Source organism: Peribacillus sp. RS7, from assembly GCF_041956845.1.
Lineage (GTDB): Bacteria > Bacillota > Bacilli > Bacillales > DSM-1321 > Peribacillus.
Genome location: NZ_CP168135.1, coordinates 4,266,883 through 4,324,553 on the forward strand (window position 1 = coordinate 4,266,883; position 57,671 = coordinate 4,324,553).

Annotated in this window: 48 protein-coding genes and 2 pseudogenes (1 of these 50 running past the window's edge); 40 read left to right on the forward strand and 10 right to left on the reverse strand. The window is 39.1% G+C overall.

The window, feature by feature from the left end; translation table 11 throughout:
- Nucleotides 1-285 precede the first annotated feature (285 nt).
- The 3 genes from ACDZ29_RS21360 to ACDZ29_RS21370 all read left to right on the forward strand — a co-directional run bounded on the left by ACDZ29_RS21360 (nt 286) and on the right by ACDZ29_RS21370 (nt 3,389).
- Nucleotides 286-1,209 carry a DMT family transporter gene (locus ACDZ29_RS21360; RefSeq protein ID WP_370014727.1) on the forward strand — a complete coding sequence of 308 codons (924 nt, stop codon included), beginning with the start codon at nt 286-288 and terminating at the stop codon, nt 1,207-1,209.
- Between the two features lie 492 nt (nt 1,210-1,701).
- The gene (locus ACDZ29_RS21365; protein ID WP_289324757.1) at nt 1,702-2,679 is read left to right on the forward strand and encodes a ring-cleaving dioxygenase; all 978 of its coding nucleotides are present in this window, start codon (nt 1,702-1,704) and stop codon (nt 2,677-2,679) included.
- Between the two features lie 110 nt (nt 2,680-2,789).
- Nucleotides 2,790-3,389: a nitroreductase family protein gene (locus ACDZ29_RS21370; protein WP_370014729.1), complete on the forward strand. Its 600-nt coding sequence runs from the start codon at nt 2,790-2,792 to the stop codon at nt 3,387-3,389.
- Nucleotides 3,390-3,897: 508 nt separating this feature from the next.
- Here the strand turns inward: ACDZ29_RS21370 and ACDZ29_RS21375 are convergent.
- Nucleotides 3,898-5,241, reverse strand: a complete 1,344-nt coding sequence (locus tag ACDZ29_RS21375; RefSeq protein WP_289324759.1) for a PLP-dependent aminotransferase family protein — start codon at nt 5,239-5,241, stop codon at nt 3,898-3,900.
- A gap of 117 nt (nt 5,242-5,358) precedes the next feature.
- Between ACDZ29_RS21375 and ACDZ29_RS21380 the strand changes: the two genes are divergently transcribed.
- Nucleotides 5,359-6,315: a DMT family transporter gene (locus ACDZ29_RS21380; RefSeq protein WP_289324760.1), complete on the forward strand. Its 957-nt coding sequence runs from the start codon at nt 5,359-5,361 to the stop codon at nt 6,313-6,315.
- Complete coding sequence (locus ACDZ29_RS21385; protein WP_289324761.1) at nt 6,316-7,200, forward strand: DMT family transporter; 885 nt, start codon at nt 6,316-6,318, stop codon at nt 7,198-7,200.
- Nucleotides 7,201-7,486: 286 nt separating this feature from the next.
- Here ACDZ29_RS21385 and ACDZ29_RS21390 read toward each other — a convergent pair whose 3' ends face one another.
- The 3 genes from ACDZ29_RS21390 to ACDZ29_RS21400 all read right to left on the reverse strand — a co-directional run bounded on the left by ACDZ29_RS21390 (nt 7,487) and on the right by ACDZ29_RS21400 (nt 10,218).
- A complete protein-coding gene (locus ACDZ29_RS21390; RefSeq protein WP_289324762.1) occupies nt 7,487-8,044 on the reverse strand; it encodes an MFS transporter in 558 nt (185 codons plus the stop codon).
- Nucleotides 8,041-9,471 (reverse strand): FAD-binding protein, encoded by a 1,431-nt coding sequence (locus tag ACDZ29_RS21395; RefSeq protein WP_375088593.1) that lies wholly within the window; start codon nt 9,469-9,471, stop codon nt 8,041-8,043. Before ACDZ29_RS21395 ends, ACDZ29_RS21390 begins: the two co-directional genes overlap by 4 nt.
- Before the next feature lie 141 nt (nt 9,472-9,612).
- Nucleotides 9,613-10,218: a TetR/AcrR family transcriptional regulator gene (locus ACDZ29_RS21400; protein ID WP_289324764.1), complete on the reverse strand. Its 606-nt coding sequence runs from the start codon at nt 10,216-10,218 to the stop codon at nt 9,613-9,615.
- A gap of 492 nt (nt 10,219-10,710) precedes the next feature.
- On the opposite strand from ACDZ29_RS21400, the gene ACDZ29_RS21405 reads away from it, so the two are divergent.
- From ACDZ29_RS21405 to ACDZ29_RS21470, 14 genes are all read left to right on the forward strand, one after another.
- Complete coding sequence (locus tag ACDZ29_RS21405) at nt 10,711-12,030, forward strand: MFS transporter (RefSeq protein ID WP_375088594.1); 1,320 nt, start codon at nt 10,711-10,713, stop codon at nt 12,028-12,030.
- Nucleotides 12,031-12,341: 311 nt separating this feature from the next.
- Complete coding sequence (locus ACDZ29_RS21410; protein ID WP_375088595.1) at nt 12,342-13,847, forward strand: helix-turn-helix transcriptional regulator; 1,506 nt, start codon at nt 12,342-12,344, stop codon at nt 13,845-13,847.
- 192 nt (nt 13,848-14,039) lie between these two features.
- Nucleotides 14,040-15,716: a urocanate hydratase gene (gene hutU, locus ACDZ29_RS21415; protein ID WP_289316713.1), complete on the forward strand. Its 1,677-nt coding sequence runs from the start codon at nt 14,040-14,042 to the stop codon at nt 15,714-15,716.
- Nucleotides 15,713-17,011: an imidazolonepropionase gene (gene hutI / locus ACDZ29_RS21420; RefSeq protein WP_375088596.1), complete on the forward strand. Its 1,299-nt coding sequence runs from the start codon at nt 15,713-15,715 to the stop codon at nt 17,009-17,011. The genes hutU and hutI overlap by 4 nt, the downstream gene beginning before the upstream one ends.
- Before the next feature lie 246 nt (nt 17,012-17,257).
- Nucleotides 17,258-17,407: a hypothetical protein gene (locus ACDZ29_RS21425; protein WP_375088597.1), complete on the forward strand. Its 150-nt coding sequence runs from the start codon at nt 17,258-17,260 to the stop codon at nt 17,405-17,407.
- 72 nt (nt 17,408-17,479) lie between these two features.
- Nucleotides 17,480-18,865, forward strand: coding sequence for an MFS transporter (locus ACDZ29_RS21430; protein WP_375088598.1), 1,386 nt, complete (start codon nt 17,480-17,482; stop codon nt 18,863-18,865).
- 83 nt (nt 18,866-18,948) lie between these two features.
- The gene (gene hutH, locus ACDZ29_RS21435; protein WP_289324770.1) at nt 18,949-20,508 is read left to right on the forward strand and encodes a histidine ammonia-lyase; all 1,560 of its coding nucleotides are present in this window, start codon (nt 18,949-18,951) and stop codon (nt 20,506-20,508) included.
- Nucleotides 20,509-20,600: 92 nt separating this feature from the next.
- A complete protein-coding gene (solA, locus tag ACDZ29_RS21440) occupies nt 20,601-21,728 on the forward strand; it encodes an N-methyl-L-tryptophan oxidase (protein WP_375088599.1) in 1,128 nt (375 codons plus the stop codon).
- 326 nt (nt 21,729-22,054) lie between these two features.
- Nucleotides 22,055-22,813 (forward strand): 5-oxoprolinase subunit PxpA, encoded by a 759-nt coding sequence (gene pxpA, locus ACDZ29_RS21445; RefSeq protein ID WP_375088600.1) that lies wholly within the window; start codon nt 22,055-22,057, stop codon nt 22,811-22,813.
- 121 nt (nt 22,814-22,934) lie between these two features.
- A complete protein-coding gene (locus tag ACDZ29_RS21450) occupies nt 22,935-24,074 on the forward strand; it encodes an NRAMP family divalent metal transporter (RefSeq protein ID WP_375091194.1) in 1,140 nt (379 codons plus the stop codon).
- Nucleotides 24,075-24,164: 90 nt separating this feature from the next.
- On the forward strand, nt 24,165-24,956 hold the full coding sequence (locus tag ACDZ29_RS21455) for a putative hydro-lyase (RefSeq protein ID WP_289324773.1): 792 nt from the start codon (nt 24,165-24,167) through the stop codon (nt 24,954-24,956).
- 22 nt (nt 24,957-24,978) lie between these two features.
- Nucleotides 24,979-25,737, forward strand: coding sequence for a 5-oxoprolinase subunit PxpB (gene pxpB, locus ACDZ29_RS21460; RefSeq protein WP_289324774.1), 759 nt, complete (start codon nt 24,979-24,981; stop codon nt 25,735-25,737).
- Entirely contained in the window at nt 25,734-26,729 is a 996-nt protein-coding gene (locus tag ACDZ29_RS21465) for a biotin-dependent carboxyltransferase family protein (RefSeq protein ID WP_375088601.1), read from the forward strand. Before pxpB ends, ACDZ29_RS21465 begins: the two co-directional genes overlap by 4 nt.
- A 165-nt stretch (nt 26,730-26,894) precedes the next feature.
- Nucleotides 26,895-27,650 carry an IclR family transcriptional regulator gene (locus ACDZ29_RS21470; RefSeq protein ID WP_370017027.1) on the forward strand — a complete coding sequence of 252 codons (756 nt, stop codon included), beginning with the start codon at nt 26,895-26,897 and terminating at the stop codon, nt 27,648-27,650.
- Nucleotides 27,651-28,020: 370 nt separating this feature from the next.
- On the opposite strand, the gene ACDZ29_RS21475 is transcribed toward ACDZ29_RS21470, so the two are convergent.
- Nucleotides 28,021-29,043, reverse strand: a complete 1,023-nt coding sequence (locus ACDZ29_RS21475) for a hypothetical protein (protein ID WP_375088602.1) — start codon at nt 29,041-29,043, stop codon at nt 28,021-28,023.
- Nucleotides 29,044-29,439: 396 nt separating this feature from the next.
- Between ACDZ29_RS21475 and ACDZ29_RS21480 the strand changes: the two genes are divergently transcribed.
- From ACDZ29_RS21480 to ACDZ29_RS21525, 10 genes and pseudogenes are all read left to right on the forward strand, one after another.
- Nucleotides 29,440-30,000, forward strand: coding sequence for an HPP family protein (locus ACDZ29_RS21480; protein WP_375088603.1), 561 nt, complete (start codon nt 29,440-29,442; stop codon nt 29,998-30,000).
- 404 nt (nt 30,001-30,404) lie between these two features.
- Nucleotides 30,405-30,863 (forward strand): DUF2690 domain-containing protein, encoded by a 459-nt coding sequence (locus tag ACDZ29_RS21485; protein ID WP_375088604.1) that lies wholly within the window; start codon nt 30,405-30,407, stop codon nt 30,861-30,863.
- A 28-nt stretch (nt 30,864-30,891) separates the two neighbouring features.
- Nucleotides 30,892-31,017: a hypothetical protein gene (locus ACDZ29_RS21490; protein WP_375088605.1), complete on the forward strand. Its 126-nt coding sequence runs from the start codon at nt 30,892-30,894 to the stop codon at nt 31,015-31,017.
- A gap of 446 nt (nt 31,018-31,463) precedes the next feature.
- Nucleotides 31,464-32,744, forward strand: a complete 1,281-nt coding sequence (locus tag ACDZ29_RS21495; protein WP_375088606.1) for an MFS transporter — start codon at nt 31,464-31,466, stop codon at nt 32,742-32,744.
- A 588-nt stretch (nt 32,745-33,332) separates the two neighbouring features.
- Nucleotides 33,333-34,127 carry an alpha/beta fold hydrolase gene (locus ACDZ29_RS21500; protein WP_375088607.1) on the forward strand — a complete coding sequence of 265 codons (795 nt, stop codon included), beginning with the start codon at nt 33,333-33,335 and terminating at the stop codon, nt 34,125-34,127.
- 44 nt (nt 34,128-34,171) lie between these two features.
- On the forward strand, nt 34,172-34,420 hold the full coding sequence (locus ACDZ29_RS21505) for a ferredoxin (RefSeq protein WP_289324780.1): 249 nt from the start codon (nt 34,172-34,174) through the stop codon (nt 34,418-34,420).
- Between the two features lie 199 nt (nt 34,421-34,619).
- The gene (locus tag ACDZ29_RS21510; RefSeq protein ID WP_375088608.1) at nt 34,620-35,612 is read left to right on the forward strand and encodes an NAD(P)/FAD-dependent oxidoreductase; all 993 of its coding nucleotides are present in this window, start codon (nt 34,620-34,622) and stop codon (nt 35,610-35,612) included.
- Nucleotides 35,613-36,562: 950 nt separating this feature from the next.
- Nucleotides 36,563-36,892, forward strand: a complete 330-nt coding sequence (locus ACDZ29_RS21515; protein WP_375088609.1) for a carboxymuconolactone decarboxylase family protein — start codon at nt 36,563-36,565, stop codon at nt 36,890-36,892.
- A 199-nt stretch (nt 36,893-37,091) separates the two neighbouring features.
- A pseudogene (locus ACDZ29_RS21520) lies at nt 37,092-37,301 on the forward strand (SDR family oxidoreductase); the annotation flags it as partial.
- 912 nt (nt 37,302-38,213) lie between these two features.
- Complete coding sequence (locus ACDZ29_RS21525; RefSeq protein ID WP_375088610.1) at nt 38,214-38,456, forward strand: hypothetical protein; 243 nt, start codon at nt 38,214-38,216, stop codon at nt 38,454-38,456.
- A gap of 26 nt (nt 38,457-38,482) precedes the next feature.
- Here ACDZ29_RS21525 and iadA read toward each other — a convergent pair whose 3' ends face one another.
- Nucleotides 38,483-39,655 carry a beta-aspartyl-peptidase gene (gene iadA / locus ACDZ29_RS21530; RefSeq protein WP_370014754.1) on the reverse strand — a complete coding sequence of 391 codons (1,173 nt, stop codon included), beginning with the start codon at nt 39,653-39,655 and terminating at the stop codon, nt 38,483-38,485.
- Between the two features lie 36 nt (nt 39,656-39,691).
- Nucleotides 39,692-41,113 carry a YfcC family protein gene (locus ACDZ29_RS21535; RefSeq protein ID WP_375088611.1) on the reverse strand — a complete coding sequence of 474 codons (1,422 nt, stop codon included), beginning with the start codon at nt 41,111-41,113 and terminating at the stop codon, nt 39,692-39,694.
- A gap of 268 nt (nt 41,114-41,381) precedes the next feature.
- On the opposite strand from ACDZ29_RS21535, the gene ACDZ29_RS21540 reads away from it, so the two are divergent.
- Nucleotides 41,382-43,424: a sigma-54 interaction domain-containing protein gene (locus ACDZ29_RS21540; protein WP_375088612.1), complete on the forward strand. Its 2,043-nt coding sequence runs from the start codon at nt 41,382-41,384 to the stop codon at nt 43,422-43,424.
- A gap of 287 nt (nt 43,425-43,711) precedes the next feature.
- Here ACDZ29_RS21540 and ACDZ29_RS21545 read toward each other — a convergent pair whose 3' ends face one another.
- Nucleotides 43,712-44,629, reverse strand: coding sequence for a LysR family transcriptional regulator (locus tag ACDZ29_RS21545; protein ID WP_375088613.1), 918 nt, complete (start codon nt 44,627-44,629; stop codon nt 43,712-43,714).
- Between the two features lie 451 nt (nt 44,630-45,080).
- On the opposite strand from ACDZ29_RS21545, the gene ACDZ29_RS21550 reads away from it, so the two are divergent.
- The 4 genes from ACDZ29_RS21550 to ggt all read left to right on the forward strand — a co-directional run bounded on the left by ACDZ29_RS21550 (nt 45,081) and on the right by ggt (nt 50,935).
- Nucleotides 45,081-46,058 carry a TAXI family TRAP transporter solute-binding subunit gene (locus tag ACDZ29_RS21550; protein WP_375088614.1) on the forward strand — a complete coding sequence of 326 codons (978 nt, stop codon included), beginning with the start codon at nt 45,081-45,083 and terminating at the stop codon, nt 46,056-46,058.
- Nucleotides 46,059-46,143: 85 nt separating this feature from the next.
- On the forward strand, nt 46,144-46,650 hold the full coding sequence (locus ACDZ29_RS21555; protein WP_375088615.1) for a DUF1850 domain-containing protein: 507 nt from the start codon (nt 46,144-46,146) through the stop codon (nt 46,648-46,650).
- Nucleotides 46,643-48,637 carry a TRAP transporter permease gene (locus tag ACDZ29_RS21560; protein ID WP_375088616.1) on the forward strand — a complete coding sequence of 665 codons (1,995 nt, stop codon included), beginning with the start codon at nt 46,643-46,645 and terminating at the stop codon, nt 48,635-48,637. Before ACDZ29_RS21555 ends, ACDZ29_RS21560 begins: the two co-directional genes overlap by 8 nt.
- Nucleotides 48,638-48,859: 222 nt before the next feature.
- Nucleotides 48,860-50,935, forward strand: a complete 2,076-nt coding sequence (gene ggt, locus ACDZ29_RS21565) for a gamma-glutamyltransferase (protein ID WP_375088617.1) — start codon at nt 48,860-48,862, stop codon at nt 50,933-50,935.
- Nucleotides 50,936-51,079: 144 nt separating this feature from the next.
- Here the strand turns inward: ggt and ACDZ29_RS21570 are convergent, their stop codons facing one another.
- Nucleotides 51,080-52,264, reverse strand: a complete 1,185-nt coding sequence (locus ACDZ29_RS21570; protein WP_375088618.1) for an acyl-CoA dehydrogenase family protein — start codon at nt 52,262-52,264, stop codon at nt 51,080-51,082.
- Nucleotides 52,265-52,605: 341 nt separating this feature from the next.
- On the opposite strand from ACDZ29_RS21570, the gene ACDZ29_RS21575 reads away from it, so the two are divergent.
- The 6 genes and pseudogenes from ACDZ29_RS21575 (at nt 52,606) to ACDZ29_RS21600 (ending at nt 56,757) form a co-directional block, all read left to right on the forward strand.
- The gene (locus ACDZ29_RS21575) at nt 52,606-53,478 is read left to right on the forward strand and encodes a transporter substrate-binding domain-containing protein (RefSeq protein WP_375088619.1); all 873 of its coding nucleotides are present in this window, start codon (nt 52,606-52,608) and stop codon (nt 53,476-53,478) included.
- Between the two features lie 187 nt (nt 53,479-53,665).
- Nucleotides 53,666-54,373, forward strand: coding sequence for an amino acid ABC transporter permease (locus ACDZ29_RS21580; protein WP_375088620.1), 708 nt, complete (start codon nt 53,666-53,668; stop codon nt 54,371-54,373).
- Nucleotides 54,374-54,385: 12 nt separating this feature from the next.
- Complete coding sequence (locus ACDZ29_RS21585; protein WP_375088621.1) at nt 54,386-55,099, forward strand: amino acid ABC transporter permease; 714 nt, start codon at nt 54,386-54,388, stop codon at nt 55,097-55,099.
- Nucleotides 55,100-55,119: 20 nt separating this feature from the next.
- Nucleotides 55,120-55,875: an amino acid ABC transporter ATP-binding protein gene (locus ACDZ29_RS21590; protein WP_375088622.1), complete on the forward strand. Its 756-nt coding sequence runs from the start codon at nt 55,120-55,122 to the stop codon at nt 55,873-55,875.
- A 73-nt stretch (nt 55,876-55,948) separates the two neighbouring features.
- Nucleotides 55,949-56,106 (forward strand): annotated as a pseudogene (locus ACDZ29_RS21595) (IS1595 family transposase); the annotation flags it as partial.
- Nucleotides 56,107-56,226: 120 nt separating this feature from the next.
- Nucleotides 56,227-56,757, forward strand: a complete 531-nt coding sequence (locus tag ACDZ29_RS21600; protein WP_289324795.1) for a hypothetical protein — start codon at nt 56,227-56,229, stop codon at nt 56,755-56,757.
- A 224-nt stretch (nt 56,758-56,981) separates the two neighbouring features.
- On the opposite strand, the gene ACDZ29_RS21605 is transcribed toward ACDZ29_RS21600, so the two are convergent.
- Nucleotides 56,982-57,671 carry the 3' portion of a LysR family transcriptional regulator gene (locus ACDZ29_RS21605; protein ID WP_375088623.1) on the reverse strand. It continues 213 nt past the right edge of the window, so 690 of the gene's 903 nt are visible here — the last part of the coding sequence; its start codon lies off the right edge, out of view — the gene reads right to left on this strand; its stop codon occupies nt 56,982-56,984.

The following is a 57,671-nucleotide window of genomic DNA, read 5'->3' on the forward strand; positions in this document are numbered from 1 at the left end:
CAAACTTTAGCACAGAAATTTAAACGGGCGGTAGGTGGAAGAAACGACATAACAAGCTGCTTTTTTTTTACTTCATTTTTCAGAAGAAGGCAAGCCTGCACACTGGCTTGCCTTCTTTGATGAACTCAAGCCTCTTTAGTTTTTTAAGACATCTTTGACTTGCCTTTATAGGGTGTTGTTTCGATTTTGGCAGAAGAAAATTTCAAGTTCATCTTATATAGCAAGATTTTAAATGAAATCCCTAACAATTTTTGTCATAATAAGAAAGTAGGAAGGGGGAACATCATGCTTCGATTATACGGGGCTTTAATCGGCCTTAGTTTGATATGGGGTTTATCATTTGTTTTTATGAAGTGGATGCTCCCGCCAGCGGGAATTTGGGGCATTGTGTTTCTCCGCTGTTTTGCGGGTGCTGTTGTTCTGCTTCCCGTGTTATGGTGGAAGCGCAGGGAAATCAACTGGAAATTGCCGTGGAAAGCACTGGTCGTTGTCGGAATCTTCAATTGCGGATTAGCATGGGGATTAATACCTTTAAGTGAAACAGAGATTAACAGCAGCACGGCATCGATTCTAAATGCAACCACACCCATCTGGACGGGGATCATCGGATTTATCATTTTTTCATACGTTCTAACCGCCCGACAATGGATGGGCATTCTAATTGGTTTTTTCGGAATTCTAGTATTGATGGATTTTCAAATCGGTCAGCTTTTCGGAAAGGAATTCATCGGGATTGGGACAATGCTGCTAGCGTCCATCTGTTATGGTTTTGCTGGTCATTTTACGAAAAGATTTCTTTCCAGTACCAGCATATTGGTCATTACGACGTTTACGCTGCTCACGGGTGCCGTTATCGGTTTGATCGGGATGCTAATAACAGAGCCGATTAAGCCAGTGATGTTGATGGAACCGCTGACGATTTTCGCCATAGTCGGTCTTGGGTGCTTTGGCTCTGGGCTTGGCCAGCTAATCTATTTTTACATCAATAAAAATGGCAGCCCAGAGTTAGCCGCATCGGTTACATACCTTATTCCTGCAACAGCTATGGTTTGGGGCTACGTCCTGCTTGGAGAAGCGATAAATCCTAATGTAATTATTGGCCTGCTGATTATTTTCGCAGGAGTTTATCTTTCTTCTAAGAAGTCAAAAGAAAATGATGGCACAAACTCTTCATCCGGAAAACAAGCGGAATTGCATCACGTAAAATAAGAAACCAAAACGAAATAGCCCTCACGTAAAGATTTTGTTTTTTCCTGAGGGCTTTCGTATTGAATCGCATTAATAGTTTTTTACTTATTCTAATCCAATTTTGCCAAAGATGTGATTGATTGTCTTTGCCGCATTTATAGCTATAGACATTAACCCTTATACAGAAGTGGATTTGCATTAGAATGGATATTCTTACGTAGAATATTTAGAATTAATTTCTCCTATTATAGAAAGGGAAATTGACAGTATTTTTCGCCTGAAATTATTTTGATGTTGAGATATATTAATTTGAGATAATATTGTTGACAGTAAATTTAATTCATGATAAATTACCTTTAAGTAAAGATAATTTAATTCGAGATATTAAAAAGTGTAAAACCCTATACAAACTCCTTTAATGAATAGACCACTCTGCTTGAAGGAAAAATATAGGGAACTAATGAAAAAGCTAAACAACCATAAGTTGAATCGTTTTAATGGGAGGAATCAAGTATGAATGGATTAAAAGGAATACACCACGTAACGGCCATAACAAGCAGCGCAGAAAAGAATTATGAATTTTTCACTGATATTTTAGGTATGCGTTTAGTCAAGAAAACAGTTAACCAAGATGATATCCAAACCTATCACCTGTTTTTTGCAGACGATGTTGGGGGTCCAGGTACTGACATGACTTTCTTCGATTTCCCTGGTATTCCAAAAGGTGTGCATGGGACCAATGAGATTTCAAAAACATCCTTCCGTGTACCGAATGATGCCGCATTAGAGTATTGGGTTAAACGTCTCGACCGTTTAGAAGTGGGGAATACAGGAATCCAAGAACAATTTGGTAAAAAGGTCATTTCTTTTGTCGATTTTGATGATCAGCAATATCAATTGATCTCAGATGAAAACAATGAAGGGGTAGCAGCTGGAATCCCCTGGCAAAAAGGACCGATTCCTCTGGAGTACGCCATTACAGGATTAGGACCAATTTTCATTCGTATCGCCAACTTCGATTACTTTAAAGAAATGATGGAAAAAGTTCTATTATTCAAAGAAATAGCCGAAGAAGGATCCTTTCATTTATTCGAAGTAGGGGAAGGCGGGAATGGAGCACAAGTAATTGTCGAGCATAATTCGAGCCTTCCTCAGGCACGGCAAGGTTTTGGGACTGTTCACCATACAGCCTTCCGGGTAGAAGACCGTTCCGTTCTGGAAGAATGGATCGAACGAATGGAAAGCTTCCAATTTCAAACGTCTGGTTATGTTGATCGTCACTTTTTTGAGTCGCTTTACGTACGAGTGGCGCCGCAAATTTTATTCGAATTTGCCACTGATGGTCCTGGATTTATGGGGGATGAACCATATGAAACCCTTGGGGAAAAGTTATCCTTACCACCGTTCTTAGAACCTAAAAGGGATCAAATCGAAAAATTGGTCCGTCCCATTGATACAGTGAGAAGCACAAAGGAATTCATTAAAGAATAATTGGTAACCTTAAGCGAATGATAAATTGGTTTATGCCCATACTAAAACAGGTAGAAATAAAACATGGAATAATCATTTGAAATAGAAAAAATGCTCTGGAGGAATGAATCATGACAAAAGATTTTTACACGGCCATTAAAGAGAGACGTTCATATTATGGAATCAATAAAGAGGTCCAAGTATCTGATGAGAAAATAAAAGAAATTGTTGAATTTGCCGTTAAACACACGCCATCGGCTTTTAATTCCCAATCTTCCCGCCTTATTGTTTTAACAGGCTCAGCACATGATAAATTATGGGATATTACGACGCAAGCGTTAAGGAAAGCGGTCGGTGAGGGAGATTTCTCTGGCACTCAACAAAAAATGGATTCCTTTAAAGCGGGATATGGAACCATCTTATTCTTTGAAGATGAATCTGTTGTGAAATCACTTCAAGAACAATTTGCTACTTATGCCGATAACTTCCCAATCTGGTCACAACAAACATCAGGAATGCATCAATTAGTTGTTTGGACTGCCCTTGAAGCAGAAGGATTGGGAGCAACTTTACAGCATTATAATCCTCTAATTGATGATGAAGTGAAAAAAGAATGGGATGTTCCAAGTAATTGGAAGTTGATTGCGCAAATGCCATTCGGTAATCCAACAGCTCAACCAGGTGATAAAGAATTCAAACCACTTGAGGATCGTATAAAATATTATAAATAACTAGTAAGAGCAACTTTATTAAAGCCAAGTCTAACGGGCTCTCAGACTGTAGACAAACTCGAAGAAAAGCGAGTTTGTCTACAGTTTTTTTCTTTAAAAAACATTCCCTCGCCGCAAGCGTCTTTGGTGTCCCGGCTAGCCAGTTATTCGGCAGGAGTGTCGCAAATTTCTTCAACCTAGCGAGAGTTCCATCCCATATAAAACAGTAAAAAATCATGGAGTATAACCAAGTTTTGTTTTGAAATTATGGTAATGATCCCCTCGATAAAATCGTGAAAAGGATTCGGGAAGAGACCATCCCGCCCCCTTTTTGTATACAAACCGAGAGCCAACTCTATTTAGCTCTTTTTTAGTTGAGCTCATTTTGCATATGCTTTTCAGAATTACAAATGTTAATGGATGTAATTTACAGATATTAATGGCTTTGCGTTGTTATCAGAAAAAATATTTTTACTGCTTTTTTGATAAATGTTCTGAGTGGAAAGTGACTATACCTTATGTAAAAGCTTTATAAGTAATAGTTCTGCTTGTTATTCAATTCTTTATAAATGAGTGCTATTCCTTGATCAAGTTTTTGTATATTTGTATTGGACACGTTTAATTTTAATATTTTTTCCTGGTGAAAGCCATCTATATAATTTTGCTCTATCGTCTCTACCAGTACTTGTTGATTGTGTAAGTTTTTGATTAGGTGAGCACTATTTAAACGATGAGGTAGTATGATATGAGCGTTCATACATATGGATGCTGGGCGATGAAAGCCTGAAGTTGAGTGCTTTTCTAGAGCATCATATAGCAAGTTTGCACGCACTAAATAGGACAGGCGCACTTTGTTTCTATGGCGTTCAAACATACCGCTTTTTATGTAGATTTCCAGGGCTGCTTGTGAAATCATGGAACTATCGATATCAGCTGTTCTTTTATATAGTTGGAAGCTGTTCGCTAATGGTTTTGGCAATACGGCAACACCTATACGTAATCCTGGAAACATTATTTTAGAGAAGCTTTTTAAATAAATGACCATGTGATGTGTATCCTCGGAAAAAATAGGGTCTACCTTCATATTTTCTTCGAAATCTGCTAAAAAATCATCTTCGACAATATAAACACCATACTTTACAGCAAGTTTTAGTATCTCTTCCCTGTCCTTTTTAGAGTAAGAAGTCCCTAACGGATTATGAAAACGAGGCATCGTATAAAAGAATTTAATTTCCTGACCACTAAAAATCCGTTCTAATTCCTCTAAATCAATACCTTCTGCCGTTCGTTGGATTCCTAGCACGGAAATCTTGTACGCTTTCAATTGCTCCACAAATAAATGATAACTAGGTTGTTCAACAAGTATATGGGTACGTTCATTTGGAAAGGGGATAAGTGTTAATAAGGAAAGTGCTTGTTGCACACCAGAAGTAATGAAAATCTGTTCTTCCTTTGCGAAAACCTGATATTGCTCTAATTGCTTTTGTATCACTTTAATTAAAGAGGGTAGTCCTTTTGGAGTGCCATAGATAAACAATTCTTGCTGATAGGTATCGATGGCTTTGTTGATGCAATGTTGAAAGTCATGATACGGAAATTGATGCCAAGCGGGAGCGGAGGTAACAAAATCGATTTCCGCAGTTGGTTCACTTTTACCATTAAATTCTTTTTGAACGACATAATATCCACTTTTAGGTACCGCATAGATTAAATGCCTCTTTTCCAATTCTTGCAGGGCTTTTATGACTGTACTTTTACTACAATGATGTTGATCGCTTAGTTGACGAATTGATGGGAGTTTAAATCCTGCTTTGAGCTGTCCATTCTGGATGAGAGATTCAAATTCATTAAACAAAGCTACGTATTTTAACATGAATACCTCCTAAAAACTGTACCGTTACAGATGCTTTTTATTTGTATTGTATCGTAGTCGAACTTTTAATACGATACTAACAACCGGCCGGGTGTTGAAAAGGAGGATTTACTCTATATGCCAGAACATAAAAAAGCCTATTTTGCGGCGATACTATATGCCATTATTATTGGATTTTCATTTATCTTTACAAAAATATCATTAATGGAAGCGAGTCCGTTAGACACATTGGCACATCGATTTACGATGGCTTTTTTGATCGCTATAATTTTTAAGCTGTATAGGAGGACATCAGTGAAAATGAGTGCAAAGGATACTTTGAAAACTCTTCCGTTGGTGTTCCTTTATCCAATTTTATTCTTTACATTCCAAGTGTTTGGTCTCGTTTATACCTCATCTTCAGAAGCGGGTATCATCCAAGCGACCATACCAATTTTCACGTTATTATCAGCTTCATTATTTTTAAAGGAATACGCGGGTAAAAGTCAGAAATTTTTTCTTTACTTATCTGTGATGGGGGTTATCTTTATCTTTGTCATGAATGACTTGCAACTTGAGGCTCACAGTTTGAAAGGAACGATCCTGATCTTATTATCTGCGATTGCTGCGGCTCTTTATAATGTGGTAGCAAGAAGGTTAACAAAGCGATATTCACTATTTACGTTAACTTATGTGATGACGTTCTATGGTTTTTTTGCTTTTAATAGTATGGCCATCATCAACCATATCATTAACCAATCTTTTAGTAGCTTTTTTTTACCCTATACAAGTAGTGCATTTCTCATTTCGATCATATATCTTGGTGCATTATCGTCACTGCTTACTGCTTTTTTATCAAACTATGCATTATCTATATTACCAGCATCTAAGATGAGCGTTTTCAGTAATTTAGCGACATTGATTACGGTTATGGCAGGGGTGATATTCTTACATGAATCCATACACTATTATCACGTTATTGGTGCAATGATTATTCTTGTTGGTGTAATCGGCACAAACTATTTTGGTGGAAATCGGTCAAAGCATATCAGTAAGGTTATTGGCGATCCATTAATGAAGAGAGAGGTAAAGTGAATGAATAAATATTTGTTATTACTGGTGATTAGTTGTATATGGGGATCTCAATTCTTCTTTATTGCATTAGTTATAGATAATGTTGGGGTTATTACTTTGTCAGCCATCAAAGCATGTATCGGTGGTATCTGTTTACTCTTCATTGGTTTTTTCTTATCAAAAGAAGAGCGAAGAGTAAATAGGAGTTATTATAAATGGTATATAATCATTGCGGTTTTCGAAGTTGTACTACCATTCGTATTTATTGCGCAAGGTCAGAAAACGGTACCAAGCAGTATCGCATCGATGTTGATTGGAATGGTTCCTGTCTTTACCATCCTCTTTTTAATAACATTTTACAAAAGAAAAAGCACAATGCCGGAGATTACAAGTATACTATTCGGATTTGCAGGTATTGTCTTCCTTTCCTGGCCAACACAAGGATTCCATGACCTTTTCACCAGTATTCAAGGTAATATCCTATTGATATTGGCTGCCATGAGTTTTGGATTATCATTGATTATCATGGAGAAATTAAACGAGGGATCTTCCGTTATTCATATGAGAAATGTATTATTGATTGCCAGTGCATTTCTCATCCCAATGTCCCTTTTATTTGAGCAATCTTTCAAATTGGATTTAGAACGATCTCAATCTATCTACTTAGCGATTTTAGGCATTTTCCATGCAGGAGTAGTTTATGCATTATTTAATAGGCTGATTCGGCAAGAAGGCGCGTTATTTACGTCATTCAGTAATTATATAGTGCCTGTCATCGGTATGATTTTAGGCTTTTTCTTTTTACATGAAGCGTTGTCTATTCATCAGATGATTGGGATGGGTATAATTATGATGTCATTGGTTTTTTCAGACAAAAAAATAATAACCAAGTTGATAAGAAAGTAGTATTTTAATATATGTGCTATTGTCCGTAGTCTTTAATTGTACTAATAAACCGCAGATTTTAGAATTTCGAAAAAATACCGCAGTAAAAGTGAGAAAAGAGAAGTGGATTATATTTTATCTTTGTAGGATGGAAATTCATTTTTTGAAAGAATATGTGGTTTTTGGTGTTTGATCCGCAAATGATTTATATACTTTTATATAGTAGAAGCAGCATCTACTTAGGTTAAAGCAGATGCTGCTTCTACTAAAAATTATCACTAACTAGCAATAACCCTTATGTTTTTATTTATTCTGCATTAGATAGTGGAGCGTTTTTATCCATCTTCATTATAATAAATCCAGACCAGGCAAACATTAAGGATGCAAGGTAAAAGATGCTTCCAATCGTTAAAAAGTCGACTAAATATCCGGTTGCTATCACGGCAGCTGCAGCACCAATGGATGTCCAAACATGGTAGTTTCCAATTTCCTTACCCGCGGTTGTTTTCGTAACATATCTTGCAAGTACTGTTTTTTCAGTGTTTTTTTGTACAGCCCCAAGGACCCCCATTATAATTTGCAGGAGATAGACATGCCAAATTTCATATGCGAGAGGAAAGGCAAGAAGGATTAGTGCCATCCCCCATGAATAGATAATGAGAAATGTTTTGTCACCGGCTTTGTCAGCGAATTTTCCGATTAAAGGGTAACTAAGTGCTGCTGTCAGTGAGAATATTCCATATGCCCATCCGAATTGCGAATAGCTGGTACCTACATTTTTGATTAGCAAAATATAAAAAGGGAAAATCATGCTGGCAGCCATACCAACAGTGCCTTGGTAAATAACAAAACGTTTATAATTCATGGATGATACTCCTTGTAGAAAAGATTCATGAAGCGATTATCAGGATCATACTTCTTCTTTAATTGAAAGAATTCCTCAGCACGCGGATATGCTTCAAATAATTGTGTCTTGGTTGGATAACCATAATAGGGCAAATAGTAGCTGCCGTTATGGTCAAGCGTCACATTAATCATATTACGGATGACCCTTCCCGTATTTTCCTTACTTTCGTTATCTGTCCCTTGATTGATTAGCATAACAAGAGCGAACATATCATCCTTGGCATAGGACATGAGTGATTCATCATTATGTTCCACATAACGAATTGTAATATTTAATAAATTGAAATCTTTTTCATGTGATAAAGTTTTTCTTAGATCATCGATATAATCAGTAAATTGATCTATCGGAACGAAGTATTCTTGCAACACTTCTGTTTTGGAGGGATTGCTGTAATCCATAAAGGCAGAGTCCGACCGCATCACATTATTCCTGGAAACCAAGTTACCATCAATATTGGCCATGTAGGTCTCTTGAGTTTCCCAAAACCTCTTTTTCCCCCAGTCATTATAACGCGATAGGCCAAGAAAGAATTTAGGCACGGCAACGATTGTTTCCCGATTGAGAGTATTGTAGTTCGATAGCTGTGCTTGGTCATTTGCCCTATAATAATCCGTTACATACATTTCATCCAAATAGGAGCCAGGAGCAACCGATATTCTTGCCAGATGCATTTTAACAGCATCGTTTTGAAGGACATCTCTTTTAAAATACGAAGTATATTCATCATAATTGAGTGATTTCGTTTTAATTTTATAAAGTTCGTCATCGGTTAGCTGGAGTGTAACATCAAGTATTACTCCAAACAAACCATATCCGCCAATAACCGAAGAGAAGAGCTCCGAATTTTCTTCGCGGCTCACCGTTAGGATTTGTCCTTTCGCGTTAAGCAATCTAAAAGATTCCACGGTTTCTATCAAGGCATGATGGCGGATATCACGGCCATGGACATTAACGCTCAAAGAACCGCCTATGGTGAATATGTTTTGAGATTGACTGACCTTCAGTGCAAGTCCATATGGGTTGATATATTCCTGTAGATCAGCCCAGGTTGCTCCGCTTTGAACCGTGATGTGTTTTTCTTTTACATCCAAATCAAGGATTTTGTCATAATGCTTCATATCCAGCAGGATCCCGTTTGGATATAATGTCTGTCCCCCTTGGCTATGCTGCATTCCGGCAATGGAAATGGAATCACCGTTTTTTACAGCTTCTTTAATGACCTTTTTGATTGCTCCTTCACTATCTTCTGCTTTTATCGCTTTCATTTTAACTGGCATCAGGCGGCTGATATCTTCTGCAATGGGGTGGTCAAGCTTGAAATTAAAAGCCTGCAGGGATAAACCAAATAATATTGCATATGGGATGATAAAGAAAAATCGTTTCATAATAACTAGCTTTCGACTCCTCGTTAAAAATGTTTGACACTCAAGAGATTAATGCATGAACTTTATTGAATAATTGAGTTACCTCGCCATTCATTGAGATTGGGTTTAATATTCTTTAAATAATGTTGAACTTTTTATGTATTAGTGCTTCATTTTCAGCCCATTAATGATAGTTTCGATTAGAGGTATGGATAAAGATTCCAAGCTTTGTTCTGTGTTGTTTAAACCCCAATGGTAGATGATACCCATCAGGCTTTGGGTGAGGAGTGTTGAAATCTCATTTATTGACTGTTCCGTGCCTATGCTGTTTTGTTTTTTCGCCTCTTCAATTAATGAACGAATAATTTGTAAGAGAGAGCGATTTGAATTTGAAAAGTATGTATGTTCTTTTGAATCTAATGCGGAACTGTAAATCACTTTCATTAGATCTTTGCCCATCTCTTCTTCCAGAAAACGCATCAATTTGCGTATGAAAACAAACAATTTCTCGGTAGCGTCCATATCGGCTGGGAACGAATGGAAGACTTCACGATAGTAATCATCGACTTCTGTGAACCTCGCTAAAAAAATGTCCGATTTCGCTGAAAAGTGTTGATAAAATGACCCTTTCGAAGTGCCGCTTTTTTTCACGATTTCGTCTACTGTAACTTTATCATAACCCTTTTCGCTAAATAGCTTTAAAGAGATGTTTAAAATTTTTTCACGAGTCTTTTCTCCCCTAAGCTGTTTTTTTCTAGGTTCAATCATAAAAAAACCTCCTAGTGATAATTGACAGAATATTCCTATATAGTTTACTATCAGACTACAGTCTGGTTTAGGAAATTTATGGTCTATTTAATTTAACGTAGATTATGAATATTCACAACGCTTTCCTAATTCATTTGGCATGTCGGGAAAGCGCTTACGATGTTTCTTGGTCAGTATGGGTGTTGTCAATCTAGCAAAATCAGGAGGATTTTTTAAAAATAGGAGAATACCTGAAAAGGGTGGTTAGAGTTCGTAAGATCCCTTTCCTATCAGTTACTGTCAGGTAGAAAAGGTAATTCTTTTTTAGCCTGGATGATATGCGTTTTGTAATATTGTTGGGAATGAGTAAATGTAAATGGAGAGGAGGTGGTATTTCGACTTTTTGAAGGTACCGGGAATGAACCAGAGAGTCGGGAAGCTAGGAAAGAAACGATCAGCGGCAATCGCATTTTTTTATGGGGAAAATGTAGCTTGAAAAGGGAGGAAATAATCATGAATCATTCCAGTGGTGAAATAGAGAAAAAGACGATCAGTAAAACGATGAAACGCATTCTTCCATTTATCTTGATCCTTTATATCATTGCATATTTGGACAGGGTCAATTTAGGCTATGCTGCTTTACAAATGAATGAGGAATTAGCTTTATCCGCTGAGGTTTTTGGATTACTTTCTGGTATTTTCTTTATAGGCTATTTCTTCTTTGAAGTTCCAAGCAACATGATCATGCATAAAGTGGGAGCTCGGATATGGATTGCCCGTATAATGATTTCGTGGGGGCTCGTGGTAATATTAACAGGTTTTGCGCAAACAACTATGCATTTATATATTCTCCGTTTTTTATTAGGTGTCGCCGAAGCTGGTTTTTTCCCTGGTATAATCTTATATTTAACTTATTGGTTCAGGGCCCGCGAAAGAGGAAGGGCAACAGCGGTCCTGCTTTTAGCCTTACCGATTGGCGGATTGATTGGTGCGCCTGTGTCGACGTGGATTCTTGACAATATATCCTGGTTTGGTATGGCAGGCTGGAGATGGATGTTCATCCTTGAAGGCATTCCGGCCATTATTATAGGAATTGTTGTTGTTTTCTATTTAACTAATAGACCGACTAACGCTAAATGGTTATCTAAGGAAGAAAGTGATTGGTTAGAAGGGGAATTGAGTGCGGAAAGAAAAGTTAGCTCGAAAATAAATAAAGTCACTAAGCTTGATATGCTGAAAGATTCGAAAATCTGGAAGTTGGCCCTTTTTTATTTCACAGGGTACACATCTATCTATGGATTGTCATTCTGGATGCCAACCATCATTAAATCTTTATCGGAAAATGCAACAACCAATTTAGAAATAGGCTGGTTAGCGATGATTCCATCATTAGTCGGTATACCTGCCATTATGTTTGTTGGCTGGAACTCAGATCGGACCAATGAACATAAACCACACTTGCTTGTTTGTCTCATGATATCAGTTATCGGATTTATCGGGTGCGGCTTTTCAGATAGTGTATTTATGATGGTGCTTATGTTAACGATTACATCTTTCGGGTTATACGGTTTCAGTGGATGTTTCTTTGCCTATATGACATTTTTCTTTACTGAGTCGACTGCACCAGTTGGCATAGCCCTAGTCAATTCATTTGCGGCTTTAGGTGGTTTTGTAGGACCGATGATTCTTGGAACTGTTGCATTTACTCAAGGCATGTTTATATTATCTGGATTACTTGTGATAGGAGTCATTACTTTATTATCATTAAAATTGACTAATGTTTCAGCTGAAAATATTGGAAAAGAAGTTGAAGTCAATATTAAGCAATTATAAAAAATTCTAAATGAAAATTGAATTAAAGCGTAGAGTACTAAAATAGAAACATCAGTGGAAATCACAAAGGTCCATGGTGTTTCTTTTTTCATATAGTCATATTATTAAAGAAAAGTAATCCTTAAATGAGGGAAGTAAATGTAATAAATATGGATGCTTTCCATTTTGAGCATGTCCAAATTTAATCTTGATCGCAGGTTCTTCTCAATATGACTTGTTTGAAGGATTCGGCAGGATTAGAATGGAGATGAGATGCAAGTAGCTTTGTAAAGAACAGGGATTCCTTTTCTTTCAAACGTCACATTTATTCGATGAAAAGGATATCAGGGAGAGAAATGGGTGATGATGTGGAAATTCATTTGGTGGCAAAAGATGAGATAGAGGCTCAAGGAATTCGTTGGATAGTTGAATCCCACCTTACGGGAGTCCGACTGATCCTATGGAAAACGATTGAAGAATTTGAAAAGGGCATGCGCAATCAGCATCCGGAATTCGTCATTTTAGATATGGATATTTGGACGAATGAAAGTGAGGCGATGGGCGCTTCGTTAAAGCGGAGGGGAATTCGTTGGTTAGGGATTTCATCTGAGCGAATCTTTCAAACAGCTTATCGGGCCTTACGTTTTCGTGCGGATGATGTTCTATTCCGTCCTTTTTCTTCAGCGGATTTGGTAAAGCATATCCAACAATTGCGTTTTCAATTAAGAAATGGTCAAGGTTTTTCCTCGACAGGCACCATGGATGAGGAGAATACACTTGATATTGGTTATCCAGATTTCTTCTTGACAGAGCGGAGGCATGATAGTCGAATAACCATGGTGGCATTTTTGACACCTGATAATAGGGCCCTCCCTTTAGTATATGATGAACTGCAACGATATTCTTTTACTGGGAAGCATCAAATATTCGCTTTATCGGATTTTATTTTATGCGTCCAGGAAACAAAGGAAATTGATGTAAATAAGGAAGAATATCAAGCGTTCCTGGCTCACTGGAAAGAAAGAATGGATGAGCCTCTTGCCATCATAATAAAAGTGGCAACGCCTGATGAGTCTTTAAAAAGGATGTACCAGCAAACACGTGAATTTACGAGGCAAATCTTTTTCGATGGATATGATATCATTTTAGCGGAAAGTCAACAAACTTCCCCTCAAGAGATGGATCCATTCCTCACTCCTCTTGAACAAAGGCTTTGGATAGAAATGCTCGAAAGACGGGATGCGAAAGCCATCAGGAACTGGATCGAACGTGAATTCCTAACTTTTCAACAACCATACCCTGACCCGGAAATCGTTCGTATTCGCCTTACAAGCGTACTCGCACAGATCCGTAGGCATATGAAATCATACAACTTGCAAAATGCGTCTCTAGAAGCAATATACTATGATGTATTTCAGCAAATCGTACATAAACCAGTCATTCATCAAATAGTAAAAGAACTGCATGCGTTCACCACCCATTTGCTCCTTCAGGATCACGGGCAATTACAGGAAGGAGCACGCACTCTTAGCGAAAAAGCAAGAGAGCTGATCGAGTCCAACTATTGGGATTCCCAGTGGAATCTATCGACCTGTGCAGATACTCTGCGTGTCAATAAAAGCACACTCAGCCGTCGTTTTGCAGCTGAATCCGGCGAGTCTTTTCGCAATACGCTGCATCAAGTTCGAATTAGGGAAGCTAAACGCCTATTAAAGGAAACGGATTTATCATTGGAGGAAATCGCACAATTAGCCGGTTATTCACATCAGACCTATTTTAATGCAAAATTCAAACTGCTTGAAGCTTGTACTCCATCAGCTTATCGGTCTGGATTATAAAAAGGACGATTCAGTAATATTGAATCGTCCTTTTTTATTTCATAACAATATAATTTTCAATATTATTCATAAAAAAATAAAGTTAACTACAAAAATTTGAAATAATTTATAAAATAATCATTAAATTATAATGAATTATTCTGAATTTTTCTTATAGAATGAAAATATAACAAAAACAAGGGGGAAATGAAAATGAACACGATTACAAACAAGGTTATCCGTTATACTGGAACAGAATTGCATACAAAAGGATGGCAACAAGAAGCGGTGCTTAGAATGTTAATGAATAATTTGGATCCTGAAGTCGCTGAACGTCCAGAAGATTTGGTGGTATACGGAGGGATTGGGAAAGCAGCTCGTAACTGGGAATGCTTTGATGCAATCGTCAAATCACTAAAAGAGCTTGAAGAAGATGAAACTTTATTGGTCCAATCAGGGAAACCGGTGGCCATTTTTAAAACGCATTCGGATGCACCACGTGTCCTGCTTGCAAATTCAAATATCGTCCCTGCTTACGCGAACTGGGAAACATTCCATGAACTTGATAAAAAGGGATTGATGATGTATGGGCAAATGACAGCTGGTAGCTGGATATATATTGGTTCTCAAGGAATCGTACAGGGTACATACGAGACATTTGCCGAGCTTGCAAAACAACATTTCAATAACTCATTAAAAGGCACCATTACTCTAACGGCAGGACTAGGCGGTATGGGAGGGGCACAGCCACTGGCAGTTACGATGAACGGCGGTGTCTGTATCGGAATCGATGTTGATGAGACAAGAATTGACAGGAGGATCGAGACTCGTTATACAGATGTGAAAACGGATTCTTTAGATGAAGCCATTCGTCTAGCTAAAGAAGCAAAACTTGCAGGAAAAGCATTATCGATTGGCTTGATTGGGAATGCGTCCGATCTTCTTCCTGAAATGATCGCCAGAAACTTTATTCCGGATGTCTTGACGGATCAAACTTCCGCCCATGATCCGTTAAATGGATATACACCATCTGGTATGTCAATGGAGGAAGCTGCACAATTACGGAATGCGAATCCAGAAGAGTATATTAAACTCTCTAAAGCTTCAATGGCCAAACATGTAAGAGCGATGCTTGAAATGATGGAAAAAGGAGCCGTGACGTTTGATTATGGCAACAATATCCGTCAAGTTGCGAAAGATGAAGGGGTAGAGAATGCTTTTGACTTCCCTGGTTTCGTTCCTGCTTATATCCGTCCACAATTTTGTGAAGGAAAAGGTCCATTCCGCTGGGTGGCTTTATCTGGTGATCCTGAAGACATTTATAAAACAGACCAAGCCATTTTACGCGAATTTGCTGATAATGAACATTTATGTAACTGGATTAGAATGGCTCAAGAAAAAATTCAGTTCCAAGGTCTGCCTTCGCGCATTTGCTGGCTTGGTTATGGGGAGCGCGCCCGTTTTGGTAAAATCCTCAATGATATGGTTGCAAGTGGAGAATTGAAGGCCCCGATAGTAATTGGGCGTGACCATTTGGATTCAGGCTCTGTCGCTTCGCCGAATCGTGAAACGGAAGCAATGAAGGATGGTTCGGATGTAGTGGCTGACTGGCCAATCTTAAATGCAATGGTTAATGCAGTGGGCGGTGCAACCTGGGTATCCGTACATCATGGCGGTGGTGTAGGAATGGGATACTCCATGCATGCAGGAGTGGTAATCGTGGCAGACGGCACCAAAGAAGCAGGCGCCAGGATTGAGCGAGTGTTGACAACGGATCCTGGGATGGGCGTAGTGCGTCATGTTGATGCAGGGTATGAACTGGCAGAGGAAACAGCTCGTGAAAAAGGTATTAATATCCCGATGCTTGATAAAGGAATTGATAAACAATGACAAAACCAATTTGGATAAAACATGCCGCTCAACTTGCCACCCTTACCTCTGAAAGGAAAGGTCCTCGTTCCAAAGAGGGAATGTCGGAGCTTGGTTTGATAATAGATGGAAGTATATGGATGGAGTCTGGTTTGATTCAAGCTGTAGGTACGACCAAGGAATTGGAAGAACTTTATGCTGATAGATTGCATGAAGCTGAAGTTTTCGATGCTTCTGGCCATTTGGTGACACCAGGGCTTGTTGATCCCCATACGCATGTGGTATATGGCGGGAGTCGTGAGCGTGAATTTGAAATGCGTCTTGAAGGTGCAACATATATGGACATCATGAATGGGGGTGGAGGCATTCATGCAACCACCCGCATGACAAGGGAAGCAAGTGAAGTAGAGTTGATGGAACAAACCAAACGACGCCTTGATTCGTTTCTCGCTCATGGCGTGACTACAGTAGAAGGTAAAAGCGGTTATGGAATGAATTTGGAAACCGAATTGAAGCAGTTGCGGGTGATGAAGAAGTTACAGGAAGAGCATCCGATTGATTTAGTTCCTACCTTTATGGGAGCCCATGCGGTTCCAAAGGATTATAAAGGCCGTGAGGATGAATTTGTCGATCATCTGATTAATGATATGCTTCCAATCGTCTCTGAAGAAAAGCTTGCTGAATTCAATGATGTATTTTGTGAAAAGGGGGTTTTTACCCCTGAACAATCAGAGCGGATTTTAAAGGCGGGGAAAAAGTACGGCTTGATCCCTAAAATTCATGCCGATGAAATTGAGCCATACGGGGGAGCGGAACTAGCTGCCAAAATAGGGGCGATTTCAGCTGAGCATTTATTGAAGGCTTCCGAAGAGGGAATTCAAGCCATGGCTAAGTCAGGAACCATTGCCTGCTTGCTTCCAGCCACAGCTTTGTATTTAAGAGAAGATGCGGCCCCAGGACGCCGAATGGTTGATGAAGGTGTAGCTGTTGCCATTTCGACCGATTGCAATCCCGGATCCTCACCGACGACTTCTATGCCACTTGTCATGAATCTGGCATGCATCTCGATGCGGCTTACCCCTGCTGAAGCGCTTACGGCGGCAACATACAATGCTGCTTGTGCAATCAACAGACAAGAAAAGATCGGTTCGCTTGAAGTAGGAAAACAAGCGGATGTCGTTTTATGGAATGTTGAAAACTATCAGGAATTGCAATATTTATTTGGGGTTAATCACGTTAAGACTGTATGGAAAAACGGTGTTCAAGTTGTGAATGATAGAGTGAAGACTGATTCCAAAAGCCTGACGGGCCTTTAAAACTCACTAAAAAAAGATACGGCCTCGATTCTCAATCAATGTCTACCCATTCCATCCGCTGAAAAATTCAGGGGATGGGATGGGCTTTTAGAAGTATTTATCAAATGTAATGGTGCTGAATCGTAGGATGGTGGTTTATCATCCTACCCATTGCCAGCGTTAAATACTTTACTGCTTTACAGTGAGATTTAATGAAAGTGTTTTAAGGAAATCGTGGAAATGAATCTTCCATGTGGAGGGAATTTTATGTGGATAATCACTATCCATTCGAAGGATAACTTAAAAATGTTTGAGTTTTACACTGAAAAGGAAGCAAGGGAAAAATTCGAAGTAATAGAAGGGTGTAAAATCCTTAGTGAAGTCATTTATTTCAATGATCATGTAATTTCTGGTTAACTACCGGAGTATTACAGTAATAGTGTTTTTATGATCCAAAAATCTGATTAATCAAAAAATGGAGGGGATTCTTTGAACGAACAAAAATTCACTATAGACGATGCCCCATTTAATAAATTTCATTTTCGAATTGCAGGACTTACATTCGGTTCTAGCTTCTGTGATGGATATTCCCTTGGAATCATTGCAATGGCCCTGACAGTATTCGGGCCTCAAATGAATATGAATGCAATGTGGACAGGGCTGATCGGCAGTTCTGCTTTAATCGGTCTGTTTGCGGGATCTTTAATACTTGGAAGACTTTCTGATCGTGTAGGAAGACAGAAAATTTTTCTTGTAAACTTTTTACTTATCACGGTTGCTACTCTTTTACAATTTTTTGTTAATAGTCCAGAAGAGCTTTTCTTTTTACGTTTGTTAATTGGTTTTGGACTTGGTGGAGATTACGCTGTCGGTACGACTTTACTCGCCGAGTTTTCACCCAAAAAGTATCGCTCCTCGCTTCTCGCGTCTATAAACGTAGTATGGACGCTTGGATATGTGGCATCGAACTTTGTTGGTCATTACCTGGGACAGGTTGGTTCAGACTCATGGCGTTGGATGCTTGTTAGTGCTGCTATTCCCGCTATTCTGGTTTTAATCTTAAGAATTGGAACCCCTGAATCACCAAGATGGCTTGTCAGCATGGGGCGTGTCGAAGAAGCTCGCCAGATTGTAAAAAAACACATTGGATCGAACGTTGAAATGGGAGAAACGACTACTGGCACTGAAAATCAAAAGGCTCTAGGATTTCGTGGACTTTTCAGTAAAAAGCTTCGTAAGCGGCTGGCTTTTGGTGGAATATTTAAATTAACTCTTGTAATTCCGTACTTTGCAATCTACACTTTCCTACCGTCCATATTAAGGACAATGGGTTTTGAACAAAACTTTTTTGCCGATACAATGTTAAATCTATTCTTGCTGATTGGGGCAATTTTTGGTCTTTGGTTGCTTGCGAAATTTTCTCGTAGAGGATTTACCATCGGGGCTTTTACAATCCTTACTGTTTCATTGTTTTCACTCAGCTTCTTACACAATGGTTCTCAATTCTTAATGTTGACAGCCTTCTTGAACTTTACTTTTTTCATGTCAGCAGCATCGAACCTTACATTAGTATACCCAGCAGAGCTTTTTCCAACTGAGATTCGTGGATCTGGAATAGGTATGGTTACGGCAATTAGTCGAATTGGTTCTGCGATTGGAACATTTCTGCTGCCTGTTTCTTTAAGTTCATTTGGATTAAGTACCTCAATGGCAGGTATGGCAGTCATTCTGCTAATCGGCTTGATCGTATCGATCGCCTGGGCACCTGAGACTAAATCGCTTTCACTTAATGATGCCAGTAATCCTTTACTTGAAGCGGAGCACTCTATAATGGAAACCGATATTCCCTTTACAGAAAATAAGAAAATAACATAAGATTAATTTTCCAGCAAATAATTGAGAAGGACCAGAACTTTTTTCTCCTTCTTGATGAGTCATATGAGAGGAGATGTGTAAGGATGACAACAGCCGATTGTTTACACCCTATGGATATTAAAGAGGTTGTACTGGGCGATGATGCCATCTCAATCCAAGAGGTAATTGCGGTTGCAAGATATGGTGCGAAAGTTACTTTCACCGAGGCATATTGTGATAGGGTGGATAAATCCCGTAGCCTAATAGATAAGTTTTTAGATGAAAATCGATTGATTTACGGCGTAACGACAGGGTTTGGCAGTAATATGACGGAGGTGATTTCTCCACAGGACGCAGAAACCCTTCAACGGAATATTGTTCGTTCACATGCTGTTTCTGTTGGGGAAACTCTTGAAAAAGAAGTAGTAAGAGCCATTCAATTGATGATTCTCGTGAATTTAGGCCAAGGTTATTCAGGAGTCCGTTTACAAGTTTTAAAACTAATCGCTTCACTGTTAAATCACGATATACTTCCCTATGTTCCAGGTGAGGGGTCAGTAGGGTATCTGTCTCCTGAAGCACACATGGCCTTATTGGTGATCGGGGAGGGACGGGCGTGGTACAACGATGAGCTTCTCCCGGGAAAGGATGCATTAGCACAATCTGGATTGAAGCCAGTTACGCTTGGGTGTAAAGAAGGACTGGCACTTACAAGCGGGACTACTTCCGTCACTGCGATGGCTGTCCTGGCTTTATACAATAGCATTCAAGCAGCGAAAACCGCTGACATTACGGGAGCTATGTCCTTAGAAGTGCTAAAAGGAACAATAAAAGCATTTGATCCTCGTCCCCACGCATTGAAAAAACATGAAGAACAGGCTATGACAGCCAGAAATGTTACAAGGATTCTTGAAGGCAGCCAAATCATTGATACTTACAAGGAACATAGATTACAAGATGCACTTAGTTTACGATGCATTCCACAAGTCCATGGAGCCATAAAAAGAGTATTGAAAGACGCTGCTGTTTCGATTGGGAATGAAATGAACTCTGTAAGTGACAATCCTCTGATTTTTCCGGAAGAGGAAGACGGAATTGCATTAATGGCTGGGAATTTTGATGGTTCATTTGTTGGGATTTACGCGGATACGATATCCATAGCGTTAGCAAACTTAGCAAAAATAACAGAACGCAGAATAGATCGCCTTGTAAACCATCAACTTAGTGAATTACCTAATTTCTTAGTGGTTAATCCAGGTTTAAATAGTGGCTACATGATTCCACAATATACAGCTGCCGGGCTATTAAATGAAATCAGGGTGCTCTCGCATCCAGCCACAATAGATAATATCCCTACATGCGCAAATCAAGAAGACGTAATAAGTTTTGCCTATTTCGCTTCGAAGAAAGCCTATCGGATTTCGAAGAAACTTGAATATATTTTAGCCATTGAACTGATGACCGCAACGCAAGCGATGGATTTTCATCTACCCTTGAAACCGTCACCGGCTACGGAGGCGGTATATCATTTAGTTCGGAGCGAAGTGCCGATGGTTGAAGAAGATCGCTTTTTCCATCCTGACATTGAAGCGATTCATAGGCAAATTCATGAAGGTGAAATAGTGAAGCTCGTTGAAATGGCGATCGGGGAAATAGAGTTCTAAAACCATGTGGAAGCTGTTTTACTTTATTTAATAAGGTAATGGCTTCCTTTTTTTAATATGAAGGCTCATATTTAAAGGAGGAGGGATGTAAGATGCACTATGATGTAATTGTAATTGGAGCTGGATCTATGGGTATGTCTTCAGGTTATTATCTATCAAAAAGTGGACAAAAAGTATTATTAATAGATTCCTTTGCTCCTCCCCATAATAAGGGCAGCCATCACGGGGAAACAAGAATTATTAGACATGCTTATGGTGAAGGCAGGGAGTATATTTCTTTGGCACTTAAATCCCAAAAGCTATGGGGTGAATTGGAAAGAGATTCGGGGAAACAATTATTTCTTCCAACAGGGGTCCTGAATGCCGGAAGCGAAAATTCGGATTTCATTAAACAAGTGAAAGCGGGATCAAAGGAATATGGTTTACCTATGAAAATCTTGGATTCACATGAAATTCATGATAGATGGCCTGGAATAACACTGCCAGAAGACTACATTGGGTGCTTTGAATCGACTTCGGGCGTGTTGAAAAGTGAAGAGTGCTTAAGAGCGTATCAACAACTTGCGAAATCCCATGGTGCCGAGATCATTGTAAACAGTGAGGTAAGGAAGATAGTTGCTCATGGCAATGGGGTCACGATTAAAACGGATGAACAGACATTCCACTCAGAATCTTTAGTGGTTGCAGTTGGGGCATGGGCCCCGAAAATACTGGCGATGTTAGATTTAAATCTGCCGTTAGAACCTATTAGAAAAACATTTGCCTGGTTTCATGCAAATGAGAAATTATATAATCATAATGATTTTCCAGCTTTTACTTTTGATACTTCAGTGGGTACATACTATGGCTTTCCTAGTATAAATGGTTCTGGATTGAAAATAGGGAGACATGATGGAGGAAACCGTATAAATCCTGATGGCTGTATTGAGGGTTTTGGTGAATTGGATGAAGATGAGGGAGATTTGATGAAGTTTTTACGGAAATATATGCCTACTGATCAAAAAATGAAATATGGGAAAACTTGCATCTACACCATGACCCCTGATGAGCATTTTATAGTGGATCAACATCCTTATTACCCACACATTGCTATAGCAGCAGGTTTTTCTGGTCACGGGTTTAAATTCAGCAGTGTCATGGGAGAAATTTTGAGTGACTTGATTATATCCGGTACAAGCAAGGAAGATATTTCATTGTTTTCTATTAATCGATTTAAATGAAATGAGTCCTTTCACCTTTAGATTGAACAACCTTTTATGCGCCACGCTTTAAACTTAAAAAAAGCCGTTGATTCCTTATAACAGGAAACAACGGTTTTTTTTTTATTATCACTTAATATTCTACCATTTAGAGACTGAATTTGAATTAATGTTAGATTATCTAACGAGGTATTGTCGAAATATTTAAAATATGCTAGAATTATAATATTCCGAAATATGAAACTCTAATTCCGAAATTCGGTATTGTTAAATTGAGTGAATAAAGAGTACTTACATATTTATCTGGGTTATTTACTGAAATTTCCGTCATTAAAGGAGAGGGTAGTATGAAAACGGTTGATTTGAATTGTGATTTAGGAGAAAGTTTCGGCGCATACCGCATTGGTAATGATCAAGAGATTTTAGATTATGTAACATCAGTTAATGTAGCTTGTGGATTCCACGCCGGTGATCCTTCAGTCATGAGAAAAACGGTTCAGCTTGCTTTAGGGAAAGATGTCAAGATAGGGGCCCACCCAGGTTTCCAGGATTTAATAGGTTTTGGCAGACGCAATATGAATATTTCACCACAGGAAGCTTATGATATTGTAGTCTATCAAATTGGTGCATTAAATGGCTTCCTGCAATCAGAAGGCGGAAGTATGCAGCATGTGAAACCGCATGGGGCTTTGTACAATATGGCCGCAAAAAACAAAGAGTTATCCTTGGCCATCGCTGAAGCGGTATATAAAGTGAATCCTGAGCTAATCTTATTTGGTTTGTCGGGCAGTGAATTAATCCGTGCCGGACAGGCTATCGGATTGCGAACGGGCAGTGAAGTATTTGCTGATCGTACCTATCAACAAGATGGTTCATTGACTTCCCGATTGGAGAAGGATGCCTTGATCGAAAATGATGATGATGCCGTTGCACAAGTCATTCGCATGGTGAAGGAAGGGAAGGTTTTGTCTCAACAAGGTTCAGATGTGGCTTTAAGAGCAGATACCATTTGCATTCACGGGGATGGGGCACATGCTTTAACCTTTGCTCGGCATGTGAAAAAATCCTTGCAATTATCTAAAATAACAGTCAAGTCCTTTTCTTGAAAAAACCAATACATTCAGGAGGTAGATTCCATTGGAGCCAATCAAAAATACTGCAGCACAGGAAAAGAATCCGACTAAGCCAAAAACAAACCGTACTTTATTGTTAGGTGCAGCATTCCTAATGGCAACATCGGCAATAGGACCTGGTTTTTTAATGCAAACAACCGTTTATACCCAAAGTCTTGCAGCAAGTTTCGGATTCGTTATTCTTATTTCGGTCATTCTTGATATATTTGCCCAAACAAATGTATGGCGAATTATTGCTGTGTCCGAAAAACGGGGTCAAGAAATTGCAAACATGGTCCTTCCAGGGCTGGGTTATGTACTTGCCGCACTGATTGTTATGGGCGGGCTGGCATTTAATATTGGAAATATCGCAGGAGCTGGATTAGGTCTGAATGCGATGACGGGAATCTCCCCAACGGCCGGGGCGGCAATAAGCGCAGTCATCGCCGTATTGATTTTTGTAGTGAAAGAAGCGGGAAAAGCCATGGACCGCTTTACGCAAATTGCCGGGTTTTTCATGATTTGTTTGATGATTTACGTTGCTTGGACAACCTCTCCTCCAGTCGGGGAAGCGGTAGTGAGAACTTTTGCACCTGATAAAATCGATATTATTGCAATCGTTACATTAGTGGGTGGATCTGTAGGCGGCTATATTACATTTGCAGGGGGACACCGTCTCTTGGATGCAGGCGTGAAAGGTGTTGGAGCATTACCTGAGGTCACTAAGAGTTCGATAGTGGGGATCTTGATCACTACGGTAATGCGTGTTGCGTTATTTCTAGCAGTATTGGGTGTTGTATCGAAAGGTTTACAAATTGATTCGGATAACCCTGCAGCATCCGTTTTTCAACTTGCTGCCGGTGATGTAGGATATAAAATCTTTGGTGTCGTCATGTGGGCTGCCGCGATCACATCAGTTGTTGGAGCCGCATATACTTCCGTTTCGTTTGTCAGAACATTCAGCGAAAAGATAAATAATAAGGCTAACTGGATAATTGTTGGCTTTATAGTAGTATCGACTATTTGCTTTTTGTTAATTGGGGAACCGGTTAAAGTACTGCTTATAGTTGGAGCCATTAATGGATTAATTTTACCAATTGCCCTTGGTACATTGCTAATTGCCGCATATAAGAAAAACATCGTGGGTGAATATAAGCATCCTTTATGGTTAACGATTTCCGGTGTATTCGTGGTAGTCATCATGGCGTTAATGGGCGTGTATACATTAGTGAAACAACTGCCCGCACTTTTTTAATGATTAATGAGTGAAAATCCAATAAATACAGGTGGAAGTGGCGTGCCAGTTTGTCACTGACTGCCAGTTCTTAATAGGAGATGAAAAATAATGATCGATCTTTCTCAGGCTACCCCGGCTGAGTTGCGTTCAATGATTCGAAACACCGAATTGGTAAAACCGACTGCTGGAATGGCTAACGGTTATGCACAGGCGAACTTAGCCATCTTAAAAAAAGAGCATGCTTTTGATTTTTTATTATTCTGTCAGCGCAACCCTAAATCCTGTCCATTGCTTGACGTAACGGAAATTGGTTCACCCATTCCCGCATTTGCAGCAAAGTCTGGGGATATACGCACAGATATTCCTAAATATAGGGTATATAAATATGGAGAATTAGTGGAAGAAGTAACGGATATTTCAAACTATTGGGAAGACGATATGGTTGGATTTTTAATCGGGTGCAGCTTTACCTTCGAACACGCCCTTTTAAATAATGATATATCGATTCGTCATATTGAAGAGGGATGCAATGTACCTATGTATAAAACCAATATTCCGTGTATTGAAGCAGGGATTTTCCATGGGAAAATGGTAGCTAGCATGAGGCCGATTCCACAAAAGGATGTGGTGAGGGCAGCTCAAGTGACATCGCGGTTTCCTGCAGTTCATGGGGCTCCGATTCATATTGGTGACCCTGAAGCAATCGGTATTTCCAGCATTCAGCATCCGGATTTTGGTGATCCAGTAACGATTCGTGATGGGGAAGTCCCGGTCTTTTGGGCATGTGGCGTAACGCCTCAATCCATTGCTATGGAGACCAAACCGGAGATCATGATCACGCATGCACCTGGACATATGTTCATAACGGACATTCGTGATGAAAAATTAGGAGTTTTATAACTGACGGAAAGAGATGAGTCCTATGCCGGAAAAGCTTTTGAATAAATCTGCTTGTACACTTTCTCCATTGGGCGATTCCGCAATCGTGATTACATTCGGGAATGGAATGGAATACAGCATTCACAAAAACATTAAATTGTTTATGGATTCGCTGGCAGAAGAACCCTTTCCAGGATTTATAGAATGTGTGCCGGCTTTTACTAATTTGACGGTTTTTTATGATCCGCTAGTTATCTATAAGGATCGAAAACAAAACAGTGAAACTGAAAACATTTCCCCCTATGAAGTGGTCCGTTCCATCCTGGAATTGAAATTACAGGAAATAAAAGAAGATAAAAAACTCTCACATCGAACGGTTTCCATTCCTGTGTGTTATGGGAAAGAATACGGTCCGGATTTGGAATATGTAGCCCGTTATAATAAATTGACAACTGATGAAGTCGTTCATATTCATTCAACCGGAGAGTATTTGGCCTATATGATTGGATTTGCGCCTGGTTTCCCGTTTCTTGGCGGACTATCAAAAGACATCGCGACGCCTAGGCGTTCTTCTCCCCGGATGACAATTCCGGCTGGGGCAGTAGGAATCGCTGGTATGCAAACGGGTGTATATCCAATATCAACACCCGGTGGATGGCAATTAATCGGACAAACGCCAACCAAACTATTCTTACCAAATGTAAATCCACCCAGTCTATTACAAGCAGGGGACATTGTTAAATTCCATCCGATTTCTGTTCAAGAATATAAAGATATGATTCGTAAGGAGGGGGAACATTGAGCCTGCGAGTAATCAAACCGGGATTATTGACAAGTATACAGGATCTTGGAAGAAAAGGATTTCAACAACATGGGGTGATTGTAAGTGGGGCGATGGATGGATATTCTTTACGAATTGCCAATATGTTGGTAGGCAATGAAGAAGGAGAGGCGGCCTTGGAAATCACCTTAATGGGTCCGACCATTAAAGTAGAGAAAAATTGCCTGATTTCGATAACGGGTGGGAATTTAACACCAACAATTGATAGTAAGGCTGTACCGATGTGGAAGCCTATTTATGTAAAAGAGGGATCGATTCTTCGATTTGAAGGGTGTAAATCAGGTTGCAGGGCGTACTTAACAGTTGCGGGGGGCTATGCGATTTCTGAAGTGATGAACAGTAAAAGCACATATCTAAGGGCTGGGATTGGCGGCTATAAAGGGAGGGCATTAAAGGCTGACGATGTCTTGGAGTTTAATGAACCTTCCAAAATCCTTGGTGATCGGGAGTTCAAAGGTCCATTTTCCTTCCCAAAGTGGTTTGTCAATGATAAAGAGTTCTTGCCAGGGGGAAAACCTCTCATCCATTTCATCGATGGAAGCCAATATGATTATTTCACGGAATCAAGTAAAGATAGTTTTATAGAGGGTTCATTTAAAGTTTCCAATCAATCCGACCGCATGGGATATAGAATATCAGGCCCGACACTTGAGTTACAGGATAATGGGGAGTTATTATCTGAAGCGGTCACGAATGGGTCGGTTCAGGTTCCTCCGGATGGAAACCCGATCATTCTCCTTGCCGATAGCCAAACAACGGGAGGATATCCTAAAATCGCTCAGGTGATTACGGCAGATTTACCATTGATCGCTCAGGTTAGGCCAGGGGAATCCATTCAATTCTCACGGGTGAACTTAAAAGAGGCTGAACGGCTTTTCCTTCAAAAAGAACGACAATTCAATGAATTGAAGGTTTCGATTTCATTAGCCCTGAAAAAATGGCTTGCTATATAATTCCTCCGGCAAAAAACGCCAACGATGAGAAAGTACTCTTTAAGAGTGCTTTCTTTTTTTTGTTCCCCTTAAATATATAATTTACTGTAGGCCATTACATCCTTTCTTCCATGTTTTATAATAGAATGATAGTTAAGGAAAAAATGTATCATGAAAGGAGAAATCATGCAGGCACATAACAAAACGGTTGTGAAATCCATGCAAATCCTAACCCTTTTCATAAATCATCCGAAACTGACCTTTAATGAAATGATGGAACTTTCCCATTTGCCGAAAACCTCGTTACACCGTATGGTGGGATCATTGGAAGAAATGGGATTTTTAAAAAAGGACGATGATGGCCATTATTCACTTGGACTGATATTCTTGCAGTTTGGTCAACTGGTAGGGGAGCGTTTGGATATCAGGTCAATCGCTTATCCCATCATGAAAGATCTTCGGGATGATGTTGAAGAAGCAGTGAATTTAATTGTGAGGGATAAGGATGAAGCGATGTACATCGAAAAGGTGGACACCCTGCATCCTGTTCGTCTTTATACATCTATTGGAAGGCGTTCGCCATTGTACGCTGGCGACTCTCGAATCATCCTAGCGAATTTGCCTGAAGAAGAGCGTGAAAATTATTTGGAAAGTATTCAATTAAAACCAATCGCCATGGGAACGATAACGGATAAAACTAAACTCCGTCATGCTTTGGATGAAGCTAGAATGAATGGTTACACGATAACTTCATCAGAACTTGAAGATTATACAAAAGCGGTGAGTGCACCGATACTCAATGGCAAAGGTCAAATAGTAGCTGGTATTAGTGTGGCCGGTATTGAAGCAAGGTTTCAGGAAGATCGCCTGCCTGAATTGATTGACAAAGTAACGAATGCTGCCAAGGCAATTTCCATGAAACTTGGTTCTCAAGTTCATTAAGGAAAATAGAAAATGATTTTTTCCAAACTATCATCATTTACGAAATCGATTAGTTTACTTAATTAGGATGACTTACATATGATAGTAGACAAAAAAGTAGGGGTCCCCGGTTTTAAAAAAAGGAATAATCTGCAAAGCCACCGGTTATGGTGGTTTTTTTGTCATTTTGGCATACTCAGTAGTAACGGTGTAATGATAGCAGCTTTATTAGGAGGGGCTTATCATCAACCATTTCATGAACATAGGGAAGTGAAATTTAACTGACCAAGACGCAAAGGTGAACCATCCGAGATGGTTCACCTTTGCTAATATCGCTATATTCAAGCTTTGGAATCTGGTTACACTTAATTGGATAATCGTTAGTTAGCCCCTAAATACGCACAAAATCTGATTGATTTATATTTCTCGGCACGCCGATGTCAGCCATTGTAAGTAAACCTGGTTTACGGAGGGAATCAATTTGCTTTGCGGTATTGATAATCATTGCTGCGGTTGCGGTATCGCCAAAAATGCCGTTTGGGACAATCAACCTCTGGGTTTCGTTCCCCTCAATAACGATTTCATCTTCTTGCTTAATACCTGCAGACATCGTTAAATCCAGTGAAATTTCCTTTCCGTCCGTTGTCTTGCCCGTGGAAATTTGATGGAGCCCCTTAACATCCCCAGGTTTTAATGTAGTTAGGGGAACGGTAATATTTTCACTTGCAATCGTTGGTTCTATTATATTGATTACGCTTGAAAGTTTCCAATTGAGCCCATAAGCGATCAATCTTACAGACTCCTCAAGTCCTACATGACCAATTTTATCCTGTTTAGCTAAAAATTCAAACTCTTCTTTGGTCATACCGATTCCGACTTTTTTTTGTAGGGGAAGGCGCCTTTTGGATACATCCACTTTACGATTGACCCTGATTTTGTTAACCGTCGTCAATATTGTTGAAAAAGAAATGGCCATAGTATCCATTATGTAGCCTGGATTGATTCCGGTTCCAATGACACTAAGTCCTTTTGCTTTAGCGTAATCATCTATTTCCTTTGCAAGTACAGGGTAGCGATGCCAAGGGAAAGAAAGCTGCTCACAGGTGGAAACAACTGAAAAACCATGATCTAAAAGCTCTTTGATTTGTGGCCATACTTTTTGTGCGTTTGAACCGGTTGCATGAAGGGCAATAGGGTGGTCAGCTGCAGAATTCACTTCCTGTATGTGGGTTACTACACACTTGTTCGTTTCTTTTTCATTGATGAGTAAACCAATATCCTTACCTACCTTATTGGGATCAATATCGACAACGCCGATAATCGATTGTGGATTGGTTTGATAAGCGCTGCGTAGAATTTCAATACCAATGGGGCCGAGTCCGAATACTGTAAATTTAGAATATTGTTTAGCCATTCATCTCTCATCCTTTCAAATAACGTATAAGAAAAGGCTAACATTGATAGATAAATAATAAAAATAGTTAATTTTTATATATTTATAAATTATTGTTATAAAGGAATGACAGTAATGAATGGGCGGATGTATGTAAAAGAGGCTTCAAAAGGTTTTATTAAGAAAAGTCCCAACTTTTTGTGCTGAACGAAGTGGCTATCGGTTGCAAGGGATTGAAGCAAAACAACCATTCCAAGGCGTGTCGGTATTCTAACCGAGCAAAGTAAAGAATTAATCCCTAAAAATTAAAATTCAGAGATATATTTAAACATTCCTTGTTTTCATGTAAGATAACTTTATAGATAAAAACTTCGGAACGTATCAAATTACATAGAAAGCTTGAGGAAAACATAAATTATGGATTTTGAAAAAAGCCTTGAGAAAAGATGGAGTAATCAACCAAACATAGGTTTAACAGCGTATTTAAAGAAAATGAAGGGTGAAGCTAGATCAAAAGATAATATTGATTATATTGATTCGTTTATTTCAGCTATAGGTGGGCTCATTACAATTATCATTATTAGTTTCATAGCTGTCTATTTAGGATATCCTATGGCATTAGCTCCGCTTGGGGACAGCTGTGTAATTGTTTTTGGTGCCCATAATAGTCTCTTGTCCCAACCTCGTAATGTTGTTGGAGGACATATAATCTCGACAACTTCAGCACTTATTATTTGGAGCATATTTGGCAAGAGCCTATTCATTATCGGTCTAGTGTTAGCTATAGTATTAATTATAATGACCCTTACAAAAACAGTACATCCTCCCGCAGCAGCAAGTGCCCTTGTGGCTGTCAATTCTCAAGCTGGGTGGGGATTCCTTCTATCGATTGTAATAGGTACCATATTATTAGTTTTAATATCGATGATTTATAATAACTTATTTCAAACTAGACAATATCCAAAACACTGGTTATGAGAAACTAATTTGGTCTGTATTATTTAGATGATTAGAAATATATAATTATATATAAATCGGGAAGTGAGGGTGTATTTTGGCAAGGAGTTTCCGAAAGGACCTGTCTTGGGGAAAATACAACTGGAAGTTATAAAAAACTCAAAAACATTGATTATACTTAAATTAAATAAAAAAAAATCCGACCAATATAGGTCGGATTTTTTTTACTATTAGCAGAAGCCGCCATATCCATGATGGGCATGTGGGATTATCCGTTAACTTCGTAGTTAGCCTAAAAATGGTAATATTTATACAGATGGTAAATGATTCCATAGTGCATGGAAGTTCCAATTATTGTATAGTAAAGTAAAGTCTGGAAGAAGTAAAGGAGAGAGGTTTTTATTAAAAAATTATTAAATATTGGGATGGCAATAACTCTTGTCTTTGGACTGTTTTTTGCGATTGCACCCATGAATAAAGCATATGCCCTGTCCTATGATAATACAAATCCTTATTCGACAGGCTGTGCGAATAAAAGTCCAATCACCTATGAAACAGAATATATCTACAAAAACGGTGTGAAAATTGGATATGTACAGCTAAAAGGAAGTGCGTATTGTCATACGGCTTGGGGATACTTAAAGTTTTATTCGGCTGCTCCGTACGATTATTATGCAAATGTTTGGGTTGATAGTTTTAATGGCACGACTAAGAGAGCATATACAAGTTGTGCTAGTTCCGGTGGAAACGGTTGGATAATGAAAGGTCAGACGTCCTATTATACTTCACAATTAAGGAATTTAGATCCGTATAATGCTTTGGCCAAAGCAGGTATTTATTCTTCAACTGGGGCTCTAATTATTTCTGCGAACACCGGTCGTTAATTAGTAGGTTATATTAAGAAGGAATGCAATGAAACATATGGAGCAGGCGGAAACATGGGTCTCAGAATCAAATGGAAGTACGACATCCGGCTCTAAAGCCTATATTTACGGTAATGGAGATACATTAAGCGACCAATGCTTATATGCGAATTAAAATAAAGGAAGGAACTATTCTCCCCTTCCTTCATATGAAAAACGTGTCCACAAATAGGCACGTTTTTATTTTTTGCGATCACGAGTTGTATGGATGGTTGTAAATCCGGTTACTCCTTGCCGAGTAGTGTTGATGCGATCTTAGAATCCATAATCAATAATGGTGAAGACGGTATTGTTTCGTGTTGTTGTCAACGAAACAATACTTTTTTTGTTTTTTTTATTTAAAACTTTTTTTTTATTGAAAAAATATTGTCTGAATAATATTGACTATTTAGAAAATTCAATATAACATTAAATATTGGTAACAATGTTTTTTATATAAAACATAAAGTTGCTGCTATTTATTTTGAAAGGGGGAGTTGTATAAGTTTAATAGTATACGAGGCATTATCTTATCACTAATAATGAAAGCGCATTCAAAAAGTATTAAAAGGGGGTAATAACATGTTACAAGGTCAAAAAAGGTGGTTGTACATTGCGGTTCCTATTTTTTTCTTCTGGTTTTTCGGTCAGATTGATAAAGTGGGCATCTCTGTTATCCAAACTGATCCGGGATTTTTAAGTGACCTTGGTTTAACTGGCCCGGATAAAAATGCGAAAATTGGCTTAATCTCCTTTATATTCATGATTTCATACTCGTGTTCCAACATTTTTTGGGGGGTTATTATTGACAAGTTAGGGGCACGGAAAACAGCTGTTTTAGGTTTGCTGGTTTGGACAGCGACCATGGTTATGGGGGGGCTGTCTACTTCATATGAAATGTTTTTAATTAGTAGGGTCATCCTCGGAATTGGGGAAGGGATGATGATTCCGATATCGGGTAAATTTATTTCGAATTGGTTTCATAAACGCGAGCTTGGTCGGGCACAGTCATTCTGGATTACCGGCAACTATCTAGGCCCAGCAGTGGGTACTGTTATGCTCATTCTTATAATTTCAACTTTTCATTGGCAGGCTGCATTCTTTGTTCTCGCCGCCTTTAATTTATTCATTAATATTCCAATGTTCCTTTTCTTGACTCGTAATACGCCAGAAGAACATCCACGTCTCAGTAAAGAAGAGGTCTCCTACATTCGCCAGAAAGACGAAGCAAATGATGCGGAGCAGAAGCAATTCTTCGCTAAGGATTATCGTTATTGGATTGTCTGGTTTGGCAATTTGATGTCGTCCTTTCTATTCTTTGGAATCAGCATTTGGCTGCCAACCTATCTCGTTGAAGCCAAAGGCTTTGAAAGAGAAGCAATGACGGGGATTACTTCATTATCGTGGCTATTTGCTCTTGGATTTGTCCTGGCCGGTGGATTTCTGGCGGACAAAACGAAACGCCCGAGTTTGCTAGCGACGATTCTTTTCATATTAACAGCTGTATTTTTGACAATTGCCGTTATTGCACCAAATCCTATTGTCGCAGGCGTTTCTATGGGGCTCGCTATGGGAACCCAGGGAGGAATGTTTCATCTGACCAATTTTTTCATCATCAAATTTTCGACACCTGAAACAGCTGGCCGCGCAGCCGGTTTAATGGGTTTCACAAATATTATGGGTGGCTTTTCAAGCTATATTATGGGGTGGAGTCGCGATTTGTCTGGCGGTGATTTTGGTCCTTCCATCGGCATGCTGATTGTGGCAGCTATGCTTGGGTTTGTGGCTTACTTGTTTATGATTAAAAGAGAGGCTGCTGAATATCACCTAAGTAATACGACCGGAAATAAAGTAACTTTTTAAATGGATGGATCAAGGGACAGCAGCGACACGATTAGCAGAAACAGCGCAAATGTTGTGAAAGCACACGCGCAGACACCCTCCGTAAAAGAAGAACCGAATGTGGAATAGCCTGTCTCAGTTCAAGTGGACTTGATGTTCAATAAACCGTAGTTAGAAGTGGTTTCTCAGTAAGAAGGGGCGCCTGATTCTTACTGAGAAGCCATATAAGTCTTAAGATAGAATGCCAATGCGTTGATATATTTTTAGACTCACGAGTGAAAGAACAAGTTGAGTATTCATACATGTGTAAATCATCTTTTGTTGACTATAAAAACAGAGAGTGTTAAAACCAAAACACTTATCCTTTTTTTATAACTTACATTGACAATAAAGCGATTACATTTTAAAATTGTTTATATAGAAAAACACTGTTTTATATGTAAAACAATAACGGTTTGTGAGGTTGAATTTATTGAGGAAATTTAAAGTGGCAAAAGAAACCTTTTAGAATAAGGAATTTGTGGCTCGCTTACAAGACCGTACACTTGATTCTGTAAAAAGGTTTTATAGAGTTGCCTTTGCCAAAAACAAATAAGGGGGACTGATTGCATGCCTTATGTACAAGTTGAAAATTTAAGTATTCATTATCAAATAGAAGGTAATGGAGAACCTTTAGTATTGTTGCATGGTATGAGTAATAATTCTCAGTCATGGATGGAACAAATTCATGATTTAAAGGAACATTTCACGGTTATTGCATGGGATGCTCCGGGTTATGGGAAAAGTTCAGATCCGGCAGAAGAATTTAGAAATTTTAAAGAGTTTGCGCGTATTCTGAACGGCATGCTTGATCAGCTAAAGTTGGAAAAAATCCATCTGCTCGGCCATTCAATGGGAGCAGCAATTGCGATAGAGTTCTGTAGCCTGTACCCTAATAAGATTAATAAACTTATATTAGCCGATTCGACAAGAGGGGCTGCTGCCCTAACCCCAGAAGAAAACGAGATGAAATTGAAGAATCGATTATTTTCAATTGAAAACCTTTCTCCTGGGGAGATAGCGGAAAAAAGGATACAAGCATTGCTATCTTCCTATGCATCCGAAAAAGTCCATAAGCGCGTAAAAGAGATTATGACACAGGTAAGGCCGGCAGGATATCGTTCGGTAGCATATTCACTTTATCATCTAAATCAAATAAATTTGTTATCTCATATAGATGTTCCTGTTCTTATTATTTGTGGTGAGTTGGATACTGTAACTCCTATAAAGGAGTCGGAAGCAATTCATGAAAAATTAATGAACTCCCAGCTAGTTATAATTCCAGAAGGCGGTCATCTGTGTTATCAAGAAAATCCAGAGAAGTTTAACTCAAGCATTCTAGAATTTTTGAACAAAAGTGAATAAGGAAAAAAGCTAAGCTTAGATTAAAGAGGGGAATGATAGTGAAAATGGCTAAATTTACAATCGTGGATAAAGAAACTTGTATTGCTTGCGGAGCATGTGGTGCTACAGCTCCGGAGATTTATGATTACGATGATGAAGGTATAGCGTTTGTTATATTGGATAATAATGATGGGGCAGCAATCATACCTGATGAACTCGAGGAGGATATGCTGGATGCTTCAGAAGGATGTCCGACCGAATCTATTAAAATAGCTCAAGTGTCCTTTGATGGTAATCCTAATAAATTTGAATAACATTTCTAGATAAGATGGTTGCAATTAATTATAGATAACTATGGAGATAACATCTCTAGTTTGGTTTAAAGGGTGGAAATTCAACATTTATTATTTTTTGGAACGGGGAAATGGAAGGGTTACTTGTACAGGTCTATCCCTTAATGGGTCTAATTTCAGTATGATCAACCAACAACATGAAGAACAAGGAGTGATTAATTTGACAGAAGAAAAGAAGGTTTATGACATAACAATTATTGGCGGCGGCCCAGTTGGCTTGTTTACGGCGTTTTATGGGGGAATGAGGCAAGCAAAGGTGAAAATCATTGAGAGTCTTCCTCAATTGGGAGGACAGCTCACGGCTCTTTACCCCGAAAAGTTCATTTATGATATAGCTGGATTTCCAAAAGTAAGGGCTCAGGAATTGATAGATAATTTAAAAGAACAAATGAAAGTATTCGAACCAACAATTTGTCTTGAAGAAGCAGTTGAACAGATGGAAAAGCAAGCTGATGGAATATTTAAGATCACTACGAACCTCGATACTCATTTCTCTAAATCAGTAATTATTACTGCTGGGAATGGAGCTTTTCAGCCCCGCAAACTAGAATTGGAAGATTCAACACAGTTCGGAAATAAGAATTTGCATTATTTCGTGAATGATATGAACCAATTTAAAGGAAGAAAAGTTGCGATTCTAGGCGGTGGAGATTCTGCAGTTGATTGGGCCCTTATGTTAGAGCCCATTGCTGAAAAAGTAACATTGATACACAGAAGAGATAAATTTCGTGCCCATGAACATAGTGTAGAACAATTAGTGAATTCCTCTGTTGAGGTCAAGACACCATATATTCCCTCCGAACTGGTAGGGTCGGATCAGATTACTCAAATTGTTTTGGAACACGCAAAGACTCAACAAAAAGAAGTGGTGGAGGTAGATGATTTAATTATTAATTACGGCTTTGTCTCTTCTCTTGGCGCGATTAAAGAATGGGGTCTAAACATCAATAAAAATGCAATTATCGTCAATTCCAAACAAGAAACGAATATTTCAGGCATTTATGCAGCCGGGGATATTTGTACGTATGATGGAAAGGTTAAATTGATTGCTTCTGGATTTGGTGAAGGTCCTACGGCTGTCAATAATGCTAAAGCCTACATTGATCCCAAAGCGAAAGTTCAGCCGATGCATAGTACTTCCTTATTTAATTAACCTGAAAGGGAATTTAAAGATTTAATAAATTTAATATAGGAAGGTACTAATTGGGAACAGCTTATATAAATAATAATCAGTCCAATTGCCTTCATTATAGGTCCTGCTTACATAAACGCTACGTCAAGACGAATATTACATTCAAAGCTACACATTCAAAAATAAAAGTCGAATTTCTTCAAAGATAGGAATTCGACTTTTAGATCGTTTAAGTAAGGTCCCCCATAGCGATTCTTCACAATACGTTTCTTCGTAAGTAAAAAATAGTATTGAATAGGTTATTAATAGAAAATAACTAGAGGTTCCTATCTAACGAAATCCCTCCTTGTTCTGCCACGACTTAGGGTGGGTCAGCTATCGTAGGATTCCACTACCCCTACGATAGCTGATCCAAAGAATTTAGGAATAACCTCTTTATTTAATCCTTGATTTTTTCCTGCGTTTATATTCACATCTCATTTTAATTCTTCAATGACAAATTCCAGGGAAGGGCTGCGAAAAGCAGAAGCCCTTTACTCTTTAAGATCGTCGAAAATAGAAATAATTGCTTACAAATTATTCAAACCAAATCAGGTTTCCATCTTTAAAATCCATTTCAGTTTCAGATTCACACAATTGTTTAAAGTTCATTAATATGCTCTTCAATGAGTTTATCCGGTTAATTAAATTTTTCCATGTGATGATGATAAATGGGTTCTTCGGCCAACAATTGCGATGTCGGGAATATCCTTTGTAATTTAATCGAAATTTTTTTCAGACATCAGTTCAGAAAAATAATCTCACAATATTTATCGAATTGTGCATTTTTTTGATTATTGCAGACATTCTGTTTTTATTTAAAATTATACACAAATGTGCGATATCGCATCAATATGTAATTTTTATTGGGCATCAAATTTAACTACCTACGGCAAAATAGAAGAGTAAAAAAATGAAAGAAGGGATATTAAATGTCAAATTCAATAGAACCTACTCCAGCACAGAAAATGATCGGAGATATTGCTCCCAAGCTTGTACAATTAAACGATGATGTTTTGTTTGGGGATATATGGGAGCGTGGGGAACTTTCTCCCCGTGACCGTAGTTTAATTACCGTATCTTCTTTAATAACCGGTGGAAATACACAACAACTAGGATTTCACTTAAACAAAGCAAAGGAAAACGGTCTTTCTGAAGAAGAACTTATTGAAGTCATTACCCATCTTGCTTTTTATGCTGACTGGCCAAAAGCGATGTCTGCAATCATGGTTGCTAAGGAATTGTTTTCGAAAGAAAAATAGCAATGAAATTTTAAAAGTCATTTATTTAAGAAAGGATGTTAATAGATATGGCTAATATTCAAGGTAAAGTGGTCATTATTACGGGAATTTCGTTGATTGATCTTCACCTCGAGCTGCTAGCACCAACTTTGCCCCTTTAGTTGCAAGTTCTTTGGCAGTAGTTTCTCCAATCCCACTGTATGGTTTTGTGGCTTGGCATGAACAAATGGACGTACTAGCTTCGTATGCACTTAATGAGTTTGGGAAAATCGATGTATTAGTGAATAATGCAGGAGTGATGCTACAATCATTCCTTTTTAAGAAGAAAATCGATGAATGGAATATGATGAATGTGAACATCAAAGGCGTACTTTATGGCATTGCAGTTGTTCTGGCTACAATGAGGGAACAGAAATCCGGTCACATCATTTTGCCCCACTTTAATTTTTGGGGCAAACATAGACATTTAATACTTTATTAGTTTTAAAAAAATGATTGGGAGGGGTTACTTTGAATTATCCCACTGTCGGGAGGTTGGCATTAACTTTTTTGATATGGCAAACGTAAATAGCTTGGGCGTTCTGAACAAATACTGGGGGAATGATGGCCGATTGTAGGGGCGAGATGTACTCGCAACAAATTTTTTTATCCGGCGGTCATGCTTGAAGTTCGAAATAGCTTAAACTCTTAAAAACGGATTGCATTGACTTTCGCTTTGTGCATATGTTCGACGAAAATATTCCTATGGAAGAAAAACATCGTCCACTTGATGACCTTAAAAAGCACAAGGGGAAATTCTCTATCCTGGGGTAATCAATTGGGTTGCTTAGCAAATTATAAAGGCATTAGGGATTTCTACAAAAGGACACTTTGCCCGTTTTGAAGTAATACAACCTATGTTTTACTTGGTTAAACGTCAAACTGAGGTCGGAATTTCACCTCTGCCCGCTTCCGAACAGGTTGGAGTATCCTCTAGCTATAGCCCTTTAGGAGCTGGACTTCTTAAAAGGTAACATGGGGATAAACGAACATAGCAAAGACGGTTAGTGGTAGATAAACGATATTCTGATCGCTATTTGGATGAAATGAATATCGCTGTAGCTGACCGATTTAATGGGTATGCTGCAGAACATGGCATTGACATCTAAACATTTGTGGTTGTCTGGGTTATGTCGGAGCCTGCAATAACAGCACCCATTATCGGGTCAAGAAATTTATAACAACTCGAGTCTTTCCTTGCTGCTTTTGATGTGGACATGACCCTGGAATGGCGGAATGAAATATCTTCATTATCTATTACTCCTGCACCTGCAACGGACCTAGGAGAAACGCTATTACCGATGTGGACATAAATCTACCAATAGATGATTCTTTGCTCCTGCCGAGAATTTCCCGCACCGCCTTGAATCGGATCCGCAACGGACGGGTCATTCAGCAGTCCCGCTATGATTTTTCTTCGGTAGCCAGAATGATTGCGCACCCGATATCGGTCGGAACTGGAGGTTTCATATTGGCAAGTGGCATGCCATTTTCAACATTGCGATGGATACCTATTACGGAATCGAATCACTGTGAGGCGACGTGATTCCGATAAACGGGTATTCTGTCTCCTCATTCAAATGTTCCTTTTATCAACGGAACACCTTTTTCTACCATAACTTTTCCTCTCGCCACTACAGTGGCGATTGATAATGTTTCCTTTTGCAACAATACGATATCAGCATCCTTCCCGATTTGAATACTGCCCTTGTTTGAAAGCTTCAGCACTTGTGCGGGATTCGTGGTGATGACCTTCAGAGCCGTTTCAAGAGGGATGCCTTCTTCTAAAACAGAATCACGGACTTCGTGATATAAGGATGATACTTTTCCTACTTGAAGGCCTGCATATTCTCCATGAATGTTGAAAAAGGGAAGGCTTGCTTGCCCGTCTGAAGAGAAAGTGATGTGTCCGACTGGAATCCCTTCTTCAAGCATGATGCGTAAGGCCATGCTGCACTTCACTTCGCCATCTTCTAAAAACTGAGGAATGGTGCTTGTAGTGAAGTCTACGTATCCGCCTCGTTTCGCGTAATCAATTCCCGCCCTGAATAATTTTTCATTTCGGTTAATATGTGTCGGATGGAGCTGCCGTATGGGAATGTTGGTGTTATCTGCGACTTCATGTAACAATGAAAGCTCTCCATTTCCATCCCCTACATGAACTTCCAATATACCGGCTTTTCCTGATAGAATCCCGCCGTTGCGTGCCGCTGTGGCGATTTTTATAATTTCTTCGAATGTGGGTTCTGATGATCTATGGTCGGAGATGGCAATCTCCCCGACACCGATAATTTTGTCGATTAGAATAATGTCGTCTTCGATTTTTCCGGTCAATGTTTTAACGGGTACTTGATAGGAGCCTGTATGAATGAAACAGGAAATACCTTCCTCTTCAAGGGCCCGCGCCTTGGCAAGGAGGCTTTCCATTCTACGTGTAGTTCCGTCCGTACCAAGTAATCCGACCAGCGTAGTAATTCCTGAAGTTGTAATATCCGTGAGCATCAGCTCGGGGGTGCGGGTTTTGAATCCGCCCTCGCCGCCTCCGCCAATAATATGAACATGTGAATCTATAAAGCCCGGAACAATCAAAAGATTAGTCGCATCGATGATTTGAATAGGAGCAAAGTTGTCAGGAATCTCGATTCTATCATCTATGAATGCGATTTTATCATCTGTAATTAATATGTCTTTCCGTCCTAAGTAATTGGGTGAGTATATCTCGCCATTTTTGATTAAAGTAAGCAATGCGTTTCTCCTCCTGTAAATAAGTCGTGATCTATATCAGAATGGACCATATCCGATGAAGTGAGCTGTGATGACAGCTATTAATCCGATGAGATATTGAATGAGCACCAGCGGCAGAATCCACTTCGCCCATTTTGTCCAAGGAATGCCTGCGATTGCCAAGCCCGCCATCAAGGTGGTAGCGGTCGGAAAAATCATATTTCCAATTCCGTCCGCAAAAGAGAAAGACAGCACTGCAGTTTGGCGTGTAATATCCAATAAGTCTGCAAGCGGCACCATAATTGGCATGGTCAGCATCGCATGACCGGTGCCTGACGCTAGAATGAAATGGATAATGGTTTGGAAGCTGTACATGCCGGCAACGCTTAAATAGGCCGGAATATGCTGGATGGATTCAGCTACTTGATGCAACATGGGGTCAACGATATGTCCTTCATTCAATACGACAAGAATGGCGCGTGATACGCCGATTATCAGAGCGCCGCCGAGCAAGGCTGCAGATCCATTGGTAAAGGAGTTGACAATGTGATCTGCAGACAGTTTCCCGATGATTCCAATAACGATTGTCAATACAATGAATAAGGCAGCTATTTCTGTCATGTACCATTGGAACTTGATGACTCCAAACGCCAAGACGATATAGTTAATTAAAAAGGCGCCTAAGATGAACTTGTGTCTGGCTGTTAACTTTGCACTTGATTGCAGCAGTTTTTTCGCTTCTTCTTTTGTATATTTTCCGTATATTCCTATAGAAGGATTTTTCTTTACCTTCATTGCATGACGATAGATATAAAGAACAGAAACAATATAGACGATGAAAAATAAAATAAGGCGCAACCCTATGCCCGAGAACATCGGCAATTCTGCAATTCCTTGCGCAAGTCCTACTGTGAATGGATTCATGATGGCAGTCGTAAACCCTGACAATACCCCCACTATGACGATGGCGGTTCCTGTAATTGTATCGAATCCCAGGGCCAACGCCAACGGAATGATAAGAGGAAGATATGCAAGTGTTTCTTCCGCCATCCCCATTAAGGAGCCACCTACTGCGAAAAACAGCATCACGACAGGAATCAATAGCTTTTCACGCGTCGCCAACTTACGAGCCATTGTAGCGATAAGCACATCAACCGTTCCTGTTGCTCTTAAAACACCAAAAAATCCTCCGATAATCAATAAGAAAAAGATAATATTTCCGGCTTCCACCATTCCGGTGTGAATAGCTTTTATCATATCGAACATTCCGACCGGTGCAGAGTCTATCCATTTAAAAGAACTGGCATCTACAGTTGTCCTTCCATCAGCTTCGATCCGTGCATATTCCCCGGCAGGCAAAATGTAGGTGAATAGAGTTGCTATTGCGAGAATGCAGAGCAGCAATACAAAAACATTGATTTTTCTCTCTTTTTTCCCCGCTGTTCCAAGCGAAACAACCTTCTCTTCTATTTGGCTCATCAGTGTCTCTCCTTTGTCTTTAAAATAAATGCATGGAATTAAGACGCTTACAAAATATTCCCGGCCTATGGGCTATCATCAGTTTCCTAGTATTATGATGTCCCCTCCTTATCCATAGGCACTTCAATCCTTTATATATGCAAATCTTGTGCCATTAAGGGGGGAATGATATTTACGGAAACTTAATTGTCGGAATTAGAGTATAAGGACTTTATTGGTCCTTTTTGGTGATATAATAGAACCAATTTAAAGACAGGTTGGTGTTTTTATGTCAGGGTCCTCACTTACACTAATAGCAGGAAGCACAAAAACAAAGGAAGCCTTGCAGGAACAGCTGGAACAATTGCTTGGAGACTATGTTCATGTCAAAAGCCATGCTGCAGATGAGGGTTTACCGCATTCTCTGGAAGATGAAATCATCTTGTATTCATCAGATGCCGCTTATGTTAATAAAAAGGGTATGTATAGCGTAAATGCCGGGAAAATAATTGTGGGAAAAAGAACGGTTAACCATGAGTACATTGACAAACTTTTAAGAATACCAGATGGTTCATCAGTTCTTCTGGTGAATGATGATGATGATGCAACTATAAATCTTATTGAATCCTTATATCAGCTTGGTGTCGATCATATTCAATTTATCCCTTTTCGGAAGGGTATATTGTTTTATGAGGATGTCCAAATTGCCGTTTCACCAGGAGAAACACATCTGTGTCCACCTTACATAAAAGAAGTAATCGATATAGGCGTGCGTCTTTTCGATATAACAACAATTCTGGAAGTAGTAGAAAGTTGTGGTTTGCACAAGGATATATCCTCGAAGATTTCAGAAAGGTATATTAGCAATATCATAGAATTACAACGTAAGCTCGTATATGCAGAGCGGGATGCCAAGCAAATGAGCGAACACATCCAAAATGTGTTGGGAACAGTCGATGATGGAATATTGGTCGTTAACGGAGAAGGACTGATTTCAGTATTCAATAACCAGCTTGCGGCATTGTTCCATGTTGAGGCACAAGAGGTGGTTAATAAGTATCTAGATCAAGTAATGAATCGTCGGGATATTACCCAATTCATCATGGAAGGTAATGATGAAAGCAAGTTCTTCGAAATAGACAGCGTGGATGTCGTAATTTTCCGATTGCAAATGATCAAAGAACATACAATCGTCGCAACCTTCAAAAGTGTACATCAAGCCTTAGAAATAGAAAAGACAGCACAAAGAGAAATGCGAAATAAAGGATTCTATACGAAATACTGCTTTGATGATATTATCGGCGAGGATGAAGTAATGAAAAAGCGTAAACAAATTGCCAAGAAGCTTGCCTTATCGGAGCATCCGATTTTGATTCAGGGCGAGACAGGTACAGGAAAAGAACTGTTTGCTCATGCCATTCATGAGCATTCCTTGCGAAAAAACGGGCCGTTTCTGGCTGTGAACTGTAGCGCATTAACAGAAACGCTACTTGAAAGCGAATTGTTTGGCTACGAAGAAGGGGCATTTACAGGAGCACAAAAGGGAGGCAAGAAAGGACTGTTTGAAATGGCGGATAATGGGACCATTTTTTTAGATGAAATTGGCGACATAAGTCTCACCGTTCAATCCCATCTGCTTCGAGTTCTGCAGGAGGGCGAAATTCGCAGGATTGGCGGAAAAAGAATCATTCCCATTAATGTTAGAGTGATTACCGCAACAAATAAAGATCTTCAAGGAAAGATGCGGGACGGTTCATTCAGAACAGACTTGTTTTACCGGCTGAATGTACTCAATCTGAACATTCCCTCACTCAAAGAAAGAAGAGCGGATATTCCGCTTTTGATAAAGCATCTCATAACAAAAAGCGGGAAGTGGGTAAAGGTGGAGCAAGAAGTTCTGGAGTATTTCATGCAATATGAATGGCCCGGCAACATACGAGAACTGAAAAGTACAATTGATTACATGCTGACCGTCTGTGAGGGGAATGTCGTGACGAAAAGTGACCTTCCGTTCATTCACGGTCTTACGGGAAACAGTGTGCCTTCTGAATATCCTGCATGTGAAAGTATGCTGGAAATGCAGGAGCGTGCTTTCATCCTGGAAGTAATCAAGCAATGCAACGAAAAAGGAAAAGCGGCAAGTAGAGAACTGATTTCAAGTAACAGTCAAGATTCCGACATTTTCTTGTCCCCTCAGCAGATCCGACGCCGCTTAAATATTTTAGAAAGCGAAGGGTTTGTCATCAAAGGCAGAGGACGGGCCGGTACGAAAATCACCGTTGCCGGAATAGAGTATTTATATTTTCTTAAGTCGGAGCATGGGATGCATTGATATTCTTAGGCACTACCAATAGGGGTGGTCCGAATATTTGAACGTTTTTAAAATGATATTACTTAGCGGAGTATAGAAGAAAAAATTAGTATAGCCCAATTTCTCAGCGTCATAAAAGAGAAATTGGGCTTTTTTTACTTCATAATGCGTAAAACCTTTACTTTTGTTCCTTTTAATCGAGAGAGGATCTTTTTTATTGAAAAGGTAACGAAGAGCTAACCATTATTTTTAAAACCCGTTAATTAAGATGATAGGTTCTTCTCACTCCGAGTTGTTTCGCAGATATTTTAGCCAAATATATCGTTAAAAGCATGTTCATTTTTTAATGTTTTCAAAATATGCTTAGTCAGCATTGATGCATCCTTGTTTTTCCAAACTGCGGAAATGGAACTGGATAATTCAGAGTTATCGATGTTCAAGGCTTTAACTTTGCTTTTTCCCAACAAGCTCACCATATCTTCAGGCATGAGAGCAACGCCTAAGTTATTGGATATAAGATTGGCGATCGTCAGTAATTCGGATCCTTTACATAATTCCTTAGGTGAAAATCCAGCAGTCAGACAAGCTTTTTCCAAAAGGAATTGAAGGGAGTGTGCTTGAACGGCATCATAATGGATAAAAGGTTCGTCTTTTGCTTCGTATAAGTGTATAGAATCCTTCTGGGCTAGTGGATGATCCATGGAAACAACCAATTGTAAAGGAAATCTCAGGAATTCAATCATGCTTAATCCTTCATTTGCGATGATGTTATTGTGTATGGGCGTTCGGATGAATCCGATATGATAATTTTGTTGGTTTACAAGTTTCACAGCTCTTGAGGATGTTGTTTCATGCACGTAAAATTCTGTTTCAGGGTATTCCTCCACTACCTTTTTCAATAACTTCGGGATATATATGCTAGCTGCAGAGGGGACGGTAGCAATCTTCATTTTAGGCTTGGGGATGGTTTTATTTTCAACTATGTAATTCACTGTTTTCTCGATATCTTCAAAGGAAGGAGCAAGTTTTTTATAGATGTACTCTCCTTCTTCCGTCAAAGTGATTTTTCTTGTCGTTCGATTTAATAGTTTAAAGCCTAATTGTTTTTCGAGGGATGAAATCTGTTGGCTAAGTCCGGGCTGGGAGATATGCAGGGTTTTGGAAGCCTCACTGAAACTAAGATGGTTAGAAACCTCTATGAAATAGCGGAGGGACAGGAAATTCAAACAATCACCCACTTCAGTTTGATTTGAAAATACACTGTTAAATAGCTGGTAAAAGGAAGGGTGGACTTCTAATATTCCCTCTCAAAAAATACCTGAATATAATTATTGAATGCTAGAAAAATGCAAGGAAGGTCATTTTATAATATAGACTTATAAGTTTATAACAATAATATATTTCTAAAATGGAAGAGTCAATATTATCCTTAAAGAAAGGAATAATAAGTAAAAAAGGTAAAATACTCCCATTAAATAACTGGATTTCCTTGGTTTTAATAGGTCTTTTTACACATATATATACTGATTTTTTTGATTTCGATAAAACTTTTTAATCGATTACTAGTGCTTTTGATTGTGGTGTCTAATTTTGTAAAAAAAGGTAAAGTGAGGTGGTCGGTAGAATAATAACAATATCATTTCTTGTAGATGATGAAAACGTAGGAGGGGGAGTTTTATGAGAAAATTTCATAAGTGCTTTATATTGGTTATGATTTTGACGGTCACCAGTATTATCACGGCCTGCGGTGACAGTAAAACAGGTGGTGGATCCGGCAGCGGAAACCAAAACCTGAGTCTGTTGACTGGTGGAACGGGAGGTACATACTATCCACTCGGAGGACAAATTGGAAAAATCATTTCCGATAAAACTAAAGCGAATATAACACCTCAAACATCCGGTGCCTCGGCTGAAAACATGGAAACTTTAAGAGTTGGAGAAGCTGAAATCGCTTTTTCGCAAACTGATATCGCGGCATATGCACTTGAAGGCAAAGAAATGTTCGACGGGAAGCCCATAGACAATATATTAGCGATCAGTACTTTATATCCTGAAACGGTTCAAATTGTAACGACTGCAAAAAGTGGAATTAAATCAGTCGAGGATTTGAAAGGTAAAAAGGTATCAGTGGGTGCACCGGGTTCTGGTGCTTACATCAATGCCATGCAAATCCTGGAAATTCATGGGTTGTCAGAGAAAGATATTAAAGGGCAAAATCTATCTTTCGATGAGTCGGCGGAAGGAATCCAAGCAGGCAATATTGACGCGGCTTTCATTACGGCCGGCACACCGACTGGTGCAGTTGAGGCGCTATCCGTCCAAAATGATATTATCATCCTGCCTATTGCAGAAGACAAGATTCAAGCATTGGTCAACAAGTACCCATACTACGCTGAAGACACGATTCCAAGTGGTACGTACAAAATCAAATCCGAGGTAAAAACAGTTGCTGTTAAAGCAATGTTAGTGGTTAAAAAGGATCTGGATGAAGATTTAGTTTATGAAATGACTAAAGCTGTTTATAACAATACAGATCAAATCACACATGCAAAAGGCGATTTCATTACAGCAGAAACTGCACTTGAAGGGTTAGGGGATATGGAAGTTCATCCTGGCGCAGCAAAATACTTTAAAGAAAAAGGTGTTTCCAAGTAAGGCAATTTGGTCGGTAGCTCGCTTATTGTGGCCTATCGGCTTCATTTTTTTCTGAATGGGATTTCTTATTTTGAAAGGGGTACCTATGAAATTCAAGACATTCATGGCGTTTGGTATACCTCTGATCATCGCTTTTCTATTATTTTTTCCGTATAAACATGTCATTGCATTTTCCTACCAGGACCAAGGGGAATTAGTCGCGTACTTGCCATTGAAAAGCAAAAAAAATTTCCAAATTAAGTATACACACTCCATCCACCTCTCGGATGTACTGGAATCATATCGTTTTTCCGGTAGGCAAATCAAACAAACCGAACTTGCTTTTTACGATTTTGCAGTCGGTATGCCTTCTAATGCAGAGGGGGAGGAAGTATTCGAAGAGAAAGACGGGACCTACTTCATAAAAAATATGAATCGCAGTTTCGCTTATATAGATTTACGGCTAGGACAAGTCAGAGCTAACCATCGATTAGTATATGATGAAAAAACATATACATTGGCAGACTTTATTAAGCCAGGAACATGGGTCAGGATTTCATCGGAAAAAATTTCAATATGGGAACAGTTGAAAGGAGTGAGGATTAATGGCTGAAAAAGAAAAAGTGAAGTATTTAACCGAAGCGGAACAACAGGAGTTATTGGAAAAGTACGATCCTGAAGCTGGGACAAGGAAATTAACTGGCTTCTTGGGACACATTGCATTTTTTGGACTCTTAGCTTTTTCTCTATTCCAATTATATACTGCTATTTTTGGTGTTTTTACAGCACAAATCCAACGGACGATACATTTAGGGTTTGCACTCTCCCTGATTTTTTTACTATTTCCTGCTAACCGGAAAAAGCGTCAAAAAGGAAAGCTTCAAATTGCCTGGTTCGATATCCTTTTAGCGATCCTTAGTATTGGGGTAGGTGCCTATTGGCCATTATTTTTCGAGGATATTGTCATGAATGTTGGGCGCTTAGGAGCTTTGGATTTTGCAGTTGGTTTAATGGCCATTCTGTTGGTTTTAGAGGCAACGAGGCGTGCAGTAGGGCTTCCGATAATGGTCATCGCAATTTTATTCGTTTTCTATGGGATTTTTGGACAGTATATGCCGGGCTTCCTAGCCCATCGCGGTTTAACTCTGGAACGTTTGGTACAAACGATGTTCTTCTCGACAGAGGGCATTTTGGGTACGCCGTTAGCGGTGTCATCGACATTCATCTTCCTATTTTTATTGTTCGGTTCCTTTCTTGTCCGAACGGGTGTCGGTCAATACTTCAATGATCTTTCAACGGCTATTGCCGGTAGAAGGATAGGGGGACCCGCAAAGGTTGCGATTTTTTCCAGTGCTCTGCAAGGAACGATCAGCGGGAGCTCTGTAGCTAATGTTGTCACTTCAGGTGCATTTACGATACCAATGATGAAAAATCTTGGATATAAGAAGGAATTCGCTGGGGCAGTGGAAGCAGCGGCTTCGACAGGCGGTCAATTAATGCCTCCGATAATGGGGGCAGCGGCATTTTTAATGGTGGAGTTCATCGGGAACGGGATAACGTATTGGGATATAGCAAAGGCGGCTGCGATTCCAGCTATCCTCTACTTTTCAGGAATTTGGATCATGACCCATTTTGAAGCGAAACGACTGGGATTGCGTGGATTGACGAAGGAAGAAATGCCAAGTAAAAAGGAAGTGTTCGGCAAATTTTATTTATTAATTCCGATCATCGCCATTATCATCTTGCTCATGCTGAATATCACGGTTACACATGCAGCCTTGTATTCCATCCTTATTTCGGTTCTCGTAGGATTCATAAACAAGGATGTCCGCATGAAATTCATCGATATCATTTATGCATTGGTGGATGGAGCCAGGACAGCACTTGCGGTGGCAGCTGCTACCGCAGCAGCCGGCATTATTGTAGGAATAGTTACGAAAACAGGGTTAGGGCTGAAGCTGGCTAATGGTTTAATCGATTTGTCTGGTGGATATTTGATTCCAACACTGATGCTAACGATGGTAGCGGCACTTATTTTGGGAATGGGTTCACCTACAACCGCCAACTATGTTATCACATCGACGATTGCGGCACCTGCAATAATTTTGCTTGGTGTTCCTGATTTATCTGCACATTTATTCGTCTTCTATTTTGGCATTATTGCGGATATAACCCCTCCAGTTGCATTAGCGGCATTTGCAGCGGCGGGGGTAGCAGGCGGTGAACCGATAAAAACGGGGATTGAGTCATCAAAACTTGCAATCGCGGCATTCATCATTCCATATATTTTTGTTCTCTCCCCACAAATGTTAATGATCGATACAACTTGGATGGAGGTTGCCTGGGTCGTTCTTACAGCAATGTCCGGCATGATTGCAATTGGTGCGGGTGTTATAGGTTACTGGATGAGGAAGATGCACTGGTTAGAAAGAGTCCTCGCCATAATCGTTGGTTTACTATTAATCTATCCTGAAACGATATCGGATATCGTTGGGTTATCTGCATTTATCATATTACTGGCTTTACAATACCTTTGGAAGAGTGACAAACACGACACTCCCAATATCCTGAATCATAAGCAAAGTCTAGAGAAGAATTAAGCCTTCGGATTATCAAACCGGAAGGAAAAGGTTAGAGCTGAACCATTTGGGGGGTGATTTTTTGAAGTGAAACATCATTGAGAACGCAACGCCCAATGGGAATGTGCAGACTGCTTTTATATCGAGATCAACCAGCATATTCCTACTAAAGTCATCTGTTCGTACTTCCACTTGCCTTATGATAAAACCCTAATTTGTTTTATTTTGAAAGGAGACTAATTCATGAAATTTTTAAAAAGTTTTATTTTAGTTACTTTCAGTTTCTTTTGTATGATCACACCAGCTTTTGCAAGTGTCCCTGGAGTGGATGAGTCAATGGGAAGGGGAGCAACAAAAGGAATCGTATCAGTTTCCCACCCTTTAGCAGCTGAAGCGGGTATAAAGATACTAAAACAAGGTGGAAATGCAGTCGATGCAGCAGCTGCCATTCAATTATCATTAAATGTAGTTGAGCCAATGATGTCTGGAATCGGCGGCGGTGGCTTTATCATGATTTATAATAAAAAGGAAAATAAAATAACGATGATCGATAGCCGCGAAATGGCACCGCAAAATGTTACGCCTGAACTTTTTTTAGATGAAAAGGGAAAACCTATTCCTTTTAGTAAACGGCACACGTCCGGGAAAGCGGTTGCTGTTCCTGGAACCCTAAAGGGGATGGAAACGGCCCTTGATAAATATGGTACATTGAAATTATCACAAGTTATGGGCCCGGCCATTAAACAAGCTGAAAATGGGGTGAAAGTCAATTGGGCAACAGCTCAATATATCGGTGAAAATGTAAAAAAACTTGAAAATAACCAAGCGGCTGCAAACGTTTTTGTACCAAATGGAAAACCATTGGAAGAGGGAGATACCCTTGTTCAGCCAGATCTGGCAAAGACTCTTAAGTTAATAAAAAAACAAGGTTCTAACGTTTTTTATAAAGGCGAAATCGGGGATGCCCTTACGAAAGAAGTTCAAAAACGTGAAGGAACGATGACAACCGAGGATTTGGAAAACTATGTGGTGAAAGAGAGAGAGCCAATTAGATCGGAATATAGGGGATTTGAAGTGGTGGGGGCAGCTTCACCAAGTTCAGGCAGCTTGACTGTCCAACAAATCCTGGAGCTAATGGAAGGATTCGATGTACAAAAGATGGGGGCAAACTCCCCTGAGTATCTTCATTATCTAACTGAAGCCATGCATCTAGCATTTGCCGATCGCGCTGCCTATATGGCAGATGAAGATTTTTATGATGTACCAACAAAAGGACTATTGGATGAAGATTATATAAAAGAAAGAAGAAAACTAATTAATCCAAATAGATCAACAGCTGATGTCAAAGCAGGTGATCCATGGAAGTATGAGGGCAAAGAACCCACTTCAATGGAGAAGGTAAAAGAAGAGAAAACCCCAATCGGACAAACGACTCACTTTTCTGTAATGGATAAGTGGGGAAATATGGTTGCTTATACGACTACAATCGAACAAGTGTTCGGATCAGGTATCATGGTACCTGATTATGGATTCATGCTTAATAATGAAATGACCGATTTTGATGCCACACCGGGTGGAGTTAACCAGGTGGAACCAAGAAAAAGACCGAGAAGCAGTATGTCCCCGACCTTCGTATTAAAAGATGGTAATCCCTTCATGGCCATTGGTTCACCAGGCGGAGCGACGATAATAGCATCGGTATCTGAAACGATTATGAACGTGCTTGATCATCAAATGCTAATTCAAGATGCGATACTTGCGCCACGTGTTTACTCTGCTGGTTATCCGACAGTTAGATGGGAACCGGGAATTGAACAAAATACAAGGTTGGAGTTAATGGCAAAAGGCCATGTTTATGAAGAAAAACCCCAACATATCGGAAATGTGCAAGCTGTTATTTTTGATTATGAAAAGGGGAAAATGTATGGCGGAGCCGATAATACGAGAGAAGGAACTGTTCAAGGAGTGTATAATGTATCCTATAAATCGAAACAGCCAAAAGAAATAAAAGAAGAAAAGAAAGGACCGTTTACCTTAAAAGTGAATGGAGCCGTTTATCCTTATACAGCTGAACAAATGAAACTGATAGATGAAAAACCCTATATCCAATCAGACAAATTGCTACTTGGTTTGGGTGCAATTGGAACAGGGGACTTAGAAACATTTAAACCAGATAAAAAATCGTATTTACCGGTGTTAAGAGTAGCGAAATCCCTAGGATATAAAACAAAATGGAACGAAAAAGACAAAGAGGCACTATTGGAAAAAGATCCGGCGGATATTGAAGATCCAGACGATGATGGTAGTGTCACCAATTAATTTCTTTTCTTGAGGGAGCCAAGCATGCTCCAAGAATAAAATCGAATTCTGTATGACTCAAAAAATGGAAAACCCCTGGATTCTCTATGAAAAGAGAATCCAGGGGTTATTTATAGATCATAGCGTTTCTTTTATCAAATCTGATCATTTCAATAGTGGATGGCCGCTTACATTGGATTTTGTCTGTTCAATTGCCAATTTTGCTAAATTCTTTATCGTTACATCGTCCATCGGAGGATTGTGTAAACCAGCTCTTACATCCCTATAGTGCCTTTGGAGTGGATTATTGCGTTGAAGACTTTTTGCCCCGACTATTCGCATGGCTTTATCGACAATTGTAATGGCTGCGTTTGTAACAATATGTTTTGCAGCCCCCAGCTCATTTGTGAAATGAATTCTTCGTGATTCATCATCATAAGCCTCGGCAACGCTATATAAGAAATGCCTGGCTTTCATTAATTCCAAATCAATTTCTCCTAACAGTTGTTGGACATTAGCCAGCTGGCTGATAGGTGCATTTATACTGTTTGGAGAATAGTTATTGGCAAAGTGTATGGCGTAATCCCTTGCAGCTTGCGCAATGCCAAGGTAACAGGCTGGAATATGAAGGATCCACGCATTGAATCTGTTTCCACTTGGCATTTCAGGTAACTCAACAAGTTTTGAATCATCCACTTCAACATCTTTAAGGACCAAATCATGACTTCCTGTCCCCCTCATTGAAATTACGTCCCATGTTTCATCTATGTAGAGCCCATCCAAATCTTTATGCAGGAGAAAAAATCCAACCTTTTGCCTTTCCTCGATCCATGCTGAAACTAGGAAATAAGTTAAAACTGGGGACATGGTTGTATAGGTTTTACGTCCGGAAATAACCCAGTAATCTCCCTTTTTGACTGCCTTCGTTCCGGGGCGTCCCCCGCGAGTTGGACTGCCAGTTTGCGCTTCACTAACGGAGCGGTTCACTAAAGCGCCATTAAGAACTTCCCCAGCAATAAAATCTAAGTTCGTTTTTGTCCAACTTTCCTGTTCAAAAAGGTCTCCTATCACTCCAAGGTTCCAACCAATGGATAGCGCAGTCGCTGAATCAAAACTAGCCAATGTTTCTTGAAGGAGAATCATGTCATAAACTTTTAACCCTCCGCCACCATAGGATTTGGGAAGAGTTGAACTTGTATATCCCATACGAATTAAATCTTGAATATGTTCTTTCGGAAAAAAGGCCAATTCATCAATTTGAGCAGAATTATTTTTAAATTTTGATTCTACTTCATATAATTTTTTCAGCCAGGATTTTTGACTCTCCGTCTTAATGAATAGGTTAATCACACGGTTCCCTCCTTCTATTACCTTCTGTTTTTGTTTTAATTCATATTAATCTTATTGGTTTAAATAATAATTAAGGTGTGTTTAGTTGTCAAGGAAATTAAGGATTTGCAGATAAACTACACCTCTATTAATAAAACAGGTGTGTGTAGTTGCTTGAAAATTTTAAATATACACATTGACTTTACAAAAGTATCCATCTATTATGTTTATAACCAAATGACTTACTTAACCTACCGAAATAGTTGGTATTGAGTAGAGAAGGTGATGTATGTATTTCCTTTGAATTTCAGGAAATACAAATGCAAGTAAAAAAAACTTCGTAAAACGAAAGGGGATTCACTATGAAAAATAAAAAAATTCGCCATGTTTTAACTATCGGTTTAGCGTTGGTAACCATATTAGCGGGGTGCGGATCAGGTACATCAACGAGTAATGAAGCCGATGCAAATTCAGGTAGCAATTCAGGTGTCCGAAAGGTAAAAGTAGCCTATGACCAGGCGTCAAAACCTATGTCTTGGCTGGATGAGAAGGGAAATCCAACTGGATATGATGTGGAAGTTATGAAATTGGTTGATGAATTACTACCGGCATACGAATTCGAATATATTGGCACATCAAGCGATGACCTGTTAGTAGGCATTGAACAAGGTAAATATCAAGTGGGGGTTAAAAATGCTTTCTGGACAGAGGAAAGGACTGAGAAGTTCATCTTTCCTAAAGAATTCCTTGGATTAAGCAGTGCGGGCCTTGTTTTAAAGAAAGAAAATTCAAAGATCAAAAATCTCAAGGACTTTGCTTCAGCGGGCTTCTCCTTAGCACCAATCGCAGCAAACAACGCTCAATACACGATCGTTGATGAGTATAATCAGGCGAATCCGGACAATAAGGTGAAATTGAAAGCCGGAGATGCATTCACTGTAGATGTAATTCAATGGGTAAATGAAGGCCGTGTCGACGGTGGAATAGCGATCGAGGGAGCTTTTAAGAAGCAAGTGGCCGACGATGGCCCCTATCATAATTTAGTGGATGATCTAGTTTACAATGAATTTGCAGTCATTAAAACCTGGCCATTATTCAACAAAAAAGAACAAAAATTCGCAGATGCTTATGATGAAGCGATTAAAAAAATTAAAGACGAAAAGAAGACAAATGAGTTAAGCAAAAAGTTTTATGGCCGGGATTTATTCGAAGTTTTGGGAACTGTAGAGAGATAACGAAGCCCTTAGCAAAACAAGCATTAGAATGTCAATCAATAGGTTATGACTTGTCATTTTCTTAATATGGGTTTTCTTGGATAACCCTTGGTATTTTAAGAGATGGCAAGTTTCTAGGTACTGGCCTTCAATAGAATGATTGGATTTGAAAATTCGAATCTTCAATGAAAGCATATGGAGGTGAAACATGGAAAAATACTTTGATTTAGCTTACATAGTAGAGTCGGTACCAATGTTAGTTCCTTTTCTAAAAGTAACATTAATCGTTACGGGTCTATCGGTCTTGTTCGGGACAATCATAGGTTTCATCTTAGCAGTCATGAAACTTGGAAATAGTAAAATCGCCAGGAAAATTGCCTATGGATATACAACGGTACTGAGATGTACGCCCTCTATAGTTCTGCTTTTTTTGACTTATTATGGTATCCCTGCAATTGCAGGGAAATTTGGCATAAATCTTAATGATATTGATAAAGCAGTATTTGTAGTCATAACATTTTCGCTTCAATTTGCGGCTGCAATGTCAGAAGTGATCAGAACATCGCTTGAATCTATTGATAAAGGGCAATTTGAAGCGGCAGTAAGCGTTGGATTAAGCAATACGCAAGCTTACCGGAGAATTATTTTACCCCAGGCTTTCGTAGTCGCATTACCAAACTTCGGTAACAGCTTACTTGAATTAATGAAAGAAGGGTCTTTAGCATATACAATCGGCTTGATAGATATCATGGGGAAGGCAGAGCTTATAATCGCCGGGAACTATAACACACATGCATTAGAAATTTATCTTGCATTGGCGGTTATTTACTGGACATTGTCGATTGCCATTGAACAACTGTTCTTAAAATTGGAAAAGGCATTCAGTAAAGGAAAACAAGTGATAACAACTGCATAGAGGGGTGACAGAATGTCAGAAGGTCTGGATTATAGGTTTTTAGTGGAAACCTTTTTTGTAGCGTTATCGGGGGTGCCGACCGCATTATTCATTACAATTGTTGCTTTGATTATTGCCTTGCCATTAGGGTTTTTACTTGCTTTATCAAGAATAAATCAAATCCCGGTATTGAATCGCTTAGCACAGGTATACGTTTCATTTGTCAGAGGAACGCCCGTCATTATCCAAATTTTCATTATATATAGCAGTGTGCCATTAATGCTGACTTCGATATTTGAAAAGTATGCTGTCGAAATGAATGTATACGATGTAAATCCGATATGGTACGCATTCATTGTTTTCTCGTTGAATACGACAGCTATTCTTACAGAGGTGTTTCGTTCGGCAATTAGCACAGTGAGCAAGGGGCAGCTTGAAGCTTCGTATGCTGTCGGATTAACAACTGTGCAAGCATTTAGAAGAATTATCATTCCACAGACATTGGTAGTGGCATTACCGAATATATGTACAGCAACAGTCAATCTGATTAAAGCGACATCATTAGGTTATGCTTTGTCATTGCAGGAAATCACTTTAAAAGCCAAAGTAGCTGCCAATGTTGGCTACAATTATGTTGAAGCATATATTGATATCTTTCTTGTTTACCTAATTTTATGTAGTTTGGTGGAATACTTGTTTAAAAGGTATGAAAAACGAGTAAGCAGGTTTAAAGCCGTGAGTATCTGAAATGAGGAGGTGTGGCCGAAATGCTAGAAATTAAAAATATTCATAAATCATTCGGTGAGAATGAGATTTTAAAAGGTGTGGATTTAAATATAGACAAGGGAGATGTGGTGGTAATTCTGGGTCCAAGTGGTTCAGGTAAGACAACTTTACTTCGATGCATTAACTTTCTTGAAAAAGCAGATCAAGGACATGCCGTTTTTGGAGATATTGATGTAAGTCTTAAAACGGCATCTAAAAAAGTGATTCATGGAATAAGGCAAAAGATAGCCTTTGTTTTTCAAAATTATAATCTTTTCACTAATAAAACCGCATTGGAAAATGTAACGGAAGGACTGGTTATTGGAAGGAAGATTGCGAAAGCAGAAGCATATGAGATTGGTAAAAAAGCATTGGAAAAAGTAGGCTTGTCAGAAAAATATGATGCTTACCCTAGTGAACTCTCAGGCGGGCAGCAGCAAAGGGTGGGCATTGCGAGAGCGGTTGCTTTAAACCCTGACATTATTTTATTTGACGAACCAACTTCGGCATTGGACCCGGAATTGGTCGGTGAAGTACTGACGGTGATGAAGCAAATTGCCAAAGAAGGAACTACGATGTTAGTCGTCACGCATGAAATGTCTTTTGCAAAGGATGTTGCAAACAGAGTGATTTTTATGGATGCAGGTGTCATAGTGGAAGAGGGATCGCCTAAAGAAATTTTTGTGAATCCAAAAGAAGAAAGAACGAAGAGGTTCTTAAAAAGAGTCTTGCCGGAGGATTATATTTTTTATATTTAGGTTATGTTCACTTTCTCTTTTGATATATGATTGAAACAAACGAATGAAAGAATGTTAGTTAGAGGGATTCAGAATGTCGTTAAGTGAATTGATAGTAAAAATTCAAAAATTGAATTAAGCAAAAGCAAAAATACACGGTTGAAAGACTTCTTTATCCATTTACTTGCATCATCATTTTCTGCAAGTGAACAAGCATTTCAAGAAGTGATCGAACGCAAAAATAAAGATGGCTAAACTTGTGTAGATTGTTACTCTTTAAACATATACCTCTATAGTTCATTACAAGCAGAATAGAATAATGAAAGAAATATACTTTTGTGGAAATTGAAAACTGTAAAGGAGAATAAAAACTTGCGTAATCAACCATGGAGTAAAGTAAAGAAAAAGTTAGAGAGTTTTATCTGTGACTCTCTAAAAAATAGAGTTCAGTTTACTGTTACGAATTATCGAAAGGCTCACGACCGATTAGGACGAGCTTTTATTACTGTTGATAAAAAGGAAATCCTAAATATGTGTACGATAACATCTGATAGAGAAATGTTCAGAAAAGAAAATGAAATAAGAAATGCCAAAAGTATTGAATACGATGTCTATAATGGAAATCAGAACTATGAGATAGGGATACAAGCACATGAAATGATTAAAGCAGAGGGGATTTTTGCACAGTATGACTTTTTTTATGCGGTTGAAGAATATTTTAATTTACCAATAGAAATTTCCTTAAAATCAGATGATATGATTATAAAGATTCTTTCTCTGATAGATAGAAGAGTTGGGATGCGTACGTTACAAGGACTTAAAAAATCCATCCTAAATGAAAAGGAAACTATCCAGTATTTTTATAACTTGCGATGTGAAGCAGAGGGAATAAGAACTTCCTAAAAAGCGCTATGCTATACTTGAACAAGTATGCGTGGAGTGTGAGCGTTAGGACGTTATTTATTAGTGAGGAAAAACAATACGGATGGATAGTGAAAACACATGAACCTCCTGCAAATATGAGTGGGAAACCTAGCTCATTGGCAGGAAGTCTAAAGTATTTTCTTTGTATAAAGTGAATCACAATGAGCAATGGTGTCTTTTCCTTTAAAGTAGAGAATCAGCATTTAGGCATCGTTCCTAACATCCCACTTAAAAAAGCTATGTATTTCCTCTACCAACTTACATACTGCAGGAGACAGATATCGATCTTTCAAATAGGCCAGGTAAACAGTCCTTTCCAATGAATTCGAATCTATTGCACGAATTGCAGTATTGCGTGTTGCAGCGGATTTTATATAGCTTTCCGGTAAAATTGTAACCCCAAGTCCTTCTTCCACCAAACTGCAAGCTGCTTCAAGCCTTTCTATTTCGTATAAGATATTGGGAATTGCATTTTCATCCTTAAATGCTTTTAAGATATCATCTCTTGTTTGAAATCCAGTTGTACTGATGATCAATTCTTTCTTTGCAAGGTCTTGGAAAGTGATGGACTCTTTTTTGTTTAACTCATCATCTTTATGGATCAAAAGCATGAATTTTTCATTATATAGGGGGGTGGACACGATTTCCTCGTTGTTAATGGGCTGGTTCGTGATGGTGAAATGAACATTATACCGATTTAACGAATCGATAACTTTCTCTTCCCCTAATATTTCCCTGACTTTTATATGAATATTAGGATAATTGACTTTAAAGTTCCTGATTAACTTCGGGAACCAAAATTTGAATGATTCAATGGAACCTATTGATACTGTTCCACTTCCAACATCCTTCATTTCCTCAAGTTCCACTTGCATATTATTGAATTTTCTTAA

Coding starts and splice junctions, on each gene's coding strand:
- ACDZ29_RS21360 (WP_370014727.1), top strand. CDS start 286: ATGCTTCGATTATACGGGGCTTTAATCGGCCTTAGTTTGATATGGGGT.
- ACDZ29_RS21365 (WP_289324757.1), top strand. CDS start 1,702: ATGAATGGATTAAAAGGAATACACCACGTAACGGCCATAACAAGCAGC.
- ACDZ29_RS21370 (WP_370014729.1), top strand. CDS start 2,790: ATGACAAAAGATTTTTACACGGCCATTAAAGAGAGACGTTCATATTAT.
- ACDZ29_RS21375 (WP_289324759.1), bottom strand. CDS start 5,241: ATGTTAAAATACGTAGCTTTGTTTAATGAATTTGAATCTCTCATCCAG.
- ACDZ29_RS21380 (WP_289324760.1), top strand. CDS start 5,359: ATGCCAGAACATAAAAAAGCCTATTTTGCGGCGATACTATATGCCATT.
- ACDZ29_RS21385 (WP_289324761.1), top strand. CDS start 6,316: ATGAATAAATATTTGTTATTACTGGTGATTAGTTGTATATGGGGATCT.
- ACDZ29_RS21390 (WP_289324762.1), bottom strand. CDS start 8,044: ATGAATTATAAACGTTTTGTTATTTACCAAGGCACTGTTGGTATGGCT.
- ACDZ29_RS21395 (WP_375088593.1), bottom strand. CDS start 9,471: ATGAAACGATTTTTCTTTATCATCCCATATGCAATATTATTTGGTTTA.
- ACDZ29_RS21400 (WP_289324764.1), bottom strand. CDS start 10,218: ATGATTGAACCTAGAAAAAAACAGCTTAGGGGAGAAAAGACTCGTGAA.
- ACDZ29_RS21405 (WP_375088594.1), top strand. CDS start 10,711: ATGAATCATTCCAGTGGTGAAATAGAGAAAAAGACGATCAGTAAAACG.
- ACDZ29_RS21410 (WP_375088595.1), top strand. CDS start 12,342: ATGAAAAGGATATCAGGGAGAGAAATGGGTGATGATGTGGAAATTCAT.
- hutU (WP_289316713.1), top strand. CDS start 14,040: ATGAACACGATTACAAACAAGGTTATCCGTTATACTGGAACAGAATTG.
- hutI (WP_375088596.1), top strand. CDS start 15,713: ATGACAAAACCAATTTGGATAAAACATGCCGCTCAACTTGCCACCCTT.
- ACDZ29_RS21425 (WP_375088597.1), top strand. CDS start 17,258: ATGTGGATAATCACTATCCATTCGAAGGATAACTTAAAAATGTTTGAG.
- hutH (WP_289324770.1), top strand. CDS start 18,949: ATGACAACAGCCGATTGTTTACACCCTATGGATATTAAAGAGGTTGTA.
- solA (WP_375088599.1), top strand. CDS start 20,601: ATGCACTATGATGTAATTGTAATTGGAGCTGGATCTATGGGTATGTCT.
- pxpA (WP_375088600.1), top strand. CDS start 22,055: ATGAAAACGGTTGATTTGAATTGTGATTTAGGAGAAAGTTTCGGCGCA.
- ACDZ29_RS21450 (WP_375091194.1), top strand. CDS start 22,935: ATGGCAACATCGGCAATAGGACCTGGTTTTTTAATGCAAACAACCGTT.
- ACDZ29_RS21455 (WP_289324773.1), top strand. CDS start 24,165: ATGATCGATCTTTCTCAGGCTACCCCGGCTGAGTTGCGTTCAATGATT.
- pxpB (WP_289324774.1), top strand. CDS start 24,979: ATGCCGGAAAAGCTTTTGAATAAATCTGCTTGTACACTTTCTCCATTG.
- ACDZ29_RS21470 (WP_370017027.1), top strand. CDS start 26,895: ATGCAGGCACATAACAAAACGGTTGTGAAATCCATGCAAATCCTAACC.
- ACDZ29_RS21475 (WP_375088602.1), bottom strand. CDS start 29,043: ATGGCTAAACAATATTCTAAATTTACAGTATTCGGACTCGGCCCCATT.
- ACDZ29_RS21480 (WP_375088603.1), top strand. CDS start 29,440: ATGGATTTTGAAAAAAGCCTTGAGAAAAGATGGAGTAATCAACCAAAC.
- ACDZ29_RS21485 (WP_375088604.1), top strand. CDS start 30,405: ATGGCAATAACTCTTGTCTTTGGACTGTTTTTTGCGATTGCACCCATG.
- ACDZ29_RS21490 (WP_375088605.1), top strand. CDS start 30,892: ATGAAACATATGGAGCAGGCGGAAACATGGGTCTCAGAATCAAATGGA.
- ACDZ29_RS21495 (WP_375088606.1), top strand. CDS start 31,464: ATGTTACAAGGTCAAAAAAGGTGGTTGTACATTGCGGTTCCTATTTTT.
- ACDZ29_RS21500 (WP_375088607.1), top strand. CDS start 33,333: ATGCCTTATGTACAAGTTGAAAATTTAAGTATTCATTATCAAATAGAA.
- ACDZ29_RS21505 (WP_289324780.1), top strand. CDS start 34,172: ATGGCTAAATTTACAATCGTGGATAAAGAAACTTGTATTGCTTGCGGA.
- ACDZ29_RS21515 (WP_375088609.1), top strand. CDS start 36,563: ATGTCAAATTCAATAGAACCTACTCCAGCACAGAAAATGATCGGAGAT.
- ACDZ29_RS21535 (WP_375088611.1), bottom strand. CDS start 41,113: ATGAGCCAAATAGAAGAGAAGGTTGTTTCGCTTGGAACAGCGGGGAAA.
- ACDZ29_RS21540 (WP_375088612.1), top strand. CDS start 41,382: ATGTCAGGGTCCTCACTTACACTAATAGCAGGAAGCACAAAAACAAAG.
- ACDZ29_RS21550 (WP_375088614.1), top strand. CDS start 45,081: ATGAGAAAATTTCATAAGTGCTTTATATTGGTTATGATTTTGACGGTC.
- ACDZ29_RS21555 (WP_375088615.1), top strand. CDS start 46,144: ATGAAATTCAAGACATTCATGGCGTTTGGTATACCTCTGATCATCGCT.
- ACDZ29_RS21560 (WP_375088616.1), top strand. CDS start 46,643: ATGGCTGAAAAAGAAAAAGTGAAGTATTTAACCGAAGCGGAACAACAG.
- ggt (WP_375088617.1), top strand. CDS start 48,860: ATGAAATTTTTAAAAAGTTTTATTTTAGTTACTTTCAGTTTCTTTTGT.
- ACDZ29_RS21575 (WP_375088619.1), top strand. CDS start 52,606: ATGAAAAATAAAAAAATTCGCCATGTTTTAACTATCGGTTTAGCGTTG.
- ACDZ29_RS21580 (WP_375088620.1), top strand. CDS start 53,666: ATGGAAAAATACTTTGATTTAGCTTACATAGTAGAGTCGGTACCAATG.
- ACDZ29_RS21585 (WP_375088621.1), top strand. CDS start 54,386: ATGTCAGAAGGTCTGGATTATAGGTTTTTAGTGGAAACCTTTTTTGTA.
- ACDZ29_RS21590 (WP_375088622.1), top strand. CDS start 55,120: ATGCTAGAAATTAAAAATATTCATAAATCATTCGGTGAGAATGAGATT.